Source organism: Ruegeria sp. HKCCA4633, assembly GCF_013034605.1.
Taxonomy (GTDB): Bacteria; Pseudomonadota; Alphaproteobacteria; order Rhodobacterales; family Rhodobacteraceae; genus Ruegeria.
On the sequence record NZ_WQGJ01000011.1, the window covers coordinates 1 to 57,671 of the forward strand.

The window sequence follows — 57,671 nt, forward strand, 5'->3', positions numbered from 1 at the left end:
AACCGGGGTCAATATTGGATGCCGATAGGGGGTCAATGTTCAATGCCGATTGACATTTTGTGTATAAGGTTTGCATTGCATCAAAACTGTCTCTGAAAAGATTTTGACGAAAGGCTGAACAGCTACGAGTTTAAATAAATCACATCACGCCGATGTTTTTTCTCGATTCCAGCATGCAGATTTCCTATACTAAAGTGGCAATCAGTGAGTGGTTGTTTCATTTAATCGATTCTGGTCGCTCCTCCCATTTGCGGGCGGAGCGACAAATTTTTTTGACATGCTTGACGAAAAGCGTTCTAACCAGCTTCTTGATCCGATTGATTGATTTATTTTCCGGTAAAGTAAGTTCGGTAAATACTGCCGCTTTCCAAGTTCACTGAGTTTATTGCTGGGCGCGAGCATAACGCAGAGTTTACTCCTAACCGTTATAGAGTTCGCGACCAAGACTAAAGTCTAGGGTAGGGGCGGATCCACAAATGCAACGTGAACTGAGCAAAACCGATACTTCACATCGATCGGGCGAACGTGCAAAAGGTCCTAACTATACCGGAGAGTTCGAATTTGCTAGCAAAGCAGCTTGCGTTCTATTACTCACCCGCAGTTTTCCGAGAATATTCGTTATATGAAACTTCACGGTCACTTCCTTTAAACTTAAATCTTGCGCTATCGATTTGTTGGATTGACCTGATGCCAGCATCTGGAGGATCTGCCTCTCTCGAGCTGTTAAGCCATAGATTTTCAGTCTATCTTCAGATTGTTTCAGAGAATTGTCACTTGAGTGATCAACAGGACTATTCGCAATCAGTTCGTTGATACTAGCTAGCATCAAATCCACAGGCATAGACTTTGGAAAATAGGCGAGCGCCCCAAGTTCAATGGCTTTATCCGCAACTTCAGGAGAGGCTACTCCGGAAATTATCACTGTTTTTTGGTTTGGAAACCGCGATCTGAGTCTCACTAGACCCTCTAACCCGTCCATTCCTGGCATCTGATAGTCAATAATGGCGAGATCGATATTTCTGAAAGCTGAAAGCGATACGTATGCTTCCTCAGCGCTTGAAGCTACCTTTACTTCAAACCCAGCTTTTTCAGACAGATAGGCGGCCAAGGTATCGCGAACCAGTTGGTGATCATCGGCTAGTAAAATAGTACGCATCGACAACTAGGTTGCCTCCGAATAAGAACTATTGTCCACCAAGCGGCGATTGGCTCGGCTTTCCTTACAGTATGTTCGCTGCCCAATTAAATGATAACATCAATGTAACACCATGCGTTTGGGGAGGCCAACTCTATGATATCAAAAAGTGTTCTGAGCATCGTTTTAGCACTTGTCGCGATGTGTTTTTCATCAGCTAACGCACAAAATTCAATCCCATTGACGGTTGTGCTTGTTGGTGGAGAGCAAATAGAACTCTCATTGGAGGACTTGGATTCGTTGGAACAGGTTTCCTTTTCTACTTCTACAATTTGGACTGACGGAGTCCGAAAATTCAGCGGCGTGCCGGTTTCCGGCCTGCTTGGAAACCTTAACGCCGAAGGTAGTCTTCTTAAATTATTCGCTTTGAACGACTATTCAATAGAAATGCCCGTTGCAGAGTTGGAGTCGGAAGTGCCGATAATCGCGACCCGGATTGACGGCGCCACAATATCGGTTCGTGAAAAAGGACCTTACTGGATAATGTTTCCGTTTGACGACAGTCCTGACTATCAAACAGAGACGACTTTCGCCCGCTCAATCTGGCAGTTGCAACGAATTGTTCTTCACGAATGAGTTGTAAGCGACTCTAGTCTAAAAGGCAGAGTCTCAGGGAGTTGTGATGCAAGATAAACTGGCTAGGATCCTTATTCCGGCATCCGTGTTATTTCTTGTTGCGCTCGTGGTTGCCTTGGGGCGGAATCTTTGGCTTGAACAGCGCGCTTTGTCCACTGCTGGTAACGAAAATGCCCAGTGGACAATTTTGCAGCTGGACACTGAGTTTTCTAATTTGCGTTCTGTCTTGCTTGAGGAATCTTCAAGTCTCAGCCCCCACAGTGCAAGGATCGACATACAGACCCAGATCGCCTTGAGCCGAATTGACCTCGTTAGTGAGGGAGTTGCGCGAGAAATAATCGAGAGCGATAACCGTGCTACGGAGCTGTTGCAACAACTCCATCATTTCGCCGAAGAAGCTACCAAACTTACTCAAAGCGACAGCCTACCCGCTGTTGTTGATGAACTTTTCAACTTGACGACACTCTACAAGCCAGTGGCAAGAGAATTGTCGTTGCTGGGAGTGTCTATCGGAGCCGAAAGAACTGAAGCTCGCCGACAAGTGTTTTCATCAGCTCTTAGAAATGCTGGCGTGATCGCAACTTCAGTCGTCATTTTATTGGCTGCCGTGCTTCTGTTTTTGTACCAAATGTTGCGGATATCAAGGAAGCGCGACCTCGCACTTCGCGAAACGACAGCCCGGTTAGAGTCGACAGTTTCAGCTTCGCTTGATGCTATAGTGATTGGAAATGAGAAGGGAGAAATTGTAGAATTTAATCAAGCTGCTGAGCGTGTTTTTGGCTCGAAGAAGAAGGAAGTTTTAGGTAAGAAAATTGAAGGCACGATTCTGCCCGCTGTACCTTCCAAAGAAAGCAATGAGGCCGATAATACCGAACTTCCCAATCTTTTTTCTGGTTTTTCAGAAAATAAGCGAGTTGAGATTATAGGAACTAGGCGAAACGGGGAGGAATTCCCGGCTGAAGTCAATGTCATAAGGGTTTCAAAGGCCGGTAACGCTTTGGTTGCCGTTTACCTGAGGGACATAAGTGAAAGAAAGCGCAATGAGCGAGCGCTATTGGAGGCCAAGGAGAATGCAGAGCGAACTGATAGGGCAAAATCGCGGTTCTTGGAGATAATGAGCCATGAAATGCGAACTCCTATCACTGGCATTCTAGGAGTTTTGGACCTCCTCAAGACCACAGACCTTACGGAGAAACAAAGCCACTTTTTGGAGGTGGCCATCGCGTCTGGAGAAATTCTGCTGAAGCAGGTAAACGAAGCCCTTGATATTACGCGAATAGAGTCTGGATCTCTGGTTCTGTCACCTGCTAAATTCAACCCACACAATAAAATATCACAAGCCATTGCAGTTCTTGAACCATTGGCGATGGCAAAAGGATTGAAACTGAAAACCGACCTTGATCCTGACTTGTTCGGCTACTTCATTGCTGACGAATTGCGTGTCGGCCAAATCGTCACGAACCTGGTTGGAAACGCTATCAAGTTTACTTCTGTCGGAAGTGTCAATGTCCAGTTGCGCGGCAACATTTCGCAGCAGATCACTGACTTAATTTTGACCGTCTCAGATACGGGAGACGGGATTCCAGAAAACCAATTTGAAAAAGTTTTCGAAGACTATGTGACGCTTGCACTAGACAAAGGTAGACTGCCTAGGGGAGATGGGCTTGGACTACCAATTTCAAGAAAAATTGCGAGGATGATGGGGGGAGACATTACTGTTTGCTCACAGTTGGGACGCGGAAGTCATTTTACCCTGACTATACCCATGAAAAAAGCGTCCGAATCTCCGCGAAATGGACCTAAGGTCGATCGCTTAAATTTAGTAAGATCCGCCCCGAGTGTGCAGAAACTTTCTGTCCTCGTCGTTGAAGACAACGCTGTCAACAATTCGGTTCTTTGTGAAATGCTATCAAGCTTGGGTCACAACGTTCAAAGTGCGCTCTCAGGGGACGAAGGATACGAATTGGCAATAAGCACAAAGCATGATGTCATTCTTATGGACATTGGTTTACCTGACACTGATGGTTGCAAACTGACAGAGAGGATCAGAATGTCGGGTGGCCCGAACAAAACCAGTCGGATTCACGGTCTTTCTGCTTACGATGAAGGGGAATATCTTAAAAATGCTTTGAAATCTGGCATGGACGGTTTTTCAACCAAACCAATTCGCCTCCGAGATCTCCAAAAGGTATTGCTGGGAGAGCCGCTGGTTTCGGACCCTGTGCGGGGAGATGCATCTTTAATTGATACAAAAATACTGCAAGAACTTGGTGACACACTAGGTCAAGCGCAAATGGAGAATGCTCTACGGGAATTCTTCGAAGAGATGTTCAATTTCTGTGTGGAACATGAGATGCTTTCTGATTTGAATGAGAGAGGAGAACTGGCATCTCACCTTCATAAACTCAGCGGAGCAGCCGCTTTGTTCGGTTTTCGCTCATTGACGAAAGTTATTGAGTACACCCGTAAGCAAGCTGTCGAGGCAGATATAAACTCACTAGAAATCGATTTAAGCCGCTTAAAGCAAGAGACCGAAGAGACTCGCCGGAGAATGGAAAAACTAGACTTCACTAAGAAAACTGACACTTCGCGCCGGTACATTAGCTAGTTTTTTGCCTACTTTTGGCGAGTATTGTCTTGCCGATCTATTCTAATTGGTAGGTTGATAAAATTTATCGGTAGCAGATAATTCGGAGAGAAAAAACAAAAGAACGGTACTCACTCACCGGAACAAACTATCGTTCTTAGCCCGCCGACGTTGTTCGGCGGGTGTTTTTGTTGGTCTTGTCGGAAAAACTTTGATCGAGGCGGGCAGGAGGCAGTCGTAGCTTCCAATCAACAAAACAAAGTAGCCATCCAAGTACTTGAAAAACAAGACCCGTGATCATTCGTCCGGCTGTGAAGCTGAATGTGTGGTTCTCTCTTCGCTTCGAAATGTAAAAAACCTCACGCACGAGCGTGGCATCGAAGTAAGTCATGTAACTTTGCTCGTAAAACGGTAGTACACATCACCTTCATACGCCGCTTTGAAGAAACGGCAGCTTTGTCCGCTTGGCAGACGTTCAGCAGATTTCAGCGAACGTCCGCTGCCGTTCAATGCAGACCTTCGGGCGAAATTTCTCGGAATGACCACCATCAATGATCGCTTTCCGTTCCTAAGCCGTCATCTGACTGAAAGACTCATATGACTGCCTTGAGCCCAATCCAGTCGTTGTTGCGAAACGCAGCATTTGTTGAAAAGGGCGAAGCGCCGGTTTTTGACACTCATATCCTGTTGGGTAAATTGGCTCCGCAGATTGTGCGAAACGCTGCACGAAACATCGAAGAACGCCGAACCCGCCCAGTGCAGATAATCTGCTTAAAGCCCAATTAGTTTAGCATCAAAACTCTGAAAGTAGGGACCGCATTGCTCCACCTGCGCAGACGCTAGTCCAGAGTGCAGATTTCGGCTGACCGCTTGAATATTCAGGTCTGTGGAAGTGCATGTGTCTCCATTGCGGCCTTGTAGGAGCGGCTTTCATTCACAGATTCACACAGCGCGCTGAGCTTGGGTCGTGAGCCAAAGAGAGACTGTTTGTTGGCGTGCCACTCGGTCAGCATTGTGACGTAAAAATCCAGTGCGGTCAGACCGCGCGTCATGAAGTACGGATCGCCCGCAATTGCATCTTCGATCACATCGAAAAAGGCATCGTAATCGATAGCCGCTTTTGCGCCGACCTCCTCGATCGCTTTGCTGCTGTTCGCATAGCGCTCAGGGTGCCCGAGGCGCGCTGCCGTCATGTAGCCTGAGGTCGTCATGACATTCAGCCAATACAGAAACTCTCCACGATTATCATCACCGGGCGCTGGAGCGACCCTGCTCCCAGAGTACATCTCGCCGAGTAGCGTAACGATCGCGGCAGTCTCTCCAATCGTTTTGCCATCTGCGTAGCCGAGCGCCGGTATCCGGCCGGTTGGGTTTAGACGCAGGAAATCTGGAGTCCGATGTCCGTCTGCGCCCATGTCCACGTAGTGTAGTCGATATTCTGCACCGATTTCTTCAAGGACTGACTGCACCACAATCGAGCCTGCCAAATATTCCCAATAAAGCGTGAACATTCCCCGTCTTCCCCATGGTTCTGTTTTTCATGGCGACATCCTATGCACCAATGCTCAGTATGGGTGGGTTCGATTGCTTTGCACGCTTGATTTCATTTGGCCCCACTAAAGGAAACCTTTAGGGTGTCGACATGCATCTTTCTCATTTGAACGCGTTGCGCGCGCTGGAGGCTACATTGCGGCATGGGAGCTTTTCACTGGCCGCCAACGAACTTGGAATTACTCCGGCTGCAGTTGGGCAAAGGGTACGGTCCCTAGAACTTTACCTCGGAAAAAGTCTGTTCATTCGCTCCAGCTCGGGCATCGAGCCAACTGAGGATGCATTGCGGGTTCGGGAATTGTTGGAAGACGGCTTTGCAAGGCTTGCCGAGGCATTTGAGCAACTGAAGCCGAACTACTCGGCTGGCCGTCTACGCATTACCCTGCCGGAGTCCTTTTCGGAAAATTGGCTATCGCCGATGCTTGTGGAGTTCCACCTGCAATACCCGGATGCGGACTTATACTTGGACCCATCCAATCGCGATATCGACTTAGTGAGAGAAGACTATGATCTTGCGATCAGATACGGACCCACCCGTGACACTGTATTGGAAGAACGCGTGCTTTTCGGTGATTTTGTTGCCCCAGTATGCTCGCCCGCTTTTGCAGACCAGCAAGGGCTGGATCCGTATGTGCGATCGCTAAAGGGTGTACCGCTCATCCACGTCACCAATCGCACCAAGGACCCGGGATGGCTTGACTTCCAAGCATGGGGCGATTCCTTTGGGTTTGACCGCGATCATCTAAAACATGGCGTACGCATCTCTAGAACAGGTTCAGGGCTTCAAGCGGCGGCAGCGGGTCAGGGGCTGGCGCTTTGCGGGATTGTGGAAGCATTTCACGCGTTGAAAGCAGGATCGCTCATTCTGCCATTCGGACCGTCAATGATATGCCAGACAAAGTACGCCTATCGTCTCCTATGGGCGCGACCCCGAGCGAAATCTAATCTGCGGGCGCTATTCGTCGAATGGATCACAGACAGATCAGACCGTTTCGTCAGTGAGTTAGACGCATACCTCGCTTCCCAAGGCTCAAGAGCGTCCGGCTAGTGGCCGCATTGTCCGCGACCCGGTCATTTCGGGAAGCGGAATACTGCGAGATGCACGAATGTCTGGTTTGGTGAAGCTGCATTGCGGCGCTCAAGGATGCGACCAAGGTCCGCCTTGGGCCGCCCTCAACGAAGCCTAGCGGTGCAAGTTTTGAGATGCCGCGCTTGCTCCAAGGTCGGCTTAGAGCCCAACGCGGACCTTTTTTTGCCCGAGAGCCTCATTTTATAGATATAAAACGATAAGTTGCAGTTTGCCGGAATACACGATTTACTTGCTTTCAGCCCCCATAACGGCGGCAAACATGAATGGTCAACATAGTGGCGAAAAACATGGATGCCCACAAACAACAAGCTGGGAAATCACAACCGTTTCTCGTATTTGATAACGTGAAAAAAACTTACGACCAAAAGAACTTGGTCGTAAAGGGTTTCGATATGCAAGTCGAAGAAGGAGAGTTCATCACTCTTCTTGGTCCCTCAGGCTCCGGCAAAACAACTGTTCTGATGATGCTAGCAGGCTTTGAGAGCGTTACCTCAGGCGACATCGCAATAAAGGGGCAATCGATCAATCGTATCGCACCCTATCGTCGAAATATCGGGATGGTGTTTCAAAACTACGCGCTGTTTCCGCATATGACAGTGGCGGAGAACTTAGCCTACCCGCTTTCGGTTCGGAAAGTGGCAAAGGCTGAAATAGATTCCAGAGTGGTTGCCTCGCTTAAGCTCGTAGAGTTGGACGGGTTTGGCGGACGTTATCCCGGCCAGCTCTCTGGTGGTCAAAGACAACGCGTGGCCTTGGCAAGATCGATGATTTTTGAGCCGACGCTTATCCTTATGGATGAGCCGCTGGGTGCGTTGGACAAGAAGCTGCGCGAACAAATGCAGTATGAGATCTCGCGCCTACACGAGCAATTGGGGGTTACTGTCATATACGTGACGCATGATCAATCCGAGGCGCTGTCGATGTCCAACCGGATCGCTGTTTTTAACGACGGAGTCGTACAGCAATGCGCCCCGCCCGCGGAACTCTACGAGCGGCCTTCAAATGCGTTCGTGGCCGAGTTCATTGGCGAGAATAATTTTATCGATGGCCACGTTCAGTCGATCTCAGGCGATCAGGCCAAAGTCGTTACGCCGGGCGGCGAAACCGTGGTTGCTATGGCTGGCCAAGGGTTGACCGAGAATTCCGGTTGTCGTGTGTCGGTACGACCCGAGAAGCTGTTCATACACCCGACATCGCATGATCACGACAACGAGGTGACCGCGGCGTTCATAACGCGCATCTATGTGGGCGATTTCATCCGTTATTATTTCAGGCTGGCAAACGGTTCAGAGATTATTGTCAAAGTCCTGAACGATTTGTCCGCCCCTGAGTTTTCAGAAGGCCAGGACGGGAGTCTGATGTGGCTGACTTCGGATTGCATTGCGTTCCCTGTATGAGGTTGCGCGAAGTAATGAAAGGGAAAGCGGGACCCAAAGCTTCTCGCGACAACAGGAGGTGAATGTGATTAGAAATTCTGGATTGCTTACATATGCTGCTGCACTGGCAATGGTTTCATCGGGAGCCATGGCACAAGATCTGACCGTGACGTCGTTTGGTGGCGCTTACGGGGCGGCACAACAGAAACACATGATCGACCCATATATGGCCGACAGCGGCGTCAACGTTTTGTTTGAAGACTACGGCGGCGGCGTCGCCGAAATGAAAGCGCAAAGCGAATCCGGCAACATCCAATGGGATGTTGTTGATATCGAGGTGATCGACCTAGAGCGTGCTTGCTCGGAAGGGTATTTGGAAGTCATCGATCATTCGATTTTGCCTCCGGGCGACGACGGCACACCCGCTGCCGAGGACTTTATTCCCGAGGCATTGCACGAATGTGGCGTCGGGAACATCGTTTGGACCATTATTTTCGCATACAACAACGATGCGTATTCCGACGGCCCTACAACGATCGAAGACTTCTTCAATACGGAAGCGTTCCCCGGCAAGCGCGGCCTGCGCAAACGTCCACAGGTAAACATGGAATGGGCCCTTCTGGCCGATGGCGTGGCACCAGACGAGGTCTATGACGTTCTATCCACCGATGAAGGTCAGGCACGAGCCTTCGCGAAGCTCGACACAATCAAAGACGATATCGTTTGGTATGATAGCTGGTCACAAGCACCTGTTCTTCTGAACGACGGTGGTGCCCAGATGGTGCAGTCCGCCAATGGTCGTATCTTCGCCGCCATCAAGGAAGAAAACGCCCCCTTCACAATGGTTTGGGATAGCCATGTCTATGACCTTGATGTTTGGTCGGTCATGAAAGGTACTGATAAGCTCGATACTGCGCTTGAGTTCGTCAAATTCGCAACTCAAACCGTGCCTCTGTCAGGTATGCAAGACGTGGCTTACGGCCCAACGCGCAAGTCTGCTCAGGCGCTTTTGCCGGATGACGTAAAGCAGGATCTGCCGACAGCACATCTTGACGAAGGTGTCAAAGCAGACGGCATCTTCTGGGCCGACTACGGTGAGTCACTAGGCGAAAAGTTCAACGAGTGGCTGCTTCAATAGTCTAAGAGCACCAACCTGCGCCGTTCAATCGGCGCAGGTTCATCGACCGGAGACGAACAATTGCCCGAAGCCACCAGCGTCACCCCAGATGGGTTGAGCCGCGAAGATGCCCGTAACGCCGCGCGTGAATACCGGTCACGGCGTTGGAGAGCTTTTCTGTTCGTTGTGCCCCTTCTGGCATTTATTGGTTTCTCATTTGTCGCACCTATAGCCTCGATGCTGTACCGCGGTGTCTATAATCCGACTGTTGCCAGCCTCGTACCCGAGACGCTCGAAAAACTGCCAAGCTGGCAAGGCGAGGAACGTCCAAGCGATGAGATTCTTAGCATCTTCGCCCTTGATCTAAAGAGGCTCGCCAACGATCGCACTTCTGGTCAACTGGCGGAAGAAGTGAATCGTGCCCTTCCCGGGTCCTCCAGCGTCATCAAATCCTCCGCTCGCAAGCTGCGTCGTGTTGATGACAGCGAGCTAGCCAATAATGGCGCCGCGATCCTGATTGATGCTAACGCCAAATGGGCAGAACCAGAGATCTGGCAAGCACTAAAAAAAACCGGTCAGGTCTATACCGCCGGATACTACCTGACTGCGCTCGACCTCGAGAATGACCCTGACGGCGGCATCCAACGCCGCGAGACGCAGATTTACGTCAAGCTCTATGGCAAGACGCTTCGGATGGCGCTGATCATAACGATTTTGACTGTTATTCTTGGTTACCCGCTAGCCTATTTCATGGCCAACAGCTCCAGCGGAACGGCGAACCTCCTGATGGTGTTTGTCCTGTTGCCTTTCTGGACCTCGCTTCTTGTGCGAACCACCGCATGGATCGCACTGTTACAAACAAACGGAGTGGTTAATTCCACCCTGCTTGCCCTGGGTCTGACCGATGCGCCACTTGAGATGTTGTATACGCAATTCTCGACCATCATTGCGATGACGCATATCCTGTTGCCCTTCATGATCCTGCCGCTTTATTCGGTCATGCGTGGCATTGATCCCAGTTACATGCGCGCGGCAATGTCGATGGGCAGCCCACCGATCCCGGCCTTCCTTCGCATTTACCTTCCGATGAGCTTGCCGGGCCTGTCAGCGGGCGCGTTGTTGGTTTTCATAATTTCAGTGGGCTACTACATCACTCCGGCATTGGTTGGGGGCACGGATGGCCAGATGATCTCAAACATCATCGCCTTTCACATGCAGCAATCCAACAACTGGGAGCTTGCAGCTGCCCTTGGCTCGCTTCTGTTGTTCTTAATCCTTGCGCTCTACTGGCTCTATGACCGGTTCGTGGGCGCGGGCAATATCAAACTGGGTTAGAGCGATGCGGAAGTTCCCAGAGTATTTTACCTTTTGGCACATCGCTGGACATTATAGTCTGCGTTTCTCAGCTTACCTGGTACTCGTTTTTCTGATGTTGCCAATTTTAGTTATTGTGCCCCTGTCTTTCAATGCAGAACCATTCTTTACGTTCACTGAAGGTATGCTTTCGCTAGACCCGGATGCCTTTTCCCTGCGCTGGTACCAGGCAATCGCACAGGACCAGAAATGGACGCTTGCCATCTGGAATAGTTTTGTCGTGGGCATCGCCGCTGCGATTTTAGCAACAGGATTGGGAACACTTGCGGCGGTTGGTCTCGCGTCGCCTTGGATGCCATTTAAGCGCTTGATCACTGCGCTTCTTCTCTCGCCCATGATCGTGCCATTAATCATCATCGCTGCCGGCATGTTCTTTTTCTATACCAGCTTTAATTTGGTCAGCACCTACCCTGGCCTAATAATTGCTCATGCAGCCCTTGGCGTACCGTTCGTTATCATCACTGTCACCGCAACACTGACTGGCTTTGATCGTTCACTATTCAGCGCTGGCCTTAGTCTAGGAGCTTCGCCAACTAAAGTGTTTTTCGATGTGGTTATTCCGATCATCCGGCCTGGTGTCATCTCTGGAGGACTGTTTGCTTTCGTAACTTCATTTGATGAAGTAGTCTTGGTGTTGTTTTTGGCGGGTCCAGAACAAAGAACAATCCCTCGCCAGATGTTTTCAGGGCTACGCGAGCAGATAAATCCAACGATCCTCGCGGTAGCAACGCTTTTGGTGCTTCTATCCATAGCTCTCTTAGCAACACTTGAATTGCTGCGCCGTAGATCCGAGCGTCTTAGAGGTACTTCTGACTAATTGCACCGGATTTAAGAAACTGGATTACTTCAGCCACGAAGAATGGTGACGATTCATCATAATCAAAAGAGTGAGCTTTCTTTAACCCAAAATTGATGCACTAAAAAATTGGTGATTTGTCCTCCGAGCAGGCGCTCGAAGGGCGATTGAACGCTGATGTGCGGTTAGCAGACACAAATGGCGCGTTTGTCCGCGTAGCGGTCACTCAAACAGAGCCCAGCAAACGGCTGCTCTGAGCCCAGAGTTGACAGTCGTGCTATCCTCTTTTCGTTGTTAGAAAATGGATGGAGACTATGAAGATCGCGACTGTAGCGACAGGTGGAATTGGTGGCTATCTAGCTGTAAAATTGGGCTTGCGTGGGCATCAAATCGCGACCATTGCGCGCGGAGAGCATCTGGAGGCCATTTCCAAGACCGGTCTCAAACTTGAAACATCCAGCGGCACGCTCACCCACCACCCATGGATTGCGACGGATGATACATCCCAGGTCGGAGAGGTCGACGCGATCATCTTTGGGGTCAAGGGAGATGATCTGGAATCCGCTGCCGAGGTCTGCAAACCTCTGTTGGGAACCAATACTGTCGTCGTGCCATTCTTGAACGGCGTGGAGGCCTCCGACCGACTTGCGAAGATATTACCCGAGGCCAATGTCGCCAATGGAATGGCGCAGGTTTCTACAACCATCTCGACCCCAGGAGTGATAACACAAACCGGAGAGTTCAACCAATTTGTGTTTGCCGAACGCGACAGTCGCCCCTCGAACCGAGTTGCGGCACTCCAGCAGGCATTGACTGACGCGGGCGTTGCGGCGCCGGAAACAGATGATATCGAGTGCGAACTGTGGTCCAAATTTGTTCTCTTTTCAGCCGTATCAGGTGTTACCGCTGCAGCGCGCTGCACCATTGCCGACATCACAGGTATCCCAGAACTGGCTGCCGTCTTCCGGCAAGTTCTGAGTGAAACCGCAACATTGGGCCGTGCTTCTGGAGTTGCTCTGCCGGATGACATCGAAGCAAAGACATGGGAGCGGGTGCAAGCGCTTCCACCAACCATGCGGGCCTCTACCGCAGTTGATGTCGAACATGGTAGGCGGCTTGAGATCGAATGGATATCGGGTGCTGCAGCACGTTTGTCCGATAAATGGGGACAGGAGGCACCAATGAACAAAGCCCTCTATGCTTTGTTGCTGCCACATAAGGCCGGTCGATAAGGCATTGTGGCTTTCCGAGAGAGGGACCATGGTGGTGTCGCTTTTGCTCGCGGAGCGACGACTGGAACGACCTTGATGGAGTTACATCGCGGCCAAGGGCAGCTTTGTCCGCATAGCGGTCACTGATGCACTGCGCAGCGAACGTCTGCAGCGAGCCCACTTTGATCGATGCTGCAAAATGCTTGAATGGCCGCAATGCGCATAAAACGGAATTTGCGAAATTTGGTGTATCGGCCTAAGATTACAGAGGTCTGGATCGGCGTAGGCTTGGAACACTGACGGATGCAAAGATCACGTCTGTGATAAAAGGTTTCATTTTGGTACTTTTGACGGAAAAGCCCGACAGGGCTTTCCCTTTGTGCTGGCCGTCCGTTCAGTAAATGTCGCCGTCTTCGGCCATGAGGATGTTCGTGACGCCAGCATCCTGCATTTCCTTCAGTACACTCAGACGGTCGAAATGCTCGGGGTCGTTATAGTTTTGGACGTGCGTCATGACGATCTGTTTGACGCCACTGTCGTCCTGAACCTTTTTCATGTCTTCTGGAAACATGTGGTAGGCACCAATAATCTTCACTTTTTCGTCTTCCGTGTCGCCACCCCAGACCACAAACATGATGTTCTTTCTCGTTATGCTTTCAATGACCAGAACGTCAGCGTCTTTTGCCGCGTTGACAAGGCCTTCAGAGTAGTGCCCGTCGCCGCCAAACGCGATAACGCGCCCGTCCGGCTTGGCGGTAAACCGATAAGCATAGGTATGATGAAGAAAACCGTGCTCTGTTGGGAATGCTTCGACCGTTACGTTGTCGTCCTCGTAAATTAGCCGCCCTTTGGGATCGGTCGATGGCCAGACCGGCACGCCGATTGCGGTTGCTCCGTCGGCCTTTTGGGTTGTCGAGCCCTGGAACATTTCGTTCCTGTCGAGCCGCCAAGCGGCGTTGATATTGGCAATCATCTCGTCAACGCCCTCGGGTCCATAAATCTTCTTGTCGGGGCCGGGGCCAAACTTGAACGGGCCCGATATGAAAGATGGCAATCCCACCGTGTGATCTTCGTGCAGATGGGTCAGAAACATATACTTGATGTTCTGTAGATCAAAAACGGTTGCCAGATCCATTGCGCCCTGAGAAAGGACGGCCTTCCCAAGTGACCTGAACCAGCCTTCGCCGGCATCAACAAAATATGGAAATCCGTTTATGATCACCGCGTGAGCTGGACCAAAACGGTAGGGATTGGGTGGCGGGTCGCCCGTTCCAAGGGTTATCACTTTGGTTGAGGAATCCGCTGGCGACCGGTCAATCGGACCACGTGGGTAATTAGTCGGCCAGTAGGCCGGACTCGTATAGGGAGTTTTGAAATCTTCGGGTTTTACGAAGGGAACGTTCAGATAATTTTGTTCCGTTTCGGTGGCGCCCGCAGCAAGATTTTCCTCATATAGCCAAAACCGGATGTTTCGCTGGCAAAGGAAAACAGCGCATTAATTTGCACGCTACAAAACTGCGCGCGCGTTGTGTACTATCGGTTCACCGGGAGGCAACGATGGATCGCCGATTGACCACTATCCTCGTCGCGGATGCTGTGGCATATTCCCGGTTGATGGGCGAGGATGAAGAAGCCGCGTTGGCAGAACTGACAGCCTGCCGAGCATTGATTGATGCCCAGATCGAGAGCCACGAGGGGCGCATTTTTGGCAGTGCCGGTGATAGCGTGATTGCTGAATTCGCAAGCCCTGTGGAAGCGGTGCGGGCCGCGTTGAGTTCACAGGAAGCAGTGAAGGCGCGTAATACCGGAAAACCGGAAGCCGGACAGATGAGGTTCCGTTTCGGTGTGCATCTGGGCGATGTGATGGATCAGGACGGAAACCTCCTGGGTGATGGTGTCAATATTGCAGCGCGGCTTGAGGCGCTTGCGCCGCCGGATGGGATCATCATGTCCAAACCGGTTGCAGATCAGGTCTTGGGCAAGGTGGATGCCACGTTCGGGTATTCCGGTGTGCATAGTCTGAAGAATATCACGAAAAGCGTCGAAATCTGGACCTGGCCCGCCGAAAAATCTGTGAAACCAATGTCGCGCTGGGGGGCGCGTCAAGTCGGCTCGCTGGTGGCGATGGCTGCCGTGGTTCTCGCGTTGGCTGTGTACCAGTTATATCCCTCACACCAGGAACAAGCCCTGCCGACCGGACCGCGCATTTTGATCCTACCTTTTGAAAACGTGAGTGGCGACCCGGCGGATGAATACTTCAGTAATGGTCTCACCCGCGACATCAACGCTTTGCTTGCGAAGTTTTCGAACTTGTTCGTGCTGGCACCTGAAACGGGCGTTGCATTTGGGGATAATGCCAATTGCAGAAAAATCAGAGATGAAGCCGGTGCCGATTACATCCTCGGTGGAACTGTGCAGCGGTCGAACGAGAAAATACGGGTGACGACCACCTTCATCGATGCTCGGACCTGCTTGCAGCTTCAAGCGCCGGGGCCGTTTGAACGCGACCTTAACCTTGCGAGCGTTCTGGATGTGCAGCTTGAGATCGCGCGGAAGATCGCCTCGTTGGTTGGATCAAGCGATGCGCCTTTGTTCAAAACGGAGATGCTCCAGTTGATCAGAGAAAAAGCGCCGGAAACCCTTGACGCCTACGAGTGCTACATGACGGCGCACTGGTTCTATCAAACATTTGCGTTGCCTGAACACCGCAGGGCGCGGGACTGCCTTCTGCGCACGGTTAGGGAGGAACCGGGGTTTTCCCTGGCTTGGTCACGGTTGGCCTACAACTATCTAGATTCCTATAAAAACTCCTACGATGTCGATCCAAACTGGGCGCAGCTCAGCGAGGAAGCCGCCAGAAATGCAATCGCTGCGGATCGTGACAACCCGGACGCCTACTATTCATTGGCGGTGCGAAGCCGCCTGCTGGGAGAAAGCATGGACGTGTTCCACAAATACGCCCAGAAAGCCGTCGAATTAAACCCGAATGACTCATGGATTCTGGCTGATCTGGGGATATTCCTGGCCTATTCGGGCGACTTCGAAAACGGCATCGAATGGATTGCACGGGCAAGGGCGCTCAACCCGAAATTACACCCCGGCTTCAGAAATGCCGAACATCTCTATGCGATCAGCAAAGGCGACTACGAGGAAGCTATAAACGTAGCTCTTTCCAAGGGGGCCACGTCTCACCACACTTTGGCCAGTCTTGCTGCTTGTTATGCGCTCAACGGGGACAAAAAAAGGGCCGAAGAGACTGTGGCGAAGCTGAAGACAAAGTTTCCCAATTTCCACAAGGATCCGCGTGCGCCTTACCGCGCGAGAGGCATGCCCGATGAGTTGATTGAAAGAATAATGGAGGGCTTAAGACTAGCAGGATACGAAGTGCCATTGGAAGAAAGCGGCGACGGAACTTACTAGCAAAAAATGAAACCAAAAAAACTTTGTGCAGCTGACGTTTCCCGGTAGCGCACAGCTACTTTTTGGCATGCTGTTTTTCGCAGTTGCTGCGAGCGGCAGCTTAGTCCGCATAGCGGTCGCTCGCGGTATTCAGGCGAATGACCTCACCGAGCCCAATGTAGACATTTGGTTCAAGCGAAGCATCTGTCGAAAAGGACTAGAAACGTTCATTCGCTGCGTCCTGCGCCTTGGTTCACGAAGCAAAGTTAAGCCGCCATTGCTTTTTCATTCTATACTAGTCCACACTGACTCTCCGTTAATGGTAAAGGGAGACCCCGATGAGCAAAGAAACGATCGGATTTGTTGGTGTTGGCTTGATGGGTCAAGGCATGGCCTCAAATCTGCTAAAAGCCGGTTTTACAGTTAATGTGATTGCTCATCGAAACCGTGGACCTGTCGATGAGTTGGTCGCCCAGGGTGCGACGGAGGCGGAAAACCTCGCGAAGCTTGCAGCAGTGTCATCAGTTATCCATGTTTGTGCGCCCGGTTCTCCTCAGGTCGAGGCAATCGTGGCAGCCATGATGCCGTCCATGCAGGCCGGTAGCGTCATTGTAGACTGCTCCACGTCAGACCCGAATTCCACTATGGCACTCGCGAATAAGTTAGCGCAGGCCGGTCACCATATGGCGGACGCGCCGTTGGGCGGGACACCCGTGCAGGCACAGAATGGAGAGCTGGCGACCATGGTCGGCGCTGATCCTGTTGTTTTTGAGCGGCTGAAGCCTGTTATCGCAGCTTGGGCAAAGACCATCGTTCACATCGGCCCATGTGCTGCAGGGCACAAAATGAAGCTTCTGAATAACTTTCTTTCACTGGGATATGCGGCGCTCTATTCGGAAGCGTTGGCACTGTCCGAAAAAGTCGGAATATCCACCAAGGAATTCGACTCGGTCATTCGTGGCAGCAGGATGGATTGCGGGTTTTATCAAACCTTCATGGGGTACGCCGTTGAAGGCAATCGAGAGTCTCACAAATTCACTCTATCCAATGCTCTAAAAGACTTGCGTTACCTAGAAGCCATGGCAGATGAAGTGGGGCTGTCCAATCCAATCGGAAACGCCGCAAAAAACAGTTTTGCAATGGCGCTTGCCGCTGGGGGTGACGGACCGAACGACTATGTTCCTCACCTTGTGGATTTCGTAGCTGTGAGAAACGGCGTATTCAAGGCGTGATTCTGGTCGCATTGCAAACGCAGTTAAATGCGAACTCTTTAAGATGCGGGAACAAGGATTTCAGGTAGTCCCACCAATCATGCTGAGGATCAGAACTGAGAAGTCATTTTGCCTTGGCGTTTGAATGGAAGGTTTCATCCTGCGTCATTTCCTTCTTAACATCAAAGCCTTCGTAAAATCGCGCTACTGACTCTGACGTCGTTAAATTTACAGAGTGGTTGTCGTTTGTTACGTTGAAATCCGGATAACTAAAATCATTGATGCTCACGAACTGTTGGCGACTACCAAAGCCCGCACATTGATCCAGCAAAAGCGGAGCTCGTCGAGTCTCGATCCATCAAACATTACGACCTGGTTGATAGTTAATCACCCAAAAGGATGATCGACATGTCAAAGGGTCAGAGAACATCGCAACCGGACCTCGTGCCTGATCCGCCCAACAAAACAGCTGACGCGTTAGAGGCTTTGGAAATCCGGCTGAAGGAAGCGCTGGATCGACAAGTGGCGACGGCCAAAATCCTGGACGTGGTAAACAGCTCTATTAGAGATCCCCAACCGGTTTTCAACTCCATTGTTGAAGCGGGTCAAACACTGTTTCCAAAATCGACAATCAGCATCGGATTGAGGGAAGGAAACAAACTGATTTTGGGCGCAATCTCCGGCCCAGAACCAGCTGGTGTCGAGGCTTGGCGGCGCCGCTTTCCAGCTCCTCTTCATCCAGAGACTATCCACGGCCACGTCATTTTGAATGGCAAGGCGATTGATTTGCCAGACGTCGCGGCGGCACAAGATCAGTTTCGAATTGGTGCTGGCAACTTCCTTGCGTCTGGAGCGCGGGCCGTAACGATGGTCCCAATTTCTCAAGGTGGGCAGACCGTTGGAGCTCTTGCCGTGTTGCGGCATTCGATCGGTAAGCTGCAAACAGAGCAATTCGATATTCTCAAGACGTTTGCAGCGCAGGCAAATATCGCTTTGGATAACTTGTATTTGCTGAACCAAATGCGTGAATCGAACAAGACCCTGGAGAACGTATCCAAACAGCTTGCCAAGTACATGCCGCCTCAACTTTATCGGTCAATTATAGCCGGTAACCAGCAAGCGGCTATCGAGAGTCGCCGCCGCAAACTCACGATATTCTTCTCCGACATTGTCGATTTTTCCGAGATTACTGATCAGCTTGAAGCAGAGGAACTGACCTCGTTACTGAACGAGTATCTGTCGGAAATGTCCAAGATCGCCCAGAGACACGGCGCATATTTCGACAAGTTCATTGGGGATGCGATGATGCTGTATTTTGGCGAACCCGAAAGTCTGGGCGCAAAGGAAGATGCAGCCGCTTGCGTTCGGATGGCGATCGACATGCAACGCGCCTTGAACGACCTACAAACTGGATGGCGGCGCAAAGGCTTGATTGATCGACCATTTCAGGCCCGCATAGGCATCAACACGGGCTACTGCACAATAGGCAATTTCGGTTCCAATGATCGGATGGATTACACTGCAATTGGGCGAGAAGTAAATCTTGCTGCAAGGCTTGAGGCTGAATGCGATCCTGGAGGCATATTGCTGGCAGCAGAAACCTATTCTTTGGTGAAAGATTGGCTCTCGGTTGAAGAGCGTGAGCCGGTTCAGGTGAAAGGATTTCAAAACCCGATTCGCACGTACGCGGCAACAGCAACCTACGAAGCCGCTGCGCGAGAGAGCCCGATCATCCACGAGGAGGATGAGGGCTATTCCCTCACTGTGGACAAGGATCGCATAAGCGCGGAAGCCATCCGTCGTCTAAAGTCCGTTATTTCTGATTTAGGCGACTAAACATCAAACGGATGTCATCCAGAAATGTTTGACCAGACCGTACAACCACCAAATGGACAGTGGTCTAAACTGGCAAGCGCGCGTGAAGTTCAATTGGGGCAATCAAACCACGTTCGATGTTCCGAACCATGTGTTGAACCTTAAGTGCAGTGTCTTCGCCCATGATCAGATGAAGACCCAAAGGTGGAGGGCCATCTGAACGGCTTTGCGCGGCTGCCAGATCCGCAAAGAACTGTTTAGCGAATGCAGTGCGGTCGATCCGGTCACTCACCTCAAAACCAACGGACTTCAAAGCAGCCTCATATGTATCAGGCGGAGCAAGCGCACTTTGATCTGAAGAAGACGCCCAAGGCGCAGGATAGTCCATTTCCCCCTCTCCCACTTGCATCACATCGTAGATTGCAAAGATGCCTCCCGGCTTGAGAACCCGTTTTGCCTCACGCGCTATGCCGGATTTGTCCGCGATGTTCATGCCAACATGGATCATATATGCGACGTCCATTGACGCGGCTTCTAACGGTAACTCGAGCACGCTGCCTTCGATGAGTTGCACCCGATCAGACAAACCTGTCCATTCTGTAAGAGCGCGTCCTGTTTCTACAAACTCAGCGGTCAAATCGACGCCAGTTACATGCGCCCCGGTAGCCGCAGCGACATAGCGCGCCGGACCACCGAGACCGCATCCAAAATCGACAACCCGGCTTTCGGACGAAAGGCCGAGAGCCTTCACAAACGGTTCGGTCGCGAGGCGTCCGCCAATGTGAAACTCGTCAACCGGGGCCAAAGCGTCGTGGGAAATTGGCGGCGTCAAGTCCAGTGCTGCGCAACCATCGGAAATCCGCTTGAGCAAGTGACCAGAATGGTAATGATGTGCGACTTCATTGGGATTGGTCATTTCGAAGCCTCCCTAATCAATCCCAATAGACTACACGGAGTAGTTCCGAATGTCAGGTTTGTCCGCTCAGCGGTCATAGCCCGAATTTTTCAAACGTCTTCGGTTTACAATAGCTGCGATTGAGGTTGGGGCGTTTTAAAAGGTCCTGACCCTAGAACAATCGTAGGGGCTGGCTGAGGGGGTTCGGGCCAGCCCCTATCTTCATCACGAGGGGGTAAGTTGATAATGTGATCCCACACTACTCAATCGGCGCCTTGCCTAAAATTGGGGGATTCCCGTAATACGGCAAGCTCAGTCGAAATAGTCTGTTTCCAAAGTGCGAACAGTAAGTTTCAGAACGAGCCGTGGACACAACTTTGCCACAATGCGATCCTCTTCCCGTGGGCGGCACGTGAAGATTTTTGGGTGATCCGGTCTTTCTAGCCGGATTTTAGGGGGTTGTTGAGTTCGGCGTGTCGCCCCACGAGCTTTTCATTATCTGTTCGAAGATTGAATTGCGATTTTTGAATGTCAGAAGGCTACCGCACTTTTCATCCCATGGGCGCAATTTGAACAAACGGCAAATCTATCAGAGTGAGGCGGCGCGCCTTGATGGGGATTTACGATTTTAATGAGGGGGTACGAGTTCGGCGCGTCGCAGTTCTCGCAACAATGGGCTAGCGGCCAAATAACTCCTGCCTCTGCGCGGGGCTTTTTTGCGATAATGTCTCACAAATTCAATACACGGGTGATGGTGGGCATGCGTTTTGATTAAAACAGACGGTCGAGTTTTCGCTGATTAGCTTCATGCTCAAGCATGTGCCGCACAAGGTTTGGTCGATTTAACCATAGGATTTCTTACACCTTGTCCAGTAGACCGTTAGTCGATTGGGAGATTCCGCTTGCTATCTAAATCTGAACAGCAATCTGTTCGTCATTTAACCAAACCGCACTAACGGTCTAACCGGACGACTCAAATCGTGCCAATCAGCGCAGCGCGGAGCGAAATCCGACGTATTTGGAAAACTACGAACTGTAAGGACAAATTCTTACGCGGGAAGGTGCCGTTGACTAGGCGGATACTGCCTTTCCCGTTTGATCGAGCGCGAAGTGCAGAACCCTCTTCAACATTATCATTTGTTCATGCGAGGCATGGCTCTCTTTCTAACTGTGGCTACCCTCACAAAATTCGAAACCTTCTCGCCAGAAATCATGACCTATGCGTATTCGATCTGCCAATCCTTTGTGGAAGCGCAAGGCCCGCTACAAGCGGCGACTGCTGCCCGCAGCATAACCGCAATTTCGAGAAGATCTGCTGCCGATCGAAGCGGCACAGGGCCCAGGAATAGCCGCAAGAAAGAGCATGACTTAAGTGCAAAGTCATCTCTTCCTACTAACCAACCGACGGCAAACCATCTAACCGGGAAACAGGTTTCTTAGTACAGCGGTTGTCATATTGGGACAGCTACTCCTGATCAAATTGGCATGCGCCTCTCCGCCATCTCTGCGTACCATGTACTGCCTGCCGGGATTATGTCGTCGTTGAATTCGTAGGCCGGGTTGTGCAGGGCAGCGCTGTCACCATTGCCGATGAAGAGATAAGCTCCGGGCCGTTCGGCCAGCATTTCAGAGAAATCCTCGCCGGGCATGACCGGGTCGAATTCACGGATAACATCGCCGGAAATTGCCTGTGCCACCTTAGCAGCGCGCGCAGCGGCCTCTGGGTTGTTGATGGTGGGTGGCACGCGTGAAGTGTAATCTAGATGTGCTTTTGCACCGTTTGCCTGCGCCGTCAGTTCGGCAAGCTCGCCTAGGCGTTTTTGCACGATCTCATGTACATCAGCATCGAAATAGCGCACCGTACCACGCAATTTTATCTCGTCCGGGATAACGTTGAAGGTATTGCTGTCACTGCGCAGTCCACAGGTGGAAACAACAACGGATTTTAGCGGGTCGATGTTGCGTGCCGCGATGGTCTGTAGCGCGGTAATCACCTGCGCAGCAGCCACCGTTGTATCCACCGCCATATGAGGTAGCGCTGCGTGGCCTCCCTTGCCTTTGATTGTGAGTTCGAAAAACGCAGTAGCGGCCATTTGCGGTCCGTCGCGCACTGCAAACTGACCAGCTGGAATGCCCGGCCAATTATGCATCCCATAAATTTCCTGAATGCCCCAACGGTCCATCAATCCATCGTCAAGCATCGCGCGCGCGCCACCGCTACCTTCCTCAGCGGGCTGGAATATCAGCACTACGGTACCGTTGAAATTGCGCGTTTCGGCTAGGTATTTCGCAGCACCAAGCAGCATTGCAGTATGTCCGTCATGACCGCATGCGTGCATAACGCCAGGATTAGTCGAGGCGTACGATAAACCTGTGGTTTCCGGAATTGGCAATGCGTCCATGTCCGCTCGAAACCCAATCGCCTTGCCTGATGCCTGCGTTCGACCGTGAATCACGCCCACGACCCCGGTCCGGCCGACGCCAGAGACCACATCATTGCAGCCAAACTCTGTGAGCAATTTGACCACCTTTGCAGCAGTTCGATGTTCTTCGAACCGCAGTTCGGGATGAGCATGAATGTCCCGCCGCCATTCAGTGATCTCGGCATGCAGTTCGGCAAATCTGTTGCGGGCGGGCATGAGGTGCATCTCCTACTTCGTTCGGTCAGGACTATGGCTACAGGCCGGCACGCCCGCAACGAAATACGCCAAACTCGCCATCTGAGACTCCGCCTTATAGCAAGAGCAGCCTTCTGTTCTGTTCGCCTACACGGCTAGAGTTTCGAAGCCACGTAAACAACGGCATTGTCCGCATTGCAGACATTGGGCGTTATTAACTGAATGTCCGCATCGAGCCCAGAGCGGCCGCACTCGTTAAAGCCATTTGGTTTGACAACGCCCCTATGACCAGTAAGTCTCGAAGAGTTGAGACCCGCCATTCTGCGAGACCCAAAATTGGCATCCTGAGAGTATTTGGGGAGAAACAGAAACAACATGTCACGCCGTTTTGCGTTCATTCAGGCAGCCGATCTGGTGGATTACTCATTAATGATGGCGCAGGACGAAAGCGCTGCAATCGACTTGGTCCATGAATTGCGTGACAAACTCTTCGAGCCAATTGTCGCAAAGCATGAAGGTGAAGTTCTAAAACGGATGGGTGACGGCTGGATTGTGGCCTATCCAAATGCCGCGTCGACCGTTCTTGCGGCTCTGGAAGTGCAGAGCGGCCTTGCGGAACACCCGAACACTCGACTGCGCATGGGCATCCATATGGGTGATATCGTAAAAGATGAAACCGACTTGTACGGAACAGGCATAAACATTGCTTGTCGTCTGCAGACCGAGGCGCCGCCTGGGGGCGTTCTAATTTCCGCCGATGTCTACAATCAGCTATCAGAAAAACAATGCGCGGGTTTCTCGGATGCGGGCAGTTTCAAGCTAAAGAATATCCCTCGCCCAATTCAGTGCTTCCAGTGGCGGCCAGATAAATTAACCGTCAGCAGCCGCTCCAACGAGGTGCCTACTATAGGAGTTGAAAGGCTTGTTGCCGCACCGCCTGACGAAGAAACCAAGGCTGCCGCTGAGGATTTGCACGAGCAGATTGTCTACGGATTGTCCCGGCGTACGGGGATCAAGGTGCGCGACATGTCCATCGGCACGACAGGAAGAACAACTTACAACCTTCGCGGCAGGTTCCGCCGGTCGGGTAACCGGGCAAGGGTCAATCTCTCGCTGGTGCTTCTTGACGACGCCGCAACGGTTTGGGCAGATGTTTTTGAGGATGAAGCCACTGATCTTTTTGCATTCACGGATGAAGTGGCTGGGGAAGTTGACGCAAAGTTGCGGTTGTTCGTCAACTCACTGGACAACAACCGTATTGGTGAAATCCCAGATGAAAATCTAAGCGTTTCAGAACTGCGCACCCGTGCGGCAGGCCTCTTTTATGAATGCACGATACCGGATCTTGAACGGTGCGTATCTGTGATGGACCGCGCCAGACGCCTGAGCCCTAGGGACGGTATGAGCCAATGTATGTGGGCCATTGGAGTGCTCCAGCGATACAAAGTGAGGTTCGAAGCTGTTGAAGGCGAAACTTTGGACGAGCTTTCGCGTGCGCTTGATCTTGCCGTCGAGTTATTGCCGCAAAGCGACTTCGCGTTCTTTGCAAGATGCATGTTTCGAAGCCTGACCGAGCGTGACCCCACTAAAGTGATGTCAGACGCGAAGGCGTGTTACAATCTCAGTCCGAATTATCCGCAAGCGCATATAGGGCTGGGTTACGCATATACTCTGGCTCAAGAGTATCAGAAAGCAGCCGCCGCAATACGTAAGGGTACCGAACTTCGAAATGACCCGTTCTGGACGTACCGCAGACTGCAAATGGCTGTAGCAGAGTATTGTGGTGCGGATTACGAAGAAGCAGTATCCACTCTGCGCGAGATGATTGACCTCAAGCCAAGCGTTCGAGGCTTTCGTAAGCTGCTTATCCTATCGCTTTGGCAACTCGGACACCACGATGAAGCCCGAAAAGAAAAAGCTTTGGCGGCTCAACTAGAAGACGGTGAGAACTTTTTCGTCCAAGAACCAATACTGCCTGACACTCACTTGTGGTTAAGAGAAGCGTTGGCCCCTGGTTCTGGTGATGTGCTGCGGTTTGTTGAATGACAGCTTAGTTCGCAAAGCGGTCACTGCCATGTTTTCCGCCCACGTCTGCCCTAGTCAAAGCAGCCGTTGACGCTGGAACCTCTTCAAACGCCCAGAGCCCTCGCATTTCAGACGAAGCTAACTGGCTTCAGATAAGGGCCGATGCATAGTTTGCTGCAGAAGCACTATAAAGGGCGTAGGCAATCAAAACTAAAAGAACGAAAACTGGTCCAGCTATTTCAAAGAAAGCTCGTACAGGTGTTTGAGAGCTTTTCCCAACTGAGACATATTGGGAGAGATTACTTTCTGTTTGGAATAGCTTCCATTTACTCAGGTTTACCATATTCAACTCGCACAAAAACAACGGTTAAAAATTAGCACTCGTAGCCCTGATCGCATAAGGATATCGTGTTTTTCAGAGATTGTACGGCCCAGATGGCAAGATGAGTGCACATTCACGATCCAACAACACGCATTGTTAACCTTTGCGGGAATGTTTGGTGTTTTTAGACCATTTGGGACACCACTCCTCAAACTTCCAAACTTAGGAAAGACTTGTCGCGATCTGGACAATTGGAGCGTACTTTCACTCAAACCGTCTGCTTTGTCCGCAACCCGGTCATAGCCGTGTTTTCTACCAGTGTCTGCTCTGGATCAAAGCAGCCGTTTACGCTCCGACCTGTTAATAGGTCCAGAGCCTAATAGTCTCAGCTCCGGCTCACCTTTATTGTCGTCCTCTGTCGAATGCGGATAGAAGCATGCCCAAACTGCCAGTTAACGAGCCTTCGACGCACTCCCGGTGGCTCTAGATGGCGATACTTACCACGAGAAAACTCCGGCAAATCTAAAGCCAGTCCTTGTTTAATTAACTCTGCACCAATGTCTCGACCGTCTGGTAAATAGCATGTTCCCACAAGTCGGTCGTAAGACCTTTCACCATCAAGTTCTGCGGTAATGGTCTGCCCCTTACAAATTTCGACCATCGCCCATTTGGACTTTTGGCCGTAAGGCATGTCCAATTCCGGAGCATCGATTCCAGCCAAACGAATTTTTGTTCCATTTATTCGGATAGTGTCTCCATCTATCACATAAGCACGCCCTTGCAGCATCATGCTCTTTGGCATTGCTGGTATTGGGTATGCTGGCTTGTGGATGCGGCGTCTATTGTTGGGTCGAACAACTGGCTTCAGCGTTGATCGCCGATTGTTAGGTCGAACTACCGGCTTTAGGGAGGTTCTTCTCCGACGAGAGCGACCTACCGCACGGCCTATGGAGCGACCTATAGAGCGGCTTGAGCCAGTGACCTTAATCAAAAGTCCGCCAAATACAACGGCCAAGAAAACTAGTTCCATTGTTCCCAAAACCCTTCCACGAAGCGGATGATGTATGTTGTTCAAATAGGGTGTTTTGGGGTCGAATTGCTTTCGAATCACGGCCAATAGTTTTTTAATTTCCGCCAAATTAATAATATACAGATCAATTGCTTAGCTAATCTCGGAAGTTTTAATCCGAATTGAGGTTCGTACCGTGGTACATCAACATCCAAGGTACTCAACCAAGTCATGGATACTGGCTTTGATGTTCGGTTCGCCCAGAGAAAAAACACCCGCTGAACTGAGGCGGGGTACCGGCTATTGATCCAACCAGCGAAACGACCCGTAACACTCATGCCCCATTTAGTCTGGGCAGTCCCATGGTCAGACTAAATCCCCGCGTTGCCTATCATCCCAGATTAAGGTGACGCGGGGAACTTTGATCCAAACCGCGATCCTAGGCGTAATCTAGGTACCCCGAAACTAACGCCCGCTTTGTTCAATTGGTTTCCCTCCGAACAATGCGGGTTTTTTTGGGGATGAGGGGGTAACGAGTTTTCCGTCACCAGTGGCCGACCGGACCTTTCAATTCTGGTTCGGTCGGTAATGAGTCGTTCGGTGCTGAACGTCGCGCTTATTGAATCAAATGAAGAGCCACGGCACAGTTATTTAGGGTTGAAGGTTTGCTTGCGAAACTCGCGTTCAGCGCCTATCGTCACATTCTTATTCTGCAATAATATTATGGGAGAGATTCTATGAAATCGCTGACCAAGACTTTTGTTGTGGCTGCTGTTCTTGCATGTGGAGCAACAATCGGACATGCCAAAGACAAGAACATTCTGCCGAAAGACAATGCGGAATTTGAAAACTATGGCGAGGAATCTGGCTGGAACATCTTTGTGGACAAGAGCCGAAATACTTGCCTGATTGAAAGGGTGGATGAGAATACCAACGTTGTGCAAATGGGTCTAACGCCAGACAAGGATTTCGGCTACATGGGTGTTTTCACCAAGGCTGACATCGAGTTTAAGGATGACAAGGTAGAGCTGCTCATGGACAATAAATTGTACTATGGCGATACAACAGCAGCGCCGCCCAATTTGGCAGACGGGTACAAAGGCGGTTATCTCCTTGCTAACAATCCTGACTTCGTCACAGACGTGATGGAACGCGAAACGATGATTGTGATGCCGGAGTCCAACTTTGCCTTCGAAATTAGTCTTGCTGGCACAAAAAAGGCGATAGAAGCGGCGCGTGCATGCAACGCTTCTCTGACAAACTGATCATTCGAATTTTCTAAAGGCTGCTCAAGTTTTGGGTGGCCTTTTTTTGTTCGTTAGTGATGACAAAAAATTTGCGTCCCGACCTGCAGTATTTCAGACTGCCTTCACCACTATCCTCGTCAGCAGCCTAACGGTGACCGACCGGTCCTTTTAATTCTGGTTCGGTGGGCAATGCATGATCTGGTGGTTCTACCCCATGCTTTTCCAGCCATTCCAGCATTTCACCCCATTGGGTTTGGATGCTTGGTGCGCTGCGATACTCACGTAACTGTTCCAGCCGACATTTAAGATCATACGGAATCGTTCGGGGCCATTTGCGCATGAATTTGTTCTACTATTGTTCTCACCCCTGTCAACGGAAGTTTGACAGTGGGTGGGTGAGTCGTCGGTCAAACTAGCCCATATTGCCCATATTGCGGACGATACCGCACCCCGATCGCACCCCCGAGGGGCGCACCCCTCACAGGACAAGCCGAGACGGCTCGTAACCATATGAATTTTATTGATATTTTGGTGGAGCCTAGGGGAGTCGAACCCCTGACCTCTTGCATGCCATGCAAGCGCTCTCCCAACTGAGCTAAGGCCCCATCATGGTACCGTCGATGCGGTGAGCGGACGTTTAGGAGACAGTGACGGCAAGTGCAAGTCCAAAATTGGATTTGAGCGTGAATTTCCGCCCCGCCTTCAGGTCAAATGAAAAAGGCGACCCTTGGGGCCGCCTTCTGCTTGATCAGTTGTCGTCTTCCGAGGACATGTCGGTAATGTCGTCCAAAGAAACGTCATCATTGTTGTCGTCATCGTCGTCCAGCAGATCGTCATCCAATTCGACGTCAACATTATCGTCATCGTCCAGAACCAGATCCTCTTCTGACGCCTTTTCACGCGCCTTGACCGAAGCTGCATCTTCCGCATCCGCCGCGATCATGCGGCTTTTGGATGTTTCAAGCTCCACGATCTCGCCGGTGTAGGGGCTGATGATCGGGTCCTTGTTCAGGTCGTAGAACCGCTTACCGGTTGTCGGGCAAACGCGCTTTACGCCCCATTCTTCCTTGGGCATGTCAAATCCCCTTGATATCAGGTGAGTCGTCTAAATGATTCAGCTCACCTGCCACAGGCAGAGGGCACTGTCAAAGTCTTTGCGCAAGAGAGGTCGCGATATGGGAGAGCACGCATTGCCAGGGACGCCGCCGGTGCCGCTGAGGCTGCGCAAATCAGCCCGGGCACGGCGTATCAGTTTGCGAATTTCTCAGTTGGATGGGCGGGTTACGTTGACGTACCCAATTGGCGTGCCAGAGACCGAGGCCCTGAACTTTGCGCGCACGAAAGAAGAATGGATTCGGCAGCATCTTGAGGACCGGCCGGATATGGCCAAGGTTCAGTTTGGGCAAACGATTCCAATTGAAGGCGTTGATCGGCGAATCGTGCCTGCTGTTGGCCGGCGGGTTTTGCTGCAAGCAAACGAGGTCGCGGTTCCAGAGGGCGCAGAGGCGCGGCGGTTGGCGCGATTTCTTAAGGAATTGGCGCGGGACCGGCTAACCGGGGCGTGCGACGACTATGCGGCTATGCTGGGACGGCCTTATTCGACGCTGAGTCTGCGAGATACGCGGTCTCGTTGGGGTTCGTGCAGCTCGCATGGTGGGCTGATGTTCTCGTGGCGACTGATCCTGGCGCCACCTGAGGTATTGCACTATGTGGCGGCTCATGAGGTGGCGCATCTTGCCGAAATGAACCATTCGCCTGCGTTCTGGGCGCAGGTCGAGAAGATCTTTGGTCCCTATCAACACCCTCGCCGCTGGTTGCGCCACAACGGGGCGGAGCTGCATCGCTTTAGATTTGATGATAAGCCGAGTTGACCTCGCGTGATTTTGTGATCACATAAGCGCATGATGAACGCGCGCACCTCCGAGACCCAAACTGCCACGCATGACCGGGTGTATCGGGTCCTGCGATCTCGAATCATGCATGGAGAGATGGCGCCGGGTCAGGCACTGACCCTGCGCGGCATCGGCAAGGAATTCGGTGTTTCAATGACCCCTGCACGTGAGGCGGTGCGCCGTCTGGCTGCTGAAGGGGCGCTTTTCCTTTCTACATCGGGCCGTGTATCGACGCCGGAGCTGACAAATGACCGGATCGAGGAGTTGGCAGCGTTGCGGGCATTGTTAGAGGTCGAGCTGGCAAGCCGGGCTTTGCCGCGCGCGCATATCGCGCTGATCGATCGGTTGCAGAGCATCAACATGACCGTTGCCGAGATGGTGACCAAGCGAGACGCGGTTGGCTATATTCGGTCAAATCTGGAGTTTCACCGCACTTTGTATCTGCGCGCGCAAGCGCCTGCGATGCTTGCCATTGCCGAAACCGTCTGGTTGCAATTGGGACCAACAATGCGGGCGTTGTATGGGCGTCTGCGGCGCACTGAGCCCCCGCATTATCACAAGCTGATCATTGCTGCGCTAAAGGCCGGGGACGAGCCGGGTTTGCGGCTGGCGGTACGCTCGGATGTGACGCAGGGGTTGCGTTTGCTGGTGAGCTGAGCGGCTTCCCGCCGACATTGCATTGATGCCCTTCCTTTGCGCCACTCTACTGGCCTGAGAGGTTCTGCTGGGGTACTCTTGAGTCAAATCACAAACAAGAGCAGACCCCATCATGATTTCGCGCCGCGCCTTTTCTTTTTGTCTTGGATCAACATTATTGGCTGCCTGCACGGGCGGCAGTGCTCCGACTCGAGCCCCTGCATCCCGGATGCGGGCAGTTCCGAACGCGGGTTGGGATGCCTGGGTTGCCGGGTTCAAGACCCGCGCCACATCGCAGGGAATCTCCCAGACTACACTCGATCAAGCGTTTCGCGGGGCAGGGTATTTGCCCGACGTGATCGAACGCGACCGCAATCAGGTCGAGTTCAAGCGCTCGCTCGAGGATTATCTGGCCATCGCCGCCTCGGACGAGCGGATCGAAACCGGTCAGCAGATGCTTCGCAAATACAACGGCACCCTGGCGCAGATCGAGGCACAATATGGCGTGGACAAGGAAGTTGTCGTGGCCGTGTGGGGTCTGGAAAGCCGTTATGGCGCGCGTCGCGGCGATGTGCCTGTGATCTCGGCCACTTCGACGCTGGCCTATGACGGGCGACGCGGTGCGTTTTTCGAAAAGCAATTGGTCGCGGCTCTGCGTATCTTGCAGGAAGGCGATACCACACCCGCCAACATGACCGGCAGCTGGGCCGGGGCGATGGGGCATACGCAGTTCATCCCGACCTCTTACCTCGCCTATGCGGTCGATTTCACAGGGGATGGACGGCGCGATATCTGGTCCGAGGATCCGACGGATTCGCTGGCCTCTACGGCGTCGTATCTCGCGCGCGCCGGTTGGGTTCGGGGCCAACCCTGGGGAGGAGAGGTCGGAACGGTTTCGGGTACACCCGTCGCCGTGTTGCAACCGCAGACACCGGGGCCGCGCATTGCCGTGTTCCGTAACTTTCAGGTCATCAAGCGATATAACAATTCAGATAGCTACGCGATTGGTGTGGGCCATCTGGCAGACAGGATCGCAGGTGGTGCGCCGTTTCAGGCCTCGTTCGGGCCAGACGCAAATGGTCTGACGTTGGAGGATCGCAAAGAACTACAGCGCCGTTTGACGTCAGCGGGTTACGATACAAAAGGCGCGGATGGGGTGATTGGCAAGAACACCACATCCGCCATCAGCGCTTATCAAACCGCAAATGGCTTGCCTGTCACGGGTGAACCTTCGATTGGTTTGCTGCGCCGCTTGGGCGGCTGACGGTTACGCCGCCAGCCCTTTTGAACCGATATCCAGGAATTTCTGACGGCGGCCCTGAATCAGGGCCGCTGCATCTTTGCCGTCCAGCTCTTGCAGCATGGCGGTGATGGCCGAGCGTACGGCTTCCACGGCTGCTGGGCGGTCGCGATGCGCGCCGCCTTTGGGCTCGGTGATAATACGGTCGCAGACGCCCAGCTTATAGAGGTCCTGGGCAGTCAAGCGCAGCGCTTCGGCGGCCTCACGCATCTTTTCTGCGTCTTTCCACAAGATCGACGCGCAGCCTTCGGGCGAGATCACCGAATAGACCGAGTGTTCCAGCATTGCGACGCGGTTTGCCGTGGCAAACGCCACAGCGCCGCCGGACCCACCTTCACCTATAATAACCGAGACCAAAGGCACGCCGATTTTCAGGCACATCTCGGTTGAACGCGCGATGGCTTCTGATTGGCCGCGTTCTTCGGCTCCTTTGCCGGGATAGGCCCCGGCTGTATCGATCAGTGTAATAACCGGCAGGCCGAAACGCCCGGCCATCTCCATAAGGCGAACGGCCTTACGATAACCTTCGGGGCGGGCCATGCCGAAATTGCGCGCAATCCGCGATTTGGTGTCAGAACCTTTTTCGTGCCCAATCACCATAACCGGCTGATCGTTGAATCGTGCAAGGCCACCGATCACGGCCAGATCGTCGGCAAAGTTGCGATCGCCTGCCAGCGGCGTAAACTCGGTGAACAGAGCATCCACGTAATCATTGCAGTGCGGGCGTTCCGGGTGACGCGCCACCTGACATTTCCGCCAGGGGGTCAAATCGGCGTACAGCTCTTCCAGCAGCTTTGCGGCTTTTGCATCCAGCGCGGCGGCTTCTTCGGACACATCCATTTCTTCGTTGGTGCGGGCCAGCGCACGCAGCTCTTCAGCTTTGCCTTCAATCTCGGCCAGCGGTTTTTCGAAATCCAGATACTGGGTCATGACGCCTCTCAACGCGGAAGTTCCCTGCTATATGGCCTGACGTTGCCCGGGATGCAACTCAGCAAGATTTGTGGCTTCGCACTATGCGACCACGGTTGGGCAAGAAGAAGGAAGGATGACGATGGCCACTAGCTATGAAGATCGCGTGCTGCGCGTTTTGGCTTATATCCATGACAACCCTGCCGGGGACTTGTCGCTGGATGCGCTGGCCGACGTAGCCGCAATGTCCAGGTTTCACTGGCACCGGGTGTTTCGCGCTCTGACCGGTGAAACCTGTGCACAGGCGGTGCGTCGCGTTCGCCTGCACCGAGCGGCCACTTGGCTTGTGTGCACGGATCGGCCGATCACGGATATTGCAGCGTCTGTGGGATATCCCAATCCAAGTTCTTTTGCGCGGGCATTTTCTGATGCCTATGGCGGCAGCCCTGCCGCCTTTCGTAAAGCGGGTCAATTTCACCCCGCGCAACCTGATTTTAAAACCGGAGGATATCCGATGCATCCTGTCACAACCCGAACAGAACCTGCCCGTCGTGTCGTCGCCTTGCCGCACAAAGGGGCTTATTCAGAGATCGGCAAAAGCTTTGAAGCTTTCGGAGCTTTGTGCGAGTCTCGCCAGCTTTGGCCGCAGGTTGGGCCAGTTCTGGCGTTATACTTCGATAGTCCCGATGATGTTCCCGAGGATCAATTGCGTAGTTACGCCGGGGCTGAATTCCGGGGTGCAACAACCCCTGAAGGGATGGAGGAGATGTCGATCGCCGGTGGCAAAACGGCTGTGTTGACTTACAAGGGGCCATATTCCGGAATTGCGGCTGCCTATCACAGCCTTTTTGGCAACTGGCTTCCAGACTCAGGTGAAGAACCTGCAGACGAGCCGTGTTACGAGATCTACCTCAATGACCCTCGCGAAACAGCGCCGGATGATTTGCTGACCGAGATCTGCCTGCCCTTGAAGTGATCCAAAGCGTATCAGGCGGGATCCGCTTGGGCCCTGTCTTAGCTCTTTTTTGCGGATCAAAAGAACCGATTCACCAGGCGGTGTTCTGCGGGTGGTTCAGGGTAAGCCCGTCTTTCAATAGTCTGCTGCTCGGAAAAGATCCCTAAGGCTTCGTTTAATGCCAGATTGCCATGCGGCAAGGCCTAGGGTTCGGACCCAAGGTTAATCGCGACCGGTCTTGCAGTTCACTTTGAACTTTGTCGCGACACTTACAGCGCACTGCGCTGAGTTCGCTGACGGTACAGTTGGTTTCAATTTGATATTTTCAGGGCGTTTTTCATAAAACACAGCACAAGGGTGCATCTTCATTGAACCTCTTGTTGGTGTTACAAAACTTCGGGTTTGCTTCACTGAGTTGTGATTCACATCTGCAACAATCGCGTGAATGCTGCAATTCCGTCTCTTTTCCGACGAAATCTGTGCTGATAAGCGTTTATCTAAATGTTGGGGCGGTAAAAAGTGCGAGTGGGCAGATGAGAGCCGGAGCAAACGGTCAAATAGCCATTTCTTGGAACCAGACAGAGCTTGATGAGCTTGAGGCACCGCCTTTGGCTTTTTTGGTCGTCGGGGCAGCATGGTCCTGGCGTGGTCAGGCCGTTTTTCTGAGCGAGAGTATCGAACAGGTAGTTGAACGATCTGGAAGTGTCGGAAGAGCCGCTTCTTCGACGAAGGATCGCTTTGCAGTCATTCGGGATATCACTGGGGACATGTGTGGCACTGTCGTGTTGACCAATGGCGCGCAAAGGTTCAGTGCTGATCTGGTCGTTCAGGAGGGTGATATTGATCCGACATTTGTCTTCACGAATGGATGCCCCCCACGGGACCAGGCCTTTTGGGTGAGCGAAGTGAACGAGTTCGTTGCCTCGGCCTTTGTGCAGCCCGAGCATGACACGACGGTTGTAAGCTTTCCCCGTCAGGCCCTGTCGCGGCACAGCTGATCCCAAACGCGAACCAACTTCCTGTCGTCTTTTCCTGGCGGGTCCGCGTCGGCGTGTATGAGTGCCGCTCCTTTTCCTGATTCAATTCGCTTATTGACTCTACCAATCCTGCGGATATAAGCGCGGCTTCATTGGTGTTGGTGGCCCCCGCAAGGGGAAGCCTGTCATGGGGGAAACCTCAAGAGGACAACGCCCTTCATAGTGGCCCTTTGGGCCTCGACCTAAACGAAGGAGATCAGCCGTGACCAAACGCACGTCTGCCAAGTACAAAATTGACCGCCGGATGGGCGAAAACATCTGGGGTCGTCCGAAATCCCCGGTCAACCGTCGCGAATACGGCCCCGGCCAGCACGGACAGCGCCGCAAGGGCAAACTGTCGGACTTCGGTCTGCAGCTGCGCGCCAAGCAGAAGCTGAAAGGCTACTATGGCGACCTGACCGAGAAGCAGTTCCGCCGCATCTATGCCGAAGCCGTACGTGTGAACGGCGACACCGGTGAAAACCTGATCGGTCTGCTGGAGCGCCGCCTGGACGCTGTCGTTTATCGTGCCAAGTTTGTTGCGACCGTCTTTGCTGCTCGTCAGTTCGTCAACCACGGTCACGTCAAAGTAAACGGCAAGCGGGTCAACATCCCGTCCTACCGTGTCAAAGAAGGTGACGTGATCGAAGTGCGTGACAAATCCAAGCAACTGGCCGTTGTTCTGGAAGCGGCCGCACTGGCAGAGCGTGATGTTCCGGATTACATCGACGCGGATCACTCGAAAATGACCGCCACTTTCGTGCGCGCACCTGGTCTGGGCGATGTGCCTTACCCGGTTGTTATGGAGCCGAACCTGGTCGTCGAATTCTACGCGAAGAACTAATCTTCGCCGACATACAGATTTCCAAGGCCGCGCAAGTTGCGCGGCCTTTTTTATGCAGCGTTTTGCGTTCCAATGTCTTGCCTTGGGGAAACACCAAACTTGCGGGAATACTCCCGGCTGAATTGAGTGGGGCTTTCATATCCCACGTCAAACGCCGCTTGCGATACGCTTACCGCGCCGTGTGATAAAATCCGCCGTGCTTCGAGCAACTTGAGGTCTTTTTGATATTGCAGCGGAGATTTGGCCGTCACCGATTTAAAATGCGCGTGAAAGGCTGAAACGCTCATCCCAGCGGTTTGCGCAAGGTCAGACACCGGTAGTGAGGTTCGAAAACCTGAGCGGATAACGTCAATCACCCGCGCGATTCGACTGGCGGGGCTGTCGCGCCATAGCATTTGCCGCAGCATTCCACCGTGATCCGCTTGTAGCAGTCTGTAATGAACTTCGCGGCTGATCATCGGGGCTAAAATCTGCGTGTCCATCGCGTTCTGACTGGCGCGAAACAGGCGGGTCATGGCATCGATTAGATCAGGTGTGGCTTTGGACGCAGCAAGGCTTTGTGCCATTTCGGGCGCTGCCGGTGCAGAGCCGACTTCATCATACAATCCACGAAGGATGGACAAGTTGAGTGAGAAGACAAGCCCGACATACGGTTTCTGCCGGCTCGCTTCGGTAACAGCGGCCAATACCGGGATGGAATGACTGACGATCAAAGAGTCGCCTGCTCCGAATTGGACAAGCCGATCTCCGATGTGTGTTTCCTTCTTACCTTGTAGAACTAGGCAGACGATGGGTTCATAAACCTGCGCCTCAATGGGTTTAGTTCTGATGTCATGTAACAGGCCGAACCCATCCAGTTTGGTCGTGTAGAACGGTTCACTTTCTGACTGTTCGTGTACGGCTTTGCAAATATCGGTGATCAGATCAAACGTCATGCTGTAGCGCCTTTTGGTTATGCCCAGCATAGTTTGTGGGGCGTGTTCGCACCATTGAAAATCCGAAGCTTTGGAGAATCAGGCAGAAGTTGAGGAGGATCCGGCAGGTATTTCGCGGTGCGCAAAGTTATTTGTCTCTCAGGCTTATCATTGCGGAGAAAGACCATGGCACAGACCATCCTCATCACCGGCGCGTCGTCTGGTATCGGCAAAGTCACGGCAGAACTGTTTCAGAAACAAGGTTGGAACGTCATCGCCACCATGCGCAGCCCGGAAAAGGAAACCGAGCTATCGCAGTTGGAAAACGTTCTGGTCACCCGTCTGGACGTAACCGACGAAGCCTCGATCACAACGGCCGTTGCAAACGGGATCGCGCGGTTCGGCCAGATCGATGTTCTGCTGAACAATGCAGGGTATGGGGCCTACGGGCCGTTGGAGGCGTTCCCGATGGACCGCATTCGTCGGCAATTTGACACCAACGTCATCGGTCTGCTGGCCGTAACCAAAGCGGTATTGCCGCATATGCGGGCGAACGGCTCTGGCTGCATCGTCAACATCTCATCCATCGGTGGACAGATCACCTTCCCGCTTGGGGCGCTGTATCACGGCACGAAGTTCGCAGTCGAAGGTCTGTCAGAGTCGCTGCATTACGAACTCGCTGCGGCTGGCATCAAGGTCAAGATTGTCGAGCCCGGGCTGATCGCCACAGATTTCGGCGGCCGCTCGTTCGACTTAGTCAATGATGAATCCATGACGGAATACCAGCCGGTGGTCCAGGCCTTGTTCGGCGCCTGGGGTTCAGAAGAGATGGCATCGCGCACCTCACCGCCCAGCGTTGTGGCCGACGTGATCTGGGATGCAGTGACCGAGGGGACTGACACATTGCGGTATCGCGCGGGCGAGGATGCGGTCGAATACCTCGACAACCGCAAGGCACTGGACGATGCCACCTTCATCGGTGGAATGAAAACGATGCTCGGGCTGGCCTGAGGTCTAAATCGGCAGCGGTCGCCCTTCGGTGATCGCTTCCATCGCGAAATACGAGGTCACACTGTCCAGTTCGACCTTTTCGATCAGGCGTTGGTAGACCTTGTCGTAAGACGCCATATCTTCGGTGACGACTTTCAGTTGGTAATCGTAATCGCCGCCGATGCGATGAAAATCCACGACTTCTGGGATGGTCAGAACATGGCTGCGAAACGCCTGAAGCCATTCGGCCGAATGATGCCGCGTGCGCAGCATGACAAAGACCGCTAAGCTCAGCCCTAGTTTCTCGCGCGCGATACGAGCGGTGGATCCAATCAGGACGCCATCTTCGTTGAGGGCCTTCAATCGCCGCCAGCAGGCATTTTGAGAAAGACCAACGCGATCTGCCAATTCCCGTTGGGATAGGGTGGCGTCCTTTTGCAGTTCTTTCAGAATGCGCGTGTCAATTTGATCTAATTTTGAAGTCATACTTGATCATATGACACAAAATATTCGAAATCTACGCAAAGATAGGTGAAGTTTCCCCGGTGCGAATAAATCACATTGGTTGGGCAGTTAGGAGCCCATGCCATGACCCTGTCCAAATTTCGTGCGGATCTTTGTTCGACCACTCACAATTCCAACCTGCGCGACGGACTTATCGGAGAAAATGTTCTGATCCCGGGCCTGCTTGGGGACGTACCGCTTGTCTATGCGGATTACGTCGCTTCGGGCCGTGCATTGCGGCAGGTCGAAGACTATGTCGCGCAGCATGTGTTGCCGTTCTACGCGAACAGCCATACCGAGGCCTCCTACTGCGGTTCCTACATGACACGTCTGCGTCGCGAAGCACGCGATGAGATAGCCCGCCTTGTTGGCGCGAGGGGAGAGGACACGGTGATCTTTACCGGGTCCGGTGCCACGGCGGGGCTCAACCGGTTGGTCAGTTTGATGGGAGTGGAAGAGGCTGACCAGCCGGTTGTTTTGATCGGGCCATACGAGCATCATTCAAACATCTTGCCCTGGCGCGAGAGCAAGGCGCAGGTGATCGAAATCCCCGAGGCACGGGGTGGGGGTGTTGATCTGAACGCATTGCAAAATGCGTTGCAATCACATGCGGACGCTGACCTGTTGATCGGGTCGTTTTCTGCCGCATCTAATGTGACGGGCATTATTACTGACCCAGATCCGGTGACGCGATTGCTCAAGGCGCATGGGGCTTTGGCCGTGTGGGACTATGCCGGCGGCGGGCCGTATCTGCCGATGGATATGGGTCCGGCGGATGCGCGCAAAGACGCCATCGTGGTTTCTCCGCATAAGTTCCCCGGTGGTCCGGGCGCGTCAGGCATTTTGATCGTGAATCAATCGGCCGTTCAAAGAAATTGCCCCAGCTGGCCCGGCGGTGGCACGGTCAGTTTTGTATCGCCATGGCGCCACGATTACAGCGCCGATCTGTCAACTCGCGAAGAGGCCGGAACGCCCAACGTGATCGGAGACATACGCGCGGCACTGGCGTTCATCGTGAAGGATGTCGTCGGAACAGAGGAAATTGCCGGGCGCGAAGCGCAATTCAACCAGATGGCTCTGGAAGGTTGGCAGGACAACCCGCACCTGACTTTGCTTGGGGTCGATAACCCGCATCGCTTGCCAATCTTCTCGTTTCTTGTTCGCGACAATGCTGGACAACCGGTGCATCAGCAGCTGTTCACCCGGATGCTCAGCGACATCTATGGTATTCAGGCGCGCGGTGGCTGTGCCTGCGCGGGACCATATGCGCATCGTTTGTTGGGGATAGATCGCGCCATGTCCGAGGAGTTGCATGCGGATTTGTCGGCCGGAGAAGAGATGAAGAAGCCCGGTTGGGTGCGCTTGAATTTCTCGTATCTGATGGACGAGGAAACGGTTCAGTTCATTATCGACAGCGTCAATGACTTGTCCCGCCAAACCGAAGAGTTCGCGCCCTTTTACAACGCCGACCCGGCAACCGCGCGCTTCAAAGCCGCATGATGGATTTGCCGCTTTTCTCAACCCGTTGAGACAGGTATGAGAGGCCCATTCAACGGAGCCTCTCAATGACCAAGATCACCCCTCAACCCGGCATTATGGACATCGCGCTCTATCAGGGCGGCCAGTCGCATGTGGCCGGGGTGGAACACGTGATCAAGCTGAGCTCGAACGAAAACCCGTTTGGGCCAAGCCCCAAGGCGATTGAAGCGGTACGCGACAGCGCGGCAACTTTGCATCGTTATCCCAGCACTGACCACGCAAGCCTGCGCGCAGCAATCGGCGCGCGCCACGGGCTGGACCCGGCGCGGATCATCTGCGGTGTCGGCAGTGACGAGGTGCTGCAATTCATCGCTCAGGCTTATGCGGGCCCGGGGGATGAGGTGATTTACACCGAGCACGGGTTCTCGATGTACCCAATCATCGCCCGCATGGCGGGTGCGACGCCGGTCATGGTAGCCGAGCGTGACCGCAAGGTGGATGTGGATGCCATTCTGTCTGCAGTGACGGGGCAAACGCGGATCGTGTTTGTCACCAACCCGGGCAACCCGACCTCAACCATGATCTCGAATGACGAACTGGAACGGCTTGCACAGGGTCTGCCTGACACCTGCTTGATAGTTCTGGACGGGGCCTATGCCGAGTTTGTGGACGGGTTCGACGGCGGTGCGTCGCTGGTCGATGCCCATGAGAATGTCATCATGACCCGTACATTTTCAAAAGTGTACGGGCTGGGTGGAATGCGGGTTGGCTGGGGCTATGCGCATCAATCGATCATCGACGTGCTGAACCGGGTACGCCAACCGTTCAACCTTTCACTGACTGCCTTGGCTGCGGCTGAGGCTGCGGTGAACGATGTCGAGTTTCTGTCCTTTTGCCAATCTGAAAACGCGCGTCTGCGTGTGTTTCTGGCGGATGAGCTGGACAAGGTCGATGTGCCCTCGGACCCGTCCTGTACCAACTTCATCCTCGCACGTTTCGCAGACAGGGCCGAGGCCGAAGCCTGCGACGACTACCTCAAATCGCAGGGTTTGATTGTCCGTCGTGTTGCAGGCTACAACCTGCCAAACGCCCTGCGGATTACCGTGGGCGACGAAGAAGCCTGCCGCCGTGTCGTTGCGGCGATTACTGCATTTAAGAAGGGCGCAGCATGAGCCAGATATACGACCGTGTTGCGCTTATCGGGCTGGGCCTGATTGCTTCGTCCATGTTCTGGGCGATCAAACGGGCAGGGCTGGCCGGGGAAGTCACGGGTTATGCCCGGTCCGAGGCCACTCGGGACACCGCGCGCAGAATAGGGCTGTGCGACCGCGTTTGCGATACCGCGCAAGAAGCCGTTGAGGGCGCCGATCTGGTTGTCCTCTGTGTCCCGGTCGGGGCGATGGGGGCTGTCGCAGAAGAGATTGCACCCGTTTTGAAATCCGGCGCGACGGTGTCGGATGTCGGTTCGGTCAAGCGCAACGTGATCGACGCTGTGCAGCCGCACATCCCCGAAACCGTGCATTTTATCCCGGCACACCCGTTGGCAGGTACCGAACATTCCGGCCCGGAATCTGGTTTTGCAGAACTGTTTGACAACCGCTGGTGCCTGTTGGTCCCGGTCGAGAACTCGGACCCCGAGGCGATTGCCCGCCTACGTGCGTTGTGGGAAGGCATGGGGTCAAACGTCGATGAGATGGATGCAGATCACCATGATCTGGTGTTGGCCGTGACCTCTCATGCGCCGCACCTGATTGCCTATACAATGGTTGGCGTGGCAGACGATCTGCGACGCGTAACCGACAGTGAGGTCATAAAATATTCGGCCGCCGGTTTCCGGGACTTCACCCGCATCGCAGCATCCGACCCGACCATGTGGCGGGATGTTTTCCTGTCCAACAAGGATGCCACGCTGGAAATTCTGGGCCGCTTCACCGAAGAGCTGTTTGCCCTGCAACGCGCCATCCGAACCGGTGACGGAGAACATTTGTTTGACTACTTTACCCGGACGCGTGCTATTCGTCGCGGCATTATCGATGCGGGGCAGGATACGGATGCTCCGGATTTTGGGCGCGGGAAGTCAAGTACATGAAGCTAAGCTGGGGGCACGTTCTGATCGGAGTCCTGGCCTTAACGGCCATGACATCGCAGGCTGCGCCTCTGGATCGGTCCTTGGTGCCTTTGACGCGTCCGGCGTTGGGGCAGGTCGCGAAAACCGACGGTGCTCAACCAACATTGCGACCTGTATCACGCCCGGTTTCGCCACAGGTTACAGCTGCGGTGGTGCGTCCGTCGGAGGTGCCGCTTAGACCCTTGATGCGCCCCGAATGGCTGGAACAAGAGGTGCTGTTCAAGAAGCGCAAGCTGCGCAAAAGCTCGGTCTGCGGTGATATTGCCATTCAGGGCAAGCCAGTGGGTCGGGTCGGAAGCAAGAATTCAGCTTGTGGCGTCAAAGACGCAGTGCAGATCACTTCTGTCTCGGGTGTGGCGCTCAGCCGTCCTTCGACCATGGACTGTGGCACCGCGATCGCACTGAACAAATGGGTTGATAAAACAGTCAAACCCACTTTTAAGCGCCGTGGCCCTGTGGTTGAGCTACAAGTGGCTGCCCATTACGCGTGCCGAACCCGCAACAACCGCAAGGGTGCTCGGATTTCCGAGCATGGCAAGGGTCGGGCAATTGACATCTCGGGGTTCACGATGGCCGATGGCGAGGTGGTGACAGTACTGAAAGGCTGGCGCAAGAACCCCTCGCAAAAGCAACTCAAGAAGATCTGGCGCGGCGCGTGCGGCCCGTTTGGCACCGTTCTGGGGCCGAATTCAGACCGCTATCACAAGGATCATTTCCATCTGGACACAGCCCGCTATCGCAGTGGCACTTACTGCCGCTAGCGCAAGATCAGGCGAGGGGCAGGCCCCAAGGGCAATGGTCCAAGTGCTACAAATCCGTCGCGTAAATTCAGCTGCAAGTCCAGTGCATTAGGGTTCCCCCCCAACCCAGCCATAAAGTTGAGCGCGCGCGTAACCGGATCTACGGCCTGATCGGGTAGGGCACCCGCCGCATTTGCCATGGCGATCATGTCCCGCCAGTTTTCTGCCTTGACCGCTATCTCTCCTGTTGGAATTCCTTGCTCATCCACATCCAATGCGCCGGTGGCGAATAACCTGAGCCCACCCCACTTGGCCTCGGCGAGCTTAAGGTCGATCCTGACCGGCTGAGGTCGACCCTGTTCCAGCGCGGACCGGTCCCAGGGTTTGCTGAAGGTCGCGACCATGTCCAGTTCAAGTGTGTCAAAAGCTTGCGGCAGCGAGGCGGCGGACTTCATCAGATCACGCAGCTCATCGCCAGGGGCAAATCCATCCACGCGCACAGCCATGTTATAGGCTTCGGGTGTGGCGGTTTGCTCCATCAGCAGTTCCAGGGTTCCACCCGCGGCCAAAGCCTGCGCGTTCTCGGTAATGGACCATGGGCCTGCGGTCAGTGCCATTTTTTCCAGAACCAACGCTACGCCCGGCCGCAACTGCAATTGCGCTTGCAACGCATCTGCTTCGATCGTTGCGGTCTGATCGAAATATGACAGGCGCTGCGGTGTATCGGCAAAGCGCAGGATCTGACGTCCGGGCCAGATCGCAGGGCTTTCGAACTCAATCCAGTCCGCGCTCCATGCGGTACCCGTTACCGGATCCGCTAGGGCGGGATTGTTCAGCCGTGTCATGTGATGGGTCGGGTAGCCCGCTGTCTCAACCTCCGAGAACTCCGCTTGCCAGCCCAGCTCCTGCTGTTGGTCGAACCAGCCGGTGATGGCATTGCGCAGCCCAAATCCGGCGATGAACCAATAGATGCTCCACAGAGCGGCTATAAAGATGAACACTCGTAATAGACGGCGCATGAGCTTTGGCCCTTTTTCCTGCCTCGGATTTGATGTTTATAGGCCGAAACAGGCAAGGACCAGTGCAATGACGATGTGGGTATTCGGATATGGATCGCTGCTGTGGAATCCGGGCTTTCCGGTGGCGCGCAGCGAACGCGCAACGTTGCACGGGTTTGCCCGATCCTTCTGCATGAGCTCGATCCACCACCGCGGGACCGAGGAAAAACCGGGTCTGGTGCTGGCGCTGGACGAGCAGGTAAACGCAAATTGCACGGGTTTGGCCCTGGCGGTTGAGGCTGGCCACGAAGAGCGTACCCTGCACGAATTGCGCGAACGCGAACTGATTTCGTCGGCCTATGTCGAGCGGATGCTGGATGTGCATCTGGAAACCGGAGACATCGTCAATGCCGTCACCTATGTGATCGATGCAGACCACGTCCAGTATTGCGGTGGGATGCCATTAGAGGATCAGGCCCAGATCATCGCCAACGCGATTGGTGGGCGCGGTCCCAACGACGAATACCTGTACAATACCGCCGAACATTTGGCCGAGATCGGTCTGCGCGACTCCGATCTTGAGTGGTTGGCGCAACGGGTGCGCAGCATCACCGCATAAACTCTTGGCGTAACCCGCGGAATTTCGCTAGATTCATCGCAGAGCAGGCAAAGACCGGGAACCACGCGCATGGCGCAGGCACATCAGGGCGCGAGACCCCATTTCTCGCATCCAACACGACAAATCCTGTTGATGTTGATGGCAATCGGCCTGTCCGGGCTGGGTGTGTTTCTGGCGCTGCCCTACGTGCTGCCGGTATTCTTCGCCAATCCGTATCTGAATGGCTTTATCCTGCTGGTATTCCTGATCGGCGTTTTTGCGTGTTTCTATCAGGTGACACAGCTGATTGGGTCTGTGCGCTGGATCGAAGCCTTTGTGGGGGGTGTTGTTCGAGAAGACGCCCGTACACCGCAGCTGTTGGCCCCTTTGGCATCACTATTGCGCGAGCGCGGTGCCCGGTCTCAGATCAGTTCTACCTCGACCAGATCCATTCTGGATTCCGTGGCGGAGCGGGTCGAGGAAGAGCGAGAAATTACCCGCTATATCACCAACGTCCTGATCTATTTGGGTCTTTTGGGCACATTCTTTGGTTTGGCGACAACCGTTCCGGCCATCGTTGACACCATCCGAAGCCTGAACCCGCAGGAGGGCGAAGAAGGTCTGGCCGTCTTCAACCGGCTGATGACCGGGCTTGAGGCACAGTTGCAGGGTATGGGTGTTGCGTTTGGTTCGTCCTTGCTGGGCTTGGCCGGGTCTCTGATCGTCGGTCTGCTCGAAGTGTTTGCCGGACACGGGCAGAACAGGTTTTATCGTGAACTCGAAGAATGGCTGTCTTCGATTACGCGCGTTGGCTTTGCAGGCGGTGAGGAAGGCGGAGCCGAGATCGCTGTGCTCGCGCCGGTCTTAGATGCCATGTCCGAACAGATGGACGCCCTGCAGGATTTGTTCTCAGCCCAGGAAAGTGATCGGGCAGAGGTTTCGGCTAAGCTAGGTCAACTGGTCGATGTGATCGGTGAGATGAACAATCGTCAGGCCAATAGCGAAAGTGTCACCTCGGCTTTGGAGCGTGTTGCGCTTGGGCAGGATGCGCTGCTGGATCACATGCGTGAACACGGCGCAGGTGAGGGTATCGACGCGGAAAGCCGAATGCGGCTTCGTTCAATGGACGTTCAGTTGCTGCGTATTCTCGAAGAGATTTCGGCGGGTCGACAGGAAAGCATGAACGAATTCCGTAAGGATATCGAACTTCTGGTCAAGGCACTGACTCTGCCGCGCGGCGCAGTACGCACCACGCCGGAAGGAGAGTAACCCATGGCGCTGTCCCGCCGCACCGGTCAACGGTTCCAGGGCTCGGTCTGGCCTGGATTCGTGGATGCGATGACGGGTCTGTTGATGGTGCTGACTTTTGTCCTGACCATCTTCATGGTGATCCAGTTCGTATTGCGCGAAACCATCTCGGGGCAAGAAGATGAACTGACCTCGTTGGCGGATGAAGTTGCGGCGCTTGCAGGTGCTTTGGGTCTGGAGGAGCGTGAGAACAGCCGCTTGCAGGCGCGACTTGGGGCGTTGAACACAACCTTATCGCAGGCCGAAGACGATCTGGCCCAGGCACAATCTCTGATCGCCTCGCTGACCACCGAGCGTGACCGACAGGCCGCGGCTTTGGATCAGGCGCAGACGAGGATCACAAATTTCGAAGCACAGGTTGCCGCCCTATTGGCCGAACAGGAACAGGCACTGGGCGATATCGCGGCGCTGGAGACGCAGCGTGAGCAATTGCTGACCGAGCAAGAGGCCCTGAACCTCGCTCTGGCCCAAAGCCGTGAAGAAATTGATGCGCAAACCGAAGCCGCCCGGCTGGCGGCCGCCCGCCGTGAGGCGCTGGAAGCACTGGTTGCCGATCTTGAGCAAAGTGGTGAGGAACGTGCCGCGCAAATCACGTCCCTTGAACAGCAACTGAGCGATGAAGAAGCCGCCCGCCTGGCCGAAGCCGCCGCCGCTGAGGCGTTGCGCAATCGCCTGCAAGATGCCGATGCGGAACTAACCGCCATGACGTTGGCATTGGAAGCGCAACGCCAAGAGGCCGAAGACACGTTGACCCTGCTGGCCGCCGCACAAGCCGCGCAGGCCGAACTGGAAAGCCGGTTCGGTGACGTGAATCCTGATGAGTTAAGGGCCCAGCTTGAAGCCGCTTTGCAGGCACAGACGCAAGCACAGGCAGATGCCGATGAACAACGAACGCTGGCTGAACAGCGTCAGGCGTTGCTGGCTTTGGCGGAATCGACGCTTTCGGATGAGAAAGAAATCTCGGCCGAGGCGCAGCGCGAAGCGGTATTGCTGAACCAACAAATCGCCGCCCTGCGCGGGCAGTTGGGGTCGTTACAGGCATTGCTCGACGATTTTGAAGAGCGGAATGAGGCCGCAGAGATTCAGATTCAAACTTTGGGGCAGGATCTGAACGCGGCGCTGGCCCGTGCCGCATCTGAAGAACGCCGCCGCCGCCTGTTGGAAGAAGCCGAACGCCTGCGCCTTGAGGCCGAGGCCGAGGCGTTGGCCGGTCAGAACGAGGAATTGGCGGCGCAAGCGGAAGACCTGCAACGTTATCGCTCGGAGTTCTTTGGCCGCTTGCGGGATGTTCTTGGCGATCAGGAAGGTGTGCGGATCGAAGGTGACCGGTTTGTGTTCTCGTCCGAAGTTCTGTTCCCGACAGGGTCGGCCGTGCTGTCCGCTGAAGGGCGGCAGGAGGTAGCCAAGGTCGCCAACATCCTGCGTAGCGTTGCCGCTGAGATTCCGACCGGTCTAAACTGGGTGATCCGCGTTGACGGTCACACCGACAACGTCCCGCTGGCCGGAAGTGGCCGATACCGCGACAACTGGGAACTCAGCCAGGGCCGTGCGTTGTCGGTTGTGCGTTACATGGTTGATGCGCTGGGCATCCCGCCGAACCGTCTGGCCGCCAACGGGTTTGGTGAGTTCCAGCCGGTCAATCCGGCTGACACGCCCGAAGCCCGTGCGCAGAATCGCCGGATCGAATTAAAACTGACCGAGCGTTGATCTTTTCGGTCACTGTCTGTGACGGGCCTTTATGAACGGATTTTAATCGTCAGCCAGATGAAATTCAGCCGATGCAACCTATGTCATAACCATAGGTTGATTGGAGCGGTTTGTGAGAGACAAGGCAACGGATGTACACATTGCAATTGATCACGCTTTGCGAGCGCCCTATCAGCGTGTGACCCTGTGCCAAACCCCACAGGGACGCAGTTTTTGGCTAAAGCGTGTCGAACGTTTCGCACCCCATCTCTGGCTGGTGAAGGGAAAGCCTGAAAACGCGTTTGATCGAGACCGGTCATCTCATCGGTTTTTGTGGAACTTCGGCGCGCCTGTCCCCAGAATTGTGGCTGAGAGCAAAGAGTACATCGCCGTCGAAGACGCCGGGGCCAGCCTGACCAGGCTTTGCGCAGATATGTCCATCACCATGGCAGAAAAACTCAGGGCGTGCCGGGCCGCTGGCCAAGCGCTTGCGCGGCTTCACGCGATGGGTTTCGCCCATGGACGCCCGGCATTTCGGGATATGTGCTGGGATGGGCGGCAGATGCGATTCATCGATTTTGAGTATTTTGTGCCCACGAAGGCCGGACGATTGCGCAAGGCCCGCGATTTGGGCATTGCGGTCCTGTCCGCCCTGACCCAAGGCCGCACCGCGCCACGTTATGCCTTTTGCATCCTTGCCGCTTACTATGAGGCTTGGGGCAGGAAGCCAAAGTCTTTGCCAGTGCTATTCCCGGTGCCGGTGCGAAGCGGTCAATCCCGCCTTCGCTAGAGACAGAAAACGGAACCTTTTCCGCGCAAGCACCTGACAGGTGCAATGTGCCTAACCTCTACCAAACTTAAAGCTTTGATCCGGTGTGCCCATGAAGCACCGAGGCACAAAGGGGTAATCCTGGGTCAGGAAATAGGCGTAGGTCCCGTTTGGATACTCTGCTGAAACTGTGACGGTTCCGTTGCATTGGTCCAAATGTCCTTGGCCCTCAACATATTCGTAATCTTCGTTGAAAGTGCCGTCATATCGCCCGTTCGGTTCGCGGCCACCCGGACTGTTTCCGGGCTTCAGGCGATAGGACGATTTCATTTCAGTCTCTTTCCCATCGACTGCACCGGTCATCGCATAGATCGGAAAACCATCAGCGGCGTATCCAACCAATGGTGAATGCTCTGAAGCTGACCATTCCAAAAGCTCGATCAGCCCGGTTGGTACGCCGTGATAGTGATACTTTCCGTTCGGCTGCACATGGGCATAATTGGCATCCAGTCCCAGGAAAATGGAGCCAACCAAAGCATTGTAGGACCATCCGGAGTTTGGGTCGCCATGCCAGAACTCGGCCGCCAGCGGGTCAAACGCGATCCCGTTAAGGGATACGCCAAAGTTCCACCCCGTGCGCAGAGGCGTGACCGTGCCCTTGGTCATGGGGGGGCTGTAAGCCTGAGCCTGACCTTCTGCGTTTCGATCTGATGCGGGTTGCCGCTGTTCGGAAACTGTCCGACCAGATGATCGGGAATTCCGTTACCCGTCACTTTGATCTTGCTACCTGTCTCCCTCACCGATGCGCTGTTTTCCCCGGGGTCCACAGTGGCCGGCACTAATCTGAGAGGCTCAGCGCTCGTTTCATCGTGGTAGCGAAACCTGTGCTGAGCCGTCGCAATGGCCGCGATTACCGAAACGGCAAAGGCAGTGGCCCACACAACTGAAGTCTTGCTCATGTATCCACCTCTGATTTTGATCGTAGAGGATTACACGCTGCAAAACCCCGGTTCCGTCGAAGTTGCTTTGAAACACCAGAAAAAACCCGGCGATTTATGTCGCCGGGTTTCGAAATTAAGATCAGTTTTCAGGTCAATCCGCCGTCAACAACGGAGGTTTGTCACCCGGAATGCGTCGCTGATCCGGGCCCAGAATCTCAAGATCCAGTTCGCCCTTTTTGACCGAGACACGAACCACACCACCCTTAGCCAGCTTACCGAACAGCAGTTCTTCGGCCAGAGGCTTCTTGATGTGTTCCTGAATGACGCGGCCAAGCGGACGCGCACCCATCTTATCGTCATAGCCCTTGTCAGCCAGCCATTCAGCGGCTTTGGGCGTCAGATCGATGGTCACGCCGCGATCCAACAGCTGTGCTTCAAGCTGTAGGACGAACTTCTCGACCACTTGCAAGATGACCTCTTTCGGAAGCGGCGCGAAAGAGATCACTGCATCCAGACGGTTACGGAATTCCGGTGTAAACGTACGCTCGATCGCGGCGGTATCTTCGCCCTCGCGACGGTCGCGTCCGAAACCGATGGCCGCTTTGGCCTGTTCCTGTGCGCCCGCGTTCGAGGTCATGATCAGAACCACGTTCCGGAAGTTCACCGTGCGTCCATTGTGATCCGTCAGCTCACCGTGGTCCATAACCTGCAACAGGATGTTGAACACATCAGGGTGGGCTTTCTCGATCTCATCAAGCAGCAGCACACAATGTGGATGCTGGTCGACACCGTCAGTCAGCAGACCGCCCTGATCAAACCCAACATAACCCGGAGGTGCACCGATCAGGCGGCTGACTGCGTGTTTCTCCATGTATTCCGACATGTCGAAGCGCAGCAGTTCTACGCCCAGCGTGTCCGCCAGTTGTTTCGCAACTTCGGTTTTACCCACACCTGTTGGACCCGCGAACAGGTAGTTGCCGATGGGCTTTTCAGGCTCACGCAGACCCGCACGGGCCAGCTTGATTGCACTGGACAGCGCCACAATGGCATCATCCTGACCAAAGACTACACGTTTGAGCGAGGTTTCGAGGTCCTTCAGAACCTCGGCATCGTCCTTGGTGACATTCTTGGGTGGGATGCGGGCGATCTTGGCAACAACTGCCTCAATCTCTTTAACCCCGATGGTTTTGCGGCGTTTGCTTTCGGCTACCAGATGCTGCGCCGCGCCCGCCTCATCTATCACGTCGATGGCTTTGTCGGGCAGCTTGCGATCGTTGATATAACGTGCCGAAAGCTCGACGGCGGTTTTGATCGCGTCGGCGGTATACTTGATCTCGTGATGCTCTTCGAAATAGGGTTTCAGGCCGCGCAAAATCTTGACGCTGTCCTCGACCGAAGGTTCATTCACGTCGATCTTCTGGAACCGGCGGCTCAGTGCGCGGTCTTTTTCGAAATGCTGACGAAACTCCTTGTAAGTGGTCGAACCCATGGTGCGCAGTTTGCCGCCCTGAAGCGCGGGCTTCAGCAGGTTCGAGGCATCCATCGCCCCGCCCGAAGTAGCTCCGGCACCGATCACGGTATGAATCTCGTCAATAAACAGTACGGCGTCGGGATGATCCTCCAACTCGGTGACAACCGCTTTCAAGCGCTCTTCGAAGTCACCGCGATAGCGGGTTCCGGCCAGCAGCGCGCCCATGTCCAGCGAATAGATAGTGGTATTGGCTAGCACATCAGGCGCTTCTCCGGCCACGATTTTGTGGGCCAGACCTTCTGCGATGGCGGTTTTGCCAACGCCCGGATCACCCACCAGCAGCGGGTTGTTCTTGCGGCGGCGGCACAGCACCTGGATGCAGCGTTCCACCTCATCCGAGCGCCCGATGAGCGGATCGACGTCTCCAGCACGCGACTTCGCGTTCAGATCGACGCAGTATTTCCCCAGCGCGCTTTCTTTTTGTTCGGTTTCGCCGGATGTGGTCTGTGCGTCTTCTTCCACCTGATCCGCACCCGAAACCGAGCGGCTTTCGCCAAAAGCGGGATCCTTGGCCACGCCATGGGCGATGAAATTGACCGCGTCGTAACGGGTCATGTCCTGTTCTTGCAGGAAATAGGCGGCATTGCTTTCGCGTTCTGCGAAAATGGCAACCAGTACGTTGGCGCCGGTCACTTCGGTCCGGCCCGAGCTTTGTACATGAATCGCGGCGCGCTGAATTACGCGCTGGAACGCAGCCGTTGGAACAGCTTCTGACCCGTCGATATCCGTGACCAGATTCGAAAGATCCTCGTCAATGAATTCCACCAAGGTGCTGCGCAGCTCGTCCAGATCGACGCTACACGCTTTCATGACGCGCACCGCATCGGGTTCTTCCAGAAGCGCCAGCAGCAGATGCTCTAGCGTTGCAAATTCATGACGCCGTTCATTCGCAGCCGCCAAGGCCGCGTGGATGGCTTGTTCCAGTGTGCTCGAGAATGAAGGCACGCGGGTGCTCCTCTGTCTTGGGTCAGAAGGGGGCGGGCTTGCGGCCGGAACCCCAATCCAACCATGTCCTCATACTATTAGAGTTTGGTTGATCGGCGTCCGGCTTCAAGGGTTTTCTTTCACTTGACAGTCACATTTGTTGTGACCGTGACCGTGAAGAGGGTCAAATAGGCATCAGAACCGGTCTTTTCTACCCCGGATTTCCGCAAAAACGGCCTCGGGACGCGCGCCTGTCATGCCTAAATGGGCTTGAATCGCCGGGTCAGCAGCCCTCAGAAACGGATTTGTTGCCTTTTCCAGCGCCAGAATCGACGGGACAGTGGCTTCTCCGGCGGCACGCGCCCGTTCAATATCCGCGATGCGCGCCTTCAGGTCAGGGTTGTCCGGATCAACGGTAATGGCAAATTTAGCGTTGGATTGTGTATATTCATGTCCAGAGCAGACCAAAGTGTCATCGGGCAGGGCGGCCAGTTTACTTAAAGATGCCCACATCTGGTCCGGTGTGCCCTCGAAAAGACGACCACAGCCCAGCGCCATGAGACTGTCGGCGGTAAATACCGCAGCACTTTGAGGCATGTAGTATGCGACATGCCCCACAGTGTGGCCGGATACATCCAGAACCTGAACTTGTTCCCCTCCGATTTCAAAGCTGTCGCCCTCGACCACCTGTAGATCCAGCGACGGCAAGCGATGGGCATCCGCCGCGGCTCCGACAACCTGTGCAGGGTGTTTTTCCAGAATGCCTGATAGCCCGTCGACGTGATCCCAGTGGTGATGGGTCAAAAGCACATGTGAAAGCGTCCATCCTTTATCATCCAGCGCCTGCAGAATCGGTGCAGCTTCGGGGGCGTCGATCAGCGCGGTCTGGCCGCTCGTGGCGTCGTGGGCCAGAAAGGCGTAATTGTCGCTCAGGCATGGGATTGTAACGATCTCAAGAGGCATGGCTTTTTGCCCTTTCATTGCTAGACTGCGCCCAGCTAAGCCGATTGACCGGATGTCCGCAATGCATCTTGATGTGCAGGATCTGAGGAACTTTTACTATCGAAGCACGTTGGGGCGTGCGGCGCAGGCGGCCATTCGCGGGCGTTTGATAGAGCTTTGGCCCGAGGCCAAGGGGCAGACAGTGGCCGGATTCGGCTTTGCTGTGCCGTTGTTGCGCCCGTACCTGGCAGATGCGCGCCGCGTCATCGGGCTGATGCCTGGCCCGCAGGGCGTCATGCCCTGGCCTGCGGGAATGCCCAATGTGTCTGTTCTGACCGAAGAAACGCTTTGGCCGATTGAAACCGGTCACGTGGACAAGCTTGTTGTGATGCATGGGCTGGAAACGTCAGAGAGGCCAAACCAGCTGTTGGATGAATGCTGGCGCGTTCTGGGGCCCGGCGGGCGGGCTGTATTTATTGTTCCCAACAGAGGCGGTCTGTGGTCACGGACGGACAAAACGCCATTTGGCTTTGGGCGACCCTATTCCGCCACACAGTTGGAAAACCAGCTCAAGGCGCATCACTTTCTGCCCGAAACGCATTGTTCGGCTCTGTATCGACCGCCCTCGTTTCGCCGTTTCTGGCTGAAATCCGGCGGCCTGATTGAAAAAACCGGGCAACGTATTCCGACCGTCATGGCTGGGGGTGTGCTGATGGTTGAGGTCAGCAAACACATTCGCCCGCCCAGCGGCAGCGTGACTAAAGATGCGGTTAAAAAACCGATCAAGGCGCTGGACGGTTTGTTGAAACCTGCGTGACAATCGCTGGCCTTCCGAAGCGATAAAATTGCGCGAAAAAAGTCACAGGAATCGCAAAAACCTGCATATTCGTAACATTTTTCAACTGAGCTGATGGGTTCAAACCGTCGCACTTGAGCTAAGTGCATGAAAATCAACACTTTGTGGATAATTCTGTTACCGCTATAGCGTATTGCTTGGTTGGATCACCTCTGCTACATCCCCGGTGATTTTGATCCCCGGCCTTCTGGACGGGGTTTCTTCACGCCCCCGGGGTAGCTGCCGCAACGCGAATTCGGGGCCCAAAATATCGGAAGGGTGGACGTGTCCGAACCAGCTTCGATTTCCACAGGCATCGCCGAGCGCTATGCCACCGCGATCTTCGAGATCGCAAAAGAGAACAAAGACCTCGCAGGTCTGGAAACCGGCATCAATGATCTGGCAGCAGCACTGGGCGACAGTGCCGAGTTGCACGACCTGATTGCCTCGCCGCTGGTTTCCCGCGCCGAACAGGAAGGTGCGATCACCGCGATTGCAGATAAGATGGGCCTGAACGCGATTCTGCGCAACACGTTGGGTCTGATGGCGCAGAAGCGCCGTTTGTTCGTCGTACCGCAGCTGGTGCAGGTTCTGCGCGACATGCTGGCAGACGAGCGTGGCGAAGTGACCGCAGATGTTGCCTCGGCCAAAGCGCTGACCAAGACGCAAATGGAAAAACTGTCCAAGACGCTGTCCGAGCGCGTGGGCAAGACCGTGACTATCAATGCGACCGTGGATGAAAGCCTCATCGGCGGTCTAGTCGTTAAAGTGGGCTCGAAGATGATCGACAGTTCGATCCGTTCGAAGCTGAACTCCCTACAGAATGCAATGAAAGAGGTCGGATAAATGGGAATCCAAGCTGCAGAGATTTCTGCAATCCTGAAGGACCAGATCAAGAATTTTGGTCAGGAAGCCGAAGTGGCCGAGATCGGCCGCGTGCTGAGCGTCGGTGACGGGATTGCCCGTGTATACGGCCTGGACAATGTGCAAGCCGGTGAGATGGTCGAATTTCCCGGTGGCATCATGGGTATGGCCCTGAACCTGGAAAGCGACAACGTTGGTGTCGTTATTTTCGGTTCCGACCGTGACATCAAAGAAGGTGACACTGTTAAGCGCACCAACTCGATCGTGGACGTTCCGATTGGTGACGAGCTGCTGGGCCGTGTCGTTGACGGTCTGGGCAACCCGCTGGACGGCAAAGGCCCGATCAATGCTTCCAAGCGTGGTGTTGCCGACGTCAAAGCGCCCGGCATCATCCCGCGTAAATCGGTGCACGAGCCGATGGCAACCGGCCTGAAATCGGTTGACGCGATGATCCCGATTGGCCGTGGCCAGCGGGAACTGATCATTGGTGACCGTCAGACCGGTAAAACCGCTGTGGCTCTGGACACCATCCTGAACCAGAAGGTTTACAACGACGCAGCAGGCGACGACGAGTCGAAGAAACTGTACTGTGTTTACGTCGCGGTTGGTCAAAAGCGTTCGACCGTTGCGCAGCTGGTGAAGAAACTGGAAGAGTCCGGCGCGATTGAATACTCGATCGTTGTGGCCGCGACCGCGTCCGACCCGGCACCGATGCAGTTCCTTGCACCTTACGCCGCGACCGCGATGGCTGAATACTTCCGTGACAACGGCCGCCACGCTCTGATCATCTATGATGACCTGTCGAAGCAGGCTGTGTCCTATCGTCAGATGTCCCTGTTGCTGCGTCGTCCGCCCGGACGTGAAGCTTACCCGGGTGACGTTTTCTACCTCCACTCGCGCCTGCTGGAACGTTCGGCGAAGCTGAACGAAGACTTTGGTGCAGGTTCGCTGACCGCTCTGCCGGTTATCGAAACTCAGGGTGGTGACGTTTCGGCGTTTATTCCGACCAACGTGATCTCGATCACTGACGGTCAGATCTTCCTGGAAACCGAACTGTTCTATCAGGGCATTCGTCCCGCTGTGAACACCGGTCTGTCGGTTTCGCGCGTGGGCTCGTCGGCCCAGACCAACGCGATGAAATCGGTTGCTGGCCCGGTTAAGCTGGAACTGGCTCAGTACCGTGAAATGGCGGCCTTTGCCCAGTTTGGTTCGGACCTCGACGCCGCAACTCAGCAGCTGCTGAACCGTGGTGCGCGTCTGACCGAGCTGATGAAACAGCCGCAGTACTCGCCGCTGACCAACGCGGAAATCGTCTGCGTCATCTTCGCAGGTACCAACGGTTACCTCGACAAGATCGAAGTCACGGATGTTGGCCGCTATGAAGCCGGTCTTCTGGCACATCTGCGTGGCAAACATGCGGACCTGCTGAAGTGGCTCACCGACGAAGATCCGAAGATCAAGGGTGACGCGTCCGACAAGATCAAGGCAGCGATCGACGAATACGCCGCAACCTTCGCTTGATAGGAGGTTCCGATGCCTAGTCTGAAGGACCTTAAAAACAGGATCGAGTCGGTCAAATCGACCCGCAAGATCACCAAGGCCATGCAGATGGTCGCGGCTGCAAAACTGCGCCGCGCCCAGGAATCTGCCGAAGCCTCGCGTCCCTATGCTGAACGGTTCAATGCCGTGATGGCGGGGCTGGCGGCGTCGGTCGGGGGCAGCGACAGCGCCCCCAAGCTGCTCCGTGGTACGGGCAGTGATGATGTCCATCTGCTGGTTGTGATGACAGCTGAACGCGGCCTGTGTGGCGGCTTCAACGCGAACATCGCCAAGCTTGCCCGCGCCAAAGCGGAAGAGCTGCGCGGCAAAGGCAAGACGGTCAAAGTTCTGACCGTCGGCAAAAAAGGCCGCGACGCGCTTAAGCGTGATTTGGGCGATCTGTTCGTCGGACATGTGGACCTGAGCGAGGTCAAGCGTCTGGGGTATTCCAACGCGCAGGACATCGCAAAGGACATCCTGTCTCGTTTCGACGGGGGTGAGTTCGACGTTGCCACGATCTTCTATTCGAAGTTCGTCAACGTTGTGACCCAGATCCCGACGGCACAGCAGGTCATCCCCGCCTCGTTCGAGGACGAAGCGGCAGGTGACGACAGCGGTGCCATCTTCGATTACGAGCCCAGCGAAGAGGCCATTTTGGCCGATCTGCTGCCCAAGGGGGTTGCGACCGCGATCTTCTCGGCTCTGCTCGAAAACGGAGCGTCTGAACAGGGTGCACGGATGTCCGCGATGGACAACGCGACACGTAACGCGGGTGAAATGATCGACAAGCTGACGATCCAGTTCAACCGCTCGCGTCAGGCCGTGATCACCAACGAGCTGATTGAAATTATTTCCGGCGCCGAAGCGCTGTAAGAAAACCGGAGACGAAACATGGCGAATGCAAAAGGCAAAGTCACACAGATCATCGGGGCCGTCGTTGACGTGCAGTTCGATGACGCGCTGCCTGAAATTCTGAACGCGCTGGAAACCACCAACAACGGCAAGCGCTTGGTGTTGGAAGTTGCTCAGCACCTGGGTGAAAACACCGTACGTACCATCGCGATGGACGCGACCGAAGGTCTGGTCCGTGGCGAGGAAGTAACCGACACAGGCGCGCCGATCTCGGTGCCGGTTGGTAACGCCACCCTGGGTCGAATCCTGAACGTTGTTGGCGAGCCGATCGACGAGAAGGGCCCGGTTGAAGCATCTGAGGCCCGCGCGATCCACCAGCCTGCACCGACCTTCGACGAACAGTCGACTGAATCGGAAGTTCTGGTTACCGGCATCAAGGTTGTTGACCTGCTGGCCCCTTACGCCAAAGGCGGTAAGATCGGCCTGTTCGGCGGTGCCGGCGTTGGTAAAACCGTTCTGATCATGGAACTGATCAACAACATCGCAAAAGTGCACTCGGGCTTCTCGGTGTTCGCGGGTGTTGGTGAACGGACCCGTGAAGGGAACGATCTGTACCATGAGATGATCGAATCGAACGTTATCAAGCCGGACAACCTGTCGGAAAGCCAAGTGGCCCTGGTTTACGGTCAGATGAACGAACCTCCGGGTGCGCGTGCGCGTGTTGCTCTGACCGGTCTGACCCTGGCCGAGCAGTTCCGTGACCAGTCCGGTACCGACGTTCTGTTCTTCGTCGACAACATCTTCCGCTTCACACAGGCGGGTTCCGAGGTTTCGGCTCTGCTGGGCCGTATTCCTTCGGCGGTGGGCTACCAGCCGACACTGGCCACCGACATGGGCGCCCTGCAGGAACGCATCACCTCGACCAAGTCGGGCTCGATCACCTCGGTGCAGGCGATCTACGTGCCTGCGGACGACCTTACCGACCCTGCGCCGGCAACCTCGTTTGCGCACCTGGACGCGACCACCGTTCTTAACCGTGCGATCTCGGAAAAGGGTATTTACCCTGCGGTTGACCCGCTCGACTCGACCTCACGTCTGCTCGACCCAGCTATCGTTGGTGAAGAGCACTACAAGGTTGCGACCGACGTTCAGCAGATCCTCCAGCGCTACAAGTCGCTGCAGGACATCATCGCCATCCTCGGCATGGACGAACTGTCGGAAGAGGACAAACTGACCGTGGCCCGTGCCCGTAAGATCGAACGCTTCCTGTCGCAGCCGTTCGACGTGGCCGAAGTCTTCACCGGTTCGCCTGGCGTTCAGGTTCCTCTGGATGTGACCATCGCGTCGTTCAAAGCGGTTGTCGCTGGCGAATACGATCACCTGCCCGAAGCAGCCTTCCTGATGGTTGGCGGTATCGAAGAAGTGATCGCCAAAGCCGAGAAGATGGCAGCAGAAGCCGCCTAAGGAGTATCCCTGATGGCAAACACGATGCAATTCGACCTCGTCAGCCCCGAGCGGAGCCTTGCTTCGCTCGCGGCCACCGCGGTCCAGATTCCCGGCGCGGACGGGGACATGACGGCGATGCCCGACCATGCCCCCACCATCACCACGTTGCGCCCCGGTCTGCTGAAGGTTGAGGCACCTGAAGGGTCCAGCGAATACCTGGTCACCGGCGGGTTTGCCCAGATCAACGGCGACAGCCTTTCGGTTCTGGCCGAAAAGGCCATTCCGGTGGCCGAAGTAACCCGCGCGCATCTGGACGAGCTGATCGAAGACGCTCGCGCCTCGCACGAGGCAGCAAAGGGTGGCGATGATCAGACCATTGTCGACGATGCCGCCAAGCTGCTGGCCGACATGGAAGCGCTTGGGACACATATGAGCCTATAACCGGCTTATCCGTGAAAAATTTGAACGGCCTCGCTTTTGCGGGGCCGTTTTTTTGTCGTGCTTTTGCCGAATTGCCACGATAACTTGCGAGAATTCAAGAATAATGATGACAAAATGAAAAAGTTCCTTACCCATCCCATTGGCATTGATCAGAGCGAAGATGTGCTGTTTTCGGAGTTTGCCGAAGGCGGTGAGATGTGGACAGGGCAGGGTCCCAGGGAACGTCGCACGCCCATTCAGTTCAAAGAACCGTTTCGGACCCCGCCAACTGTTCAG

General features: G+C 54.4%; 51 protein-coding genes and 1 tRNA gene (1 of these 52 running past the window's edge). 35 read left to right on the plus strand and 17 right to left on the minus strand.

The features are described 5' to 3' along the window. Window positions 1–541: 541 nt before the first annotated feature. Window positions 542–1,156: a response regulator transcription factor gene (locus tag GOV85_RS19315; protein WP_171181261.1), complete on the minus strand. Its 615-nt coding sequence runs from the start codon at window positions 1,154–1,156 to the stop codon at window positions 542–544. A 135-nt stretch (window positions 1,157–1,291) separates the two neighbouring features. On the opposite strand from GOV85_RS19315, the gene GOV85_RS19320 reads away from it, so the two are divergent. Together GOV85_RS19320 and GOV85_RS19325 are read left to right on the plus strand one after the other, a co-directional pair. Continuing rightward, a complete protein-coding gene (locus GOV85_RS19320; protein WP_171181263.1) occupies window positions 1,292–1,771 on the plus strand; it encodes an oxidoreductase in 480 nt (159 codons plus the stop codon). A gap of 46 nt (window positions 1,772–1,817) precedes the next feature. Next, on the plus strand, window positions 1,818–4,379 hold the full coding sequence (locus tag GOV85_RS19325) for an ATP-binding protein (RefSeq protein WP_171181266.1): 2,562 nt from the start codon (window positions 1,818–1,820) through the stop codon (window positions 4,377–4,379). Window positions 4,380–5,236: 857 nt separating this feature from the next. On the opposite strand, the gene GOV85_RS19330 is transcribed toward GOV85_RS19325, so the two are convergent. Further along, window positions 5,237–5,869 carry a glutathione S-transferase family protein gene (locus GOV85_RS19330; RefSeq protein ID WP_171181268.1) on the minus strand — a complete coding sequence of 211 codons (633 nt, stop codon included), beginning with the start codon at window positions 5,867–5,869 and terminating at the stop codon, window positions 5,237–5,239. 131 nt (window positions 5,870–6,000) lie between these two features. On the opposite strand from GOV85_RS19330, the gene GOV85_RS19335 reads away from it, so the two are divergent. From GOV85_RS19335 to GOV85_RS19360, 6 genes are all read left to right on the plus strand, one after another. After that, window positions 6,001–6,957, plus strand: a complete 957-nt coding sequence (locus GOV85_RS19335) for a LysR substrate-binding domain-containing protein (protein WP_171181270.1) — start codon at window positions 6,001–6,003, stop codon at window positions 6,955–6,957. Between the two features lie 329 nt (window positions 6,958–7,286). Further along, window positions 7,287–8,396 (plus strand): ABC transporter ATP-binding protein, encoded by a 1,110-nt coding sequence (locus GOV85_RS19340; RefSeq protein WP_171181273.1) that lies wholly within the window; start codon window positions 7,287–7,289, stop codon window positions 8,394–8,396. A gap of 64 nt (window positions 8,397–8,460) precedes the next feature. Next, window positions 8,461–9,513, plus strand: a complete 1,053-nt coding sequence (locus tag GOV85_RS19345) for an ABC transporter substrate-binding protein (protein WP_171181275.1) — start codon at window positions 8,461–8,463, stop codon at window positions 9,511–9,513. 60 nt (window positions 9,514–9,573) lie between these two features. Beyond that, window positions 9,574–10,827, plus strand: coding sequence for an ABC transporter permease (locus tag GOV85_RS19350; RefSeq protein WP_245223351.1), 1,254 nt, complete (start codon window positions 9,574–9,576; stop codon window positions 10,825–10,827). A 4-nt stretch (window positions 10,828–10,831) separates the two neighbouring features. Next, entirely contained in the window at window positions 10,832–11,683 is an 852-nt protein-coding gene (locus tag GOV85_RS19355; RefSeq protein ID WP_171103639.1) for an ABC transporter permease, read from the plus strand. A 293-nt stretch (window positions 11,684–11,976) separates the two neighbouring features. Beyond that, window positions 11,977–12,894, plus strand: a complete 918-nt coding sequence (locus GOV85_RS19360; protein WP_171181278.1) for a ketopantoate reductase family protein — start codon at window positions 11,977–11,979, stop codon at window positions 12,892–12,894. A gap of 373 nt (window positions 12,895–13,267) precedes the next feature. Here the strand turns inward: GOV85_RS19360 and GOV85_RS19365 are convergent, their stop codons facing one another. Next, window positions 13,268–14,008, minus strand: coding sequence for an MBL fold metallo-hydrolase (locus GOV85_RS19365; protein WP_254443003.1), 741 nt, complete (start codon window positions 14,006–14,008; stop codon window positions 13,268–13,270). A 479-nt stretch (window positions 14,009–14,487) separates the two neighbouring features. On the opposite strand from GOV85_RS19365, the gene GOV85_RS19370 reads away from it, so the two are divergent. After that, window positions 14,488–16,293: an adenylate/guanylate cyclase domain-containing protein gene (locus GOV85_RS19370; RefSeq protein ID WP_171181282.1), complete on the plus strand. Its 1,806-nt coding sequence runs from the start codon at window positions 14,488–14,490 to the stop codon at window positions 16,291–16,293. Between the two features lie 317 nt (window positions 16,294–16,610). Further along, entirely contained in the window at window positions 16,611–17,504 is an 894-nt protein-coding gene (locus GOV85_RS19375; protein ID WP_171181284.1) for an NAD(P)-dependent oxidoreductase, read from the plus strand. Window positions 17,505–17,607: 103 nt separating this feature from the next. Here GOV85_RS19375 and GOV85_RS21445 read toward each other — a convergent pair whose 3' ends face one another. Then, window positions 17,608–17,772 (minus strand): hypothetical protein, encoded by a 165-nt coding sequence (locus GOV85_RS21445; RefSeq protein ID WP_217358304.1) that lies wholly within the window; start codon window positions 17,770–17,772, stop codon window positions 17,608–17,610. Window positions 17,773–17,891: 119 nt separating this feature from the next. On the opposite strand from GOV85_RS21445, the gene GOV85_RS19380 reads away from it, so the two are divergent. Then, window positions 17,892–19,319: an adenylate/guanylate cyclase domain-containing protein gene (locus tag GOV85_RS19380; RefSeq protein WP_170485051.1), complete on the plus strand. Its 1,428-nt coding sequence runs from the start codon at window positions 17,892–17,894 to the stop codon at window positions 19,317–19,319. A gap of 64 nt (window positions 19,320–19,383) precedes the next feature. On the opposite strand, the gene GOV85_RS19385 is transcribed toward GOV85_RS19380, so the two are convergent. Together GOV85_RS19385 and GOV85_RS19390 are read right to left on the minus strand one after the other, a co-directional pair. Continuing rightward, window positions 19,384–20,214, minus strand: coding sequence for a class I SAM-dependent methyltransferase (locus GOV85_RS19385; protein WP_170485050.1), 831 nt, complete (start codon window positions 20,212–20,214; stop codon window positions 19,384–19,386). A gap of 1,454 nt (window positions 20,215–21,668) precedes the next feature. Next, on the minus strand, window positions 21,669–22,832 hold the full coding sequence (locus GOV85_RS19390) for a M20 aminoacylase family protein (protein ID WP_170485048.1): 1,164 nt from the start codon (window positions 22,830–22,832) through the stop codon (window positions 21,669–21,671). 354 nt (window positions 22,833–23,186) lie between these two features. Here GOV85_RS19390 and GOV85_RS19395 point away from each other — a divergent pair, with 354 nt between their 5' ends. Then, window positions 23,187–24,857, plus strand: a complete 1,671-nt coding sequence (locus GOV85_RS19395; protein ID WP_170756998.1) for an adenylate/guanylate cyclase domain-containing protein — start codon at window positions 23,187–23,189, stop codon at window positions 24,855–24,857. Window positions 24,858–25,543: 686 nt separating this feature from the next. Here GOV85_RS19395 and GOV85_RS19400 read toward each other — a convergent pair. Continuing rightward, window positions 25,544–25,960 (minus strand): thermonuclease family protein, encoded by a 417-nt coding sequence (locus GOV85_RS19400; protein ID WP_171181286.1) that lies wholly within the window; start codon window positions 25,958–25,960, stop codon window positions 25,544–25,546. A 944-nt stretch (window positions 25,961–26,904) separates the two neighbouring features. On the opposite strand from GOV85_RS19400, the gene GOV85_RS19405 reads away from it, so the two are divergent. After that, a complete protein-coding gene (locus GOV85_RS19405; protein WP_171181288.1) occupies window positions 26,905–27,432 on the plus strand; it encodes a hypothetical protein in 528 nt (175 codons plus the stop codon). Window positions 27,433–27,943: 511 nt separating this feature from the next. Here the strand turns inward: GOV85_RS19405 and GOV85_RS19410 are convergent. Both GOV85_RS19410 and GOV85_RS19415 read right to left on the minus strand, forming a co-directional pair. Continuing rightward, window positions 27,944–28,019: transfer RNA gene (locus GOV85_RS19410), tRNA-Ala, on the minus strand. A 143-nt stretch (window positions 28,020–28,162) separates the two neighbouring features. Further along, window positions 28,163–28,489, minus strand: coding sequence for a TIGR02300 family protein (locus tag GOV85_RS19415; RefSeq protein ID WP_171181290.1), 327 nt, complete (start codon window positions 28,487–28,489; stop codon window positions 28,163–28,165). Between the two features lie 100 nt (window positions 28,490–28,589). On the opposite strand from GOV85_RS19415, the gene GOV85_RS19420 reads away from it, so the two are divergent. From GOV85_RS19420 to GOV85_RS19430, 3 genes are all read left to right on the plus strand, one after another. After that, on the plus strand, window positions 28,590–29,285 hold the full coding sequence (locus tag GOV85_RS19420; RefSeq protein WP_254443004.1) for a M48 family metallopeptidase: 696 nt from the start codon (window positions 28,590–28,592) through the stop codon (window positions 29,283–29,285). Between the two features lie 30 nt (window positions 29,286–29,315). Further along, window positions 29,316–29,963 (plus strand): GntR family transcriptional regulator, encoded by a 648-nt coding sequence (locus GOV85_RS19425; RefSeq protein WP_171181294.1) that lies wholly within the window; start codon window positions 29,316–29,318, stop codon window positions 29,961–29,963. Between the two features lie 112 nt (window positions 29,964–30,075). Continuing rightward, window positions 30,076–31,206 carry a lytic murein transglycosylase gene (locus GOV85_RS19430; RefSeq protein WP_171181296.1) on the plus strand — a complete coding sequence of 377 codons (1,131 nt, stop codon included), beginning with the start codon at window positions 30,076–30,078 and terminating at the stop codon, window positions 31,204–31,206. A gap of 3 nt (window positions 31,207–31,209) precedes the next feature. Here GOV85_RS19430 and GOV85_RS19435 read toward each other — a convergent pair whose 3' ends face one another. Continuing rightward, window positions 31,210–32,172: an acetyl-CoA carboxylase carboxyltransferase subunit alpha gene (locus GOV85_RS19435; protein WP_171181298.1), complete on the minus strand. Its 963-nt coding sequence runs from the start codon at window positions 32,170–32,172 to the stop codon at window positions 31,210–31,212. Between the two features lie 121 nt (window positions 32,173–32,293). On the opposite strand from GOV85_RS19435, the gene GOV85_RS19440 reads away from it, so the two are divergent. From GOV85_RS19440 to rpsD, 3 genes are all read left to right on the plus strand, one after another. Continuing rightward, complete coding sequence (locus GOV85_RS19440; protein WP_171181301.1) at window positions 32,294–33,127, plus strand: GyrI-like domain-containing protein; 834 nt, start codon at window positions 32,294–32,296, stop codon at window positions 33,125–33,127. A gap of 512 nt (window positions 33,128–33,639) precedes the next feature. Then, on the plus strand, window positions 33,640–34,104 hold the full coding sequence (locus GOV85_RS19445; protein ID WP_171181303.1) for a hypothetical protein: 465 nt from the start codon (window positions 33,640–33,642) through the stop codon (window positions 34,102–34,104). A gap of 241 nt (window positions 34,105–34,345) precedes the next feature. Continuing rightward, the gene (gene rpsD, locus GOV85_RS19450; protein WP_058275494.1) at window positions 34,346–34,966 is read left to right on the plus strand and encodes a 30S ribosomal protein S4; all 621 of its coding nucleotides are present in this window, start codon (window positions 34,346–34,348) and stop codon (window positions 34,964–34,966) included. Window positions 34,967–35,016: 50 nt separating this feature from the next. On the opposite strand, the gene GOV85_RS19455 is transcribed toward rpsD, so the two are convergent. Beyond that, window positions 35,017–35,901 (minus strand): AraC family transcriptional regulator, encoded by an 885-nt coding sequence (locus GOV85_RS19455; protein ID WP_171181306.1) that lies wholly within the window; start codon window positions 35,899–35,901, stop codon window positions 35,017–35,019. Between the two features lie 165 nt (window positions 35,902–36,066). Between GOV85_RS19455 and GOV85_RS19460 the strand changes: the two genes are divergently transcribed. Next, complete coding sequence (locus tag GOV85_RS19460) at window positions 36,067–36,891, plus strand: SDR family oxidoreductase (protein ID WP_171181307.1); 825 nt, start codon at window positions 36,067–36,069, stop codon at window positions 36,889–36,891. A 3-nt stretch (window positions 36,892–36,894) separates the two neighbouring features. Here GOV85_RS19460 and GOV85_RS19465 read toward each other — a convergent pair whose 3' ends face one another. Further along, window positions 36,895–37,356 carry an Lrp/AsnC family transcriptional regulator gene (locus tag GOV85_RS19465; RefSeq protein WP_171181309.1) on the minus strand — a complete coding sequence of 154 codons (462 nt, stop codon included), beginning with the start codon at window positions 37,354–37,356 and terminating at the stop codon, window positions 36,895–36,897. Window positions 37,357–37,458: 102 nt separating this feature from the next. On the opposite strand from GOV85_RS19465, the gene GOV85_RS19470 reads away from it, so the two are divergent. The 4 genes from GOV85_RS19470 (at window position 37,459) to GOV85_RS19485 (ending at window position 41,742) form a co-directional block, all read left to right on the plus strand. Then, the gene (locus GOV85_RS19470; RefSeq protein WP_171181312.1) at window positions 37,459–38,874 is read left to right on the plus strand and encodes an aminotransferase class V-fold PLP-dependent enzyme; all 1,416 of its coding nucleotides are present in this window, start codon (window positions 37,459–37,461) and stop codon (window positions 38,872–38,874) included. Between the two features lie 65 nt (window positions 38,875–38,939). Next, window positions 38,940–40,025, plus strand: a complete 1,086-nt coding sequence (gene hisC, locus GOV85_RS19475; protein ID WP_171181315.1) for a histidinol-phosphate transaminase — start codon at window positions 38,940–38,942, stop codon at window positions 40,023–40,025. Beyond that, on the plus strand, window positions 40,022–40,942 hold the full coding sequence (locus GOV85_RS19480; RefSeq protein ID WP_171181317.1) for a prephenate/arogenate dehydrogenase family protein: 921 nt from the start codon (window positions 40,022–40,024) through the stop codon (window positions 40,940–40,942). Before hisC ends, GOV85_RS19480 begins: the two co-directional genes overlap by 4 nt. After that, entirely contained in the window at window positions 40,939–41,742 is an 804-nt protein-coding gene (locus tag GOV85_RS19485) for an extensin family protein (RefSeq protein WP_171181319.1), read from the plus strand. Before GOV85_RS19480 ends, GOV85_RS19485 begins: the two co-directional genes overlap by 4 nt. Here the strand turns inward: GOV85_RS19485 and GOV85_RS19490 are convergent. Then, a complete protein-coding gene (locus tag GOV85_RS19490) occupies window positions 41,739–42,740 on the minus strand; it encodes a DUF2125 domain-containing protein (protein WP_171181321.1) in 1,002 nt (333 codons plus the stop codon). The two genes, GOV85_RS19485 and GOV85_RS19490, sit on opposite strands and share 4 nt — an antisense overlap. Window positions 42,741–42,807: 67 nt before the next feature. On the opposite strand from GOV85_RS19490, the gene GOV85_RS19495 reads away from it, so the two are divergent. The 4 genes from GOV85_RS19495 to GOV85_RS19510 all read left to right on the plus strand — a co-directional run bounded on the left by GOV85_RS19495 (window position 42,808) and on the right by GOV85_RS19510 (window position 47,101). After that, a complete protein-coding gene (locus GOV85_RS19495; RefSeq protein ID WP_171181333.1) occupies window positions 42,808–43,338 on the plus strand; it encodes a gamma-glutamylcyclotransferase in 531 nt (176 codons plus the stop codon). A gap of 69 nt (window positions 43,339–43,407) precedes the next feature. Next, complete coding sequence (locus GOV85_RS19500) at window positions 43,408–44,586, plus strand: biopolymer transporter ExbB (RefSeq protein WP_171181335.1); 1,179 nt, start codon at window positions 43,408–43,410, stop codon at window positions 44,584–44,586. Window positions 44,587–44,589: 3 nt separating this feature from the next. Beyond that, a complete protein-coding gene (locus GOV85_RS19505) occupies window positions 44,590–46,332 on the plus strand; it encodes a peptidoglycan -binding protein (RefSeq protein WP_171181337.1) in 1,743 nt (580 codons plus the stop codon). Window positions 46,333–46,444: 112 nt separating this feature from the next. After that, entirely contained in the window at window positions 46,445–47,101 is a 657-nt protein-coding gene (locus tag GOV85_RS19510) for a phosphotransferase (RefSeq protein WP_171181340.1), read from the plus strand. A 51-nt stretch (window positions 47,102–47,152) separates the two neighbouring features. On the opposite strand, the gene GOV85_RS19515 is transcribed toward GOV85_RS19510, so the two are convergent. From GOV85_RS19515 to gloB, 4 genes are all read right to left on the minus strand, one after another. Then, complete coding sequence (locus GOV85_RS19515) at window positions 47,153–47,746, minus strand: YHYH protein (RefSeq protein ID WP_171181342.1); 594 nt, start codon at window positions 47,744–47,746, stop codon at window positions 47,153–47,155. Next, window positions 47,743–48,039: a hypothetical protein gene (locus tag GOV85_RS19520; RefSeq protein ID WP_171181344.1), complete on the minus strand. Its 297-nt coding sequence runs from the start codon at window positions 48,037–48,039 to the stop codon at window positions 47,743–47,745. The genes GOV85_RS19515 and GOV85_RS19520 overlap by 4 nt, the downstream gene beginning before the upstream one ends. A gap of 133 nt (window positions 48,040–48,172) precedes the next feature. Next, window positions 48,173–50,497, minus strand: a complete 2,325-nt coding sequence (clpA, locus tag GOV85_RS19525; protein ID WP_171181346.1) for an ATP-dependent Clp protease ATP-binding subunit ClpA — start codon at window positions 50,495–50,497, stop codon at window positions 48,173–48,175. A gap of 174 nt (window positions 50,498–50,671) precedes the next feature. Further along, a complete protein-coding gene (gloB, locus tag GOV85_RS19530; protein WP_171181348.1) occupies window positions 50,672–51,439 on the minus strand; it encodes a hydroxyacylglutathione hydrolase in 768 nt (255 codons plus the stop codon). A 61-nt stretch (window positions 51,440–51,500) separates the two neighbouring features. Here gloB and GOV85_RS19535 point away from each other — a divergent pair, with 61 nt between their 5' ends. The 7 genes from GOV85_RS19535 to GOV85_RS19565 all read left to right on the plus strand — a co-directional run. Continuing rightward, window positions 51,501–52,235 carry a class I SAM-dependent methyltransferase gene (locus tag GOV85_RS19535; protein WP_171181412.1) on the plus strand — a complete coding sequence of 245 codons (735 nt, stop codon included), beginning with the start codon at window positions 51,501–51,503 and terminating at the stop codon, window positions 52,233–52,235. Window positions 52,236–52,538: 303 nt separating this feature from the next. Further along, window positions 52,539–53,099, plus strand: coding sequence for a F0F1 ATP synthase subunit delta (locus GOV85_RS19540; RefSeq protein WP_171181350.1), 561 nt, complete (start codon window positions 52,539–52,541; stop codon window positions 53,097–53,099). Further along, complete coding sequence (atpA, locus tag GOV85_RS19545; RefSeq protein ID WP_171181352.1) at window positions 53,100–54,638, plus strand: F0F1 ATP synthase subunit alpha; 1,539 nt, start codon at window positions 53,100–53,102, stop codon at window positions 54,636–54,638. It abuts the gene before it with no gap. A 12-nt stretch (window positions 54,639–54,650) separates the two neighbouring features. Beyond that, window positions 54,651–55,529 (plus strand): F0F1 ATP synthase subunit gamma, encoded by an 879-nt coding sequence (locus tag GOV85_RS19550; RefSeq protein ID WP_171181354.1) that lies wholly within the window; start codon window positions 54,651–54,653, stop codon window positions 55,527–55,529. Window positions 55,530–55,547: 18 nt separating this feature from the next. Further along, window positions 55,548–56,972, plus strand: coding sequence for a F0F1 ATP synthase subunit beta (gene atpD / locus GOV85_RS19555; protein WP_171181356.1), 1,425 nt, complete (start codon window positions 55,548–55,550; stop codon window positions 56,970–56,972). A 12-nt stretch (window positions 56,973–56,984) separates the two neighbouring features. Continuing rightward, entirely contained in the window at window positions 56,985–57,395 is a 411-nt protein-coding gene (locus tag GOV85_RS19560; RefSeq protein WP_171181359.1) for a F0F1 ATP synthase subunit epsilon, read from the plus strand. A gap of 114 nt (window positions 57,396–57,509) precedes the next feature. Further along, on the plus strand, window positions 57,510–57,671 hold the beginning of the coding sequence (locus GOV85_RS19565) for an H-type lectin domain-containing protein (protein ID WP_171181361.1). Its footprint extends 189 nt past the window's final position; only the first 162 of its 351 coding nucleotides appear in the window; its start codon is at window positions 57,510–57,512; the stop codon falls past the right edge of the window.

What these genes read in the sequence shown, in the direction of transcription:
- GOV85_RS19315 (WP_171181261.1), bottom strand. Translation starts at nt 1,156, where the DNA reads ATGCGTACTATTTTACTAGCCGATGATCACCAACTGGTTCGCGATACC.
- GOV85_RS19320 (WP_171181263.1), top strand. Translation starts at nt 1,292, where the DNA reads ATGATATCAAAAAGTGTTCTGAGCATCGTTTTAGCACTTGTCGCGATG.
- GOV85_RS19325 (WP_171181266.1), top strand. Translation starts at nt 1,818, where the DNA reads ATGCAAGATAAACTGGCTAGGATCCTTATTCCGGCATCCGTGTTATTT.
- GOV85_RS19330 (WP_171181268.1), bottom strand. Translation starts at nt 5,869, where the DNA reads ATGTTCACGCTTTATTGGGAATATTTGGCAGGCTCGATTGTGGTGCAG.
- GOV85_RS19335 (WP_171181270.1), top strand. Translation starts at nt 6,001, where the DNA reads ATGCATCTTTCTCATTTGAACGCGTTGCGCGCGCTGGAGGCTACATTG.
- GOV85_RS19340 (WP_171181273.1), top strand. Translation starts at nt 7,287, where the DNA reads ATGGATGCCCACAAACAACAAGCTGGGAAATCACAACCGTTTCTCGTA.
- GOV85_RS19355 (WP_171103639.1), top strand. Translation starts at nt 10,832, where the DNA reads ATGCGGAAGTTCCCAGAGTATTTTACCTTTTGGCACATCGCTGGACAT.
- GOV85_RS19360 (WP_171181278.1), top strand. Translation starts at nt 11,977, where the DNA reads ATGAAGATCGCGACTGTAGCGACAGGTGGAATTGGTGGCTATCTAGCT.
- GOV85_RS19365 (WP_254443003.1), bottom strand. Translation starts at nt 14,008, where the DNA reads ATGGATCTGGCAACCGTTTTTGATCTACAGAACATCAAGTATATGTTT.
- GOV85_RS19370 (WP_171181282.1), top strand. Translation starts at nt 14,488, where the DNA reads ATGGGCGAGGATGAAGAAGCCGCGTTGGCAGAACTGACAGCCTGCCGA.
- GOV85_RS19375 (WP_171181284.1), top strand. Translation starts at nt 16,611, where the DNA reads ATGAGCAAAGAAACGATCGGATTTGTTGGTGTTGGCTTGATGGGTCAA.
- GOV85_RS19380 (WP_170485051.1), top strand. Translation starts at nt 17,892, where the DNA reads ATGTCAAAGGGTCAGAGAACATCGCAACCGGACCTCGTGCCTGATCCG.
- GOV85_RS19385 (WP_170485050.1), bottom strand. Translation starts at nt 20,214, where the DNA reads ATGACCAATCCCAATGAAGTCGCACATCATTACCATTCTGGTCACTTG.
- GOV85_RS19390 (WP_170485048.1), bottom strand. Translation starts at nt 22,832, where the DNA reads ATGCCCGCCCGCAACAGATTTGCCGAACTGCATGCCGAGATCACTGAA.
- GOV85_RS19395 (WP_170756998.1), top strand. Translation starts at nt 23,187, where the DNA reads ATGTCACGCCGTTTTGCGTTCATTCAGGCAGCCGATCTGGTGGATTAC.
- GOV85_RS19400 (WP_171181286.1), bottom strand. Translation starts at nt 25,960, where the DNA reads ATGCCAAAGAGCATGATGCTGCAAGGGCGTGCTTATGTGATAGATGGA.
- GOV85_RS19405 (WP_171181288.1), top strand. Translation starts at nt 26,905, where the DNA reads ATGAAATCGCTGACCAAGACTTTTGTTGTGGCTGCTGTTCTTGCATGT.
- GOV85_RS19415 (WP_171181290.1), bottom strand. Translation starts at nt 28,489, where the DNA reads ATGCCCAAGGAAGAATGGGGCGTAAAGCGCGTTTGCCCGACAACCGGT.
- GOV85_RS19420 (WP_254443004.1), top strand. Translation starts at nt 28,590, where the DNA reads ATGGGAGAGCACGCATTGCCAGGGACGCCGCCGGTGCCGCTGAGGCTG.
- GOV85_RS19425 (WP_171181294.1), top strand. Translation starts at nt 29,316, where the DNA reads ATGATGAACGCGCGCACCTCCGAGACCCAAACTGCCACGCATGACCGG.
- GOV85_RS19430 (WP_171181296.1), top strand. Translation starts at nt 30,076, where the DNA reads ATGATTTCGCGCCGCGCCTTTTCTTTTTGTCTTGGATCAACATTATTG.
- GOV85_RS19435 (WP_171181298.1), bottom strand. Translation starts at nt 32,172, where the DNA reads ATGACCCAGTATCTGGATTTCGAAAAACCGCTGGCCGAGATTGAAGGC.
- GOV85_RS19440 (WP_171181301.1), top strand. Translation starts at nt 32,294, where the DNA reads ATGGCCACTAGCTATGAAGATCGCGTGCTGCGCGTTTTGGCTTATATC.
- GOV85_RS19445 (WP_171181303.1), top strand. Translation starts at nt 33,640, where the DNA reads ATGAGAGCCGGAGCAAACGGTCAAATAGCCATTTCTTGGAACCAGACA.
- GOV85_RS19455 (WP_171181306.1), bottom strand. Translation starts at nt 35,901, where the DNA reads ATGACGTTTGATCTGATCACCGATATTTGCAAAGCCGTACACGAACAG.
- GOV85_RS19460 (WP_171181307.1), top strand. Translation starts at nt 36,067, where the DNA reads ATGGCACAGACCATCCTCATCACCGGCGCGTCGTCTGGTATCGGCAAA.
- GOV85_RS19465 (WP_171181309.1), bottom strand. Translation starts at nt 37,356, where the DNA reads ATGACTTCAAAATTAGATCAAATTGACACGCGCATTCTGAAAGAACTG.
- GOV85_RS19470 (WP_171181312.1), top strand. Translation starts at nt 37,459, where the DNA reads ATGACCCTGTCCAAATTTCGTGCGGATCTTTGTTCGACCACTCACAAT.
- hisC (WP_171181315.1), top strand. Translation starts at nt 38,940, where the DNA reads ATGACCAAGATCACCCCTCAACCCGGCATTATGGACATCGCGCTCTAT.
- GOV85_RS19480 (WP_171181317.1), top strand. Translation starts at nt 40,022, where the DNA reads ATGAGCCAGATATACGACCGTGTTGCGCTTATCGGGCTGGGCCTGATT.
- GOV85_RS19485 (WP_171181319.1), top strand. Translation starts at nt 40,939, where the DNA reads ATGAAGCTAAGCTGGGGGCACGTTCTGATCGGAGTCCTGGCCTTAACG.
- GOV85_RS19490 (WP_171181321.1), bottom strand. Translation starts at nt 42,740, where the DNA reads ATGCGCCGTCTATTACGAGTGTTCATCTTTATAGCCGCTCTGTGGAGC.
- GOV85_RS19495 (WP_171181333.1), top strand. Translation starts at nt 42,808, where the DNA reads ATGACGATGTGGGTATTCGGATATGGATCGCTGCTGTGGAATCCGGGC.
- GOV85_RS19500 (WP_171181335.1), top strand. Translation starts at nt 43,408, where the DNA reads ATGGCGCAGGCACATCAGGGCGCGAGACCCCATTTCTCGCATCCAACA.
- GOV85_RS19505 (WP_171181337.1), top strand. Translation starts at nt 44,590, where the DNA reads ATGGCGCTGTCCCGCCGCACCGGTCAACGGTTCCAGGGCTCGGTCTGG.
- GOV85_RS19515 (WP_171181342.1), bottom strand. Translation starts at nt 47,746, where the DNA reads ATGACCAAGGGCACGGTCACGCCTCTGCGCACGGGGTGGAACTTTGGC.
- GOV85_RS19520 (WP_171181344.1), bottom strand. Translation starts at nt 48,039, where the DNA reads ATGAGCAAGACTTCAGTTGTGTGGGCCACTGCCTTTGCCGTTTCGGTA.
- gloB (WP_171181348.1), bottom strand. Translation starts at nt 51,439, where the DNA reads ATGCCTCTTGAGATCGTTACAATCCCATGCCTGAGCGACAATTACGCC.
- GOV85_RS19535 (WP_171181412.1), top strand. Translation starts at nt 51,501, where the DNA reads ATGCATCTTGATGTGCAGGATCTGAGGAACTTTTACTATCGAAGCACG.
- atpA (WP_171181352.1), top strand. Translation starts at nt 53,100, where the DNA reads ATGGGAATCCAAGCTGCAGAGATTTCTGCAATCCTGAAGGACCAGATC.
- GOV85_RS19550 (WP_171181354.1), top strand. Translation starts at nt 54,651, where the DNA reads ATGCCTAGTCTGAAGGACCTTAAAAACAGGATCGAGTCGGTCAAATCG.
- atpD (WP_171181356.1), top strand. Translation starts at nt 55,548, where the DNA reads ATGGCGAATGCAAAAGGCAAAGTCACACAGATCATCGGGGCCGTCGTT.
- GOV85_RS19560 (WP_171181359.1), top strand. Translation starts at nt 56,985, where the DNA reads ATGGCAAACACGATGCAATTCGACCTCGTCAGCCCCGAGCGGAGCCTT.